We start from the raw sequence: 47,192 nt of genomic DNA, 5'->3' as shown, positions 1-47,192 counted from the left end.
ATTCTCGTCCCTGATCGACGACGATATATTCCAGGTGCTGACACTCGAAGGTTCAGTGGCGGCGCGCGATCATATCGGCGGTACTGCACCGCGCCAGGTGCGGCTGGCGATCCAGCATTTGCGGCAGCAACTGGGCTGAATCGAACGCTGATTCAGGTTTCAATATGGTGGAAAGCGCAAAGCTTTCCACCATGCCGAATCGGCATAAGGTCGACAGCGCAAAGCCCGAACGCCGGGTATAATTGCGAAAAACCGCGCAATAACTCGCTATACCCGACCAAAAGTCGTAATCCTCCCGCGTAAAACATCCGCTTTACCTGGCTTGTGAGCTACTTGAGCGCCAGGAATTTCAGACCGAAAATCCCTTATACTTTGTTCACTTTTGGTGCACCCACCCAGCGTGCACCAAAATAATAACGCTCGCTGATTTCTTACTTCATAATGCTTTGGCTGCAGTCGCCCCAGTACGCCGCTGCATGGTAGGAAATCGCTCAAAAAAACGGTCTCTTGGAGGATATAGAAATGGGAATCAAAGCAGTCTTTAAAACACTTCCGTTACTAATGCTTGCTGCCGGTCTGGGCAGCGCCGCGCACGCTGCCGACGTTAAGCTCGGCCTGGCTGCGGCATTGACTGGGCCTGCCGCCAAATACGGCGTCGCCATCAAGAACGGCTTTTCGCTGGCCGCCGATGAAGTCAACGCTGCCGGCGGCGTCAACGGCAACAAGCTGCAACTGATCATCGAAGACGAACAAGGCAAGAAAGAAGAAGCCATCAACGTCTTCAAGAAACTGATCTTCAAGGACAAGGCTTTGCTGGTGTTCGGCCCTACCCTGTCGAACTCGGCGTTCGCCGCCGACCCGATCGCCAATGCCGCCAAAGTGGTGGCCTTCGGCACCAGCAACACCGCCGACGGCATCACCGCGATGGGGCCGTTCACCTTCCGTAACTCCGTGATGGAAGCCGACGTCTTGCCTGTCACCACGCGCGCTGCGGTCAAGCATTTCGGCCTCAAGAAAGTCGCCATCATCTACGGTAACGACGACGCTTTCACCAAGAGCGGCTACGACGTCTTCAAGGCGACCCTGGCGAACCAGAAAATTCCTGTCACCACCACTGAAGCGTATGCCAAGGGCGACGTCGACTTCAAGGCGCAGCTGACCAAGATCAAGGCCAGCAATCCGGATGCGATCGTCTGCTCCTGCCTGACCGAAGAAGCGGCCAACATCATTTTGCAAACCCGCGCACTGGGCATGAAGCAACCGTTCATCGGCGGCAACGGCTTGAATTCGCCGAAGCTGTTTGATATCGCCAAGGGCGCCGGCGACGACACCATCATGGGCAGCCCATGGTCGTCGGAAAACCTGACGCCGGCCAACAAGGCGTTCATTGCCGCCTACAAGGCCAAGTTCGGCAGCGATCCGGATCAGTTCGCAGCGCAAGCCTACGACGCCCTGCATGTGGTGGTCGCCGCCTTGAAGAATATCAAGCTGAGCGGTGCCCTCGACAAGGATCGGATTGCCCTGCAACAGGCCTTGCCTGCGGTGACGATTGAAGGTGCGACTGGCAAGTTTGCATTCCGCAAAGCGCCGCCGGTGACTGGTAAGGAAGTTGGTTACGATGCGCAGCAGGATGCGATTGTGAATATTGCCAAGGGTGGCAAATTCGTATTGTTGAAGTAACGTAGTCTGTAGTCAATTGGGGACAGAGTTTAAGAGTCGCCGCAGCGCGACGAATTACTCTGTCCCCTATTGACGGCGTCCGGAGAAAGAATGGCGGCCGTTGCGCCAGAAAATTTTGTACTCCGTAGTCCGTTAATTGGGGTCAGAGTAATTTACGACGATATAACTGTCGTAAAAAAACTCTGACCCCAATTAACTGCATTTGCGCTGATTTTTAGAAAAAAACCTCCATGCTTGAACAACAACTCATCAACGCCCTTTCCTTGGGCAGCGTGTATGCGCTGTTTGCCCTGGGCTTCACGCTGGTCTTCGGCGTGCTGGGCGTGATCAATTTATCCCACGGCGCGATCTTCATGCTTGGCAGCTACGCCGCGCTGCTGCTGGTTGAACATCTGGCGTTGCCGCTTTGGCTGGCAATGCTGGCCGCGATGCTGGTGTCGGGCCTGATCGGCTTGCTGGTCGATTACCTGGTGCTGAAGCCGCTGCGGGCGCGCAATGCGCCGCATCTGGCGCCGATGATCGCCACGATCGGCGTCGCCACCATCCTCACCAGCCTGGCGCAAGGTTTGTTCGGCGCTGAAAACAAACGCTTCCCGGTCGGCACCATTCCGGAAGACAGCTACAACTGGGGCCATCTGCATGTCACCGCGGTGCAAATCGGCATCGTCCTGATTTCCTTCATCCTGATGCTGGTGCTGCTGGCGGTGATGCGCCGCACCCAGCTTGGGCGCGCCTTGCGCGCAATTGCCGAATCGCCGAAAGCGGCTTACCTGCTCGGCATCAATGTCGAAGGCCTGTTCTACCTGACCTCGTTCGCTGCGGCCGCCCTGGGCGGCGCCGCCGGCGTGCTGGTCGGCCTGTCGTTCAACGCGATTACACCGTTCATGGGACAACCGATGCTGCACAAAGGCATCGCCGTCATCATCCTGGGCGGCATGGGCGACATCCGCGGCGCCATGATCGCCGGCCTGTTCCTGGGTTTTGCCGAAGTGCTGACGGTGGCTTATATTTCCAGCGATTTCCGCGACGCGGTGGGCTTCGGTTTGCTGTTCCTGATTTTATTGGTCAAGCCTTCCGGCATGTTCGGCAAAGTGCTGGAAAGGAAGGCTTGAGATGATTGAATTGATTACAAATATGGGCTTCATGGATTGGTGGGACGGTTTCTGGTCGACCTATAACACCGTGATTTTCAGCCTCGGCGTCAACGCCATGCTGGCGCTGTCGATTTATATCACCCTGTCCTGCGGCCTGCTGTCGCTGGCCAACGCGGCCTTCATGGGCATCGGCGCTTACACCGCAGCGCTGATCAGCATGCAGACTGGCCTGCCGTTCCCGGCCGCACTGGCGCTAGGCGGCGCACTGCCGGCGCTGGTAGCGCTGGTCATCGGCATCCCGACCTTGCGTTTGTCCGGTGTGTACCTGGCGATGGCAACCCTGGGTTTTGGCGAAGTGGTGCGGGTGATTGTGCTGAACATGGATATCACCGGCGGCCCGCTCGGCTTGAACGGCATTCCGCTGAAGACCGAATGGTGGCACATCGTCTTGCTGCTGGCGCTTACGCTATACATCCTGGCGCGCATCCGCCGCTCGAAAATCGGCCGCGCTTTCGAAGCCATCAAGGAAGATGAAGTGGCGGCGCGCCTGATGGGTATCAATGTGGCGGGCTACAAACTGCTGGCGTTTGTCATCGGCGCCGCCATCGCGGGCGTGGCCGGCGGCCTCAACGCTCACTACACTTTCACTATCGGCCCGGGCAACTATGCCTTCGAAAACGCCGTGGAAATCCTGACCATGGCCGTGTTCGGCGGCACCAGCACCCTGATCGGCCCGACCCTGGGCGGCATGATACTGACGCTGTTGCCGGAAGCGCTGCGCGATTTCAACAGCTATCGTGCGGTGGTCAACGGCCTGATCCTGGTGCTGGTGATCCTGTATCTGCCCAAAGGCATCTGGGATCCGCGCCGGCTTCGGGCATTTTTCCAGCGCAAGCCGCAAACTGGAGGAAATAACTAATGTTGCAACTCAAGAATATCAGTAAGAATTTCGGCGGCCTGCAGGTTTTGCAAGACGTCAACTTCAACGTTCCGCAAGGCGGCATCTTCGGTTTGATCGGCCCTAACGGCGCCGGCAAGACTACCGTGTTCAACCTGATCACCGGCCTGCTGCGCGCATCCGGCGGTGCTATCGAATTCGATGGCCAGGATATCGGCAAGGTGGCGCCGCACAAGATTACCGAACGCGGCATCGCCCGCACTTTCCAGAATATCCGCGTGTTCAAGGAAATGAGCTTGCTGGAAAACGTCGTGGTCGGCATGCATGACCATATGCACTACGGTTTCGGCAGCTTGCTGCTCAATCTCGGCGGCTTCCGCAAGATCGAAGCCCAGGCCCGTGAACGCGCGCTGGAATTGCTGTCATGGGTGCGCCTCGATCATAAGGCGCAGATGCTGGCCGACAGCCTGTCCTACGGCGAGCAGCGCAAGCTGGAATTCGCCCGCGCGCTGGCAACCAAACCCAAGCTGTTGCTGCTCGACGAGCCGGTTGCCGGCATGAACCCGGCCGAAAAAACCGAGCTGATGACGGAGATCCTGAACATCAAGCAACGCGGTTTCAGCATCTTCATGATCGAACACGATATGCGTTTCGTGATGGGCCTGTGCGACCGCATCGCGGTGCTCAACTTCGGCCGCATCATCGCCGAAGGCAGCCCCGATCAGATCAAGAATAACCCGGAAGTGATCGAAGCTTATCTGGGTAAGGAAGACGCAGAATGAATACCCAAGTCAAGATGAGCCAGACACCGATTCTGCAAGTGCAGGACCTGGCGGTTTCATACGGCCATATCGAAGCGGTCAAAGGCATAGACCTGGTACTCAATGAGGGCGAAATCACGGCGCTGGTGGGCGCCAACGGCGCCGGCAAAAGCACCGCTCTGCTGGCCATCTCCGGCCTGCTCAAGCCAACTCGCGGCCAAGTGCTGTTCGAGCGCCAGGACCTGACCCGGCTGGCGCCGCACAAGATTGTTCAGAGCGGCGTAGTGCAAGTCGCCGAAGGCCGCGCCACGCTGACCACCCTCAGCATCGCCGAGAACCTGGCGCTGGGCGCCTACACCCGCAAAGACAAAGCACAAATCGCCCAGGATCTGGACTGGGTCTACTCCTTGTTCCCGGTGCTGCAACGGCGCAAGGACGGCCTGGCCGGCAACCTGTCCGGCGGCGAACAGCAGATGCTGGCGATCGGCCGCGCCCTGATGGCCAAACCACGCGTGCTGTTGCTGGATGAACCGTCGATGGGCCTGGCGCCGCTGCTGGTGCAGGAAATTTTCCGCATCGTCCAGGAAATCAACCGCACCGGCCTGACCATTCTGCTGGTCGAACAAAACGTCCGCCAGGCCTTGCGCATCGCCCGCCGCGGCTATGTGCTGGAAACCGGCAAGATCGTGCTGGCTGATAGCGGTAGCAATCTGTTGAATAATCCCAAGGTGCTGGAAGCGTATCTGGGTGGTTGACGGCGTCGCTCTGACAATAGATCGTTAATATTGGAAAAGGCGGATACTGCACCATGCACTATCCGCCCTTCCATGCAGGATTTAGAACGAGTAAGCCGTACCTATTGAAATCCCGAGTTGGAATTTTCTGTCGTGAAAGTCAGAAGAGACCCGCCGCTGCTCCGCTGCAAGATCCTGGCCAAGCGCCGCATTGCCAGCTCCGCTCGAAGCCGAGAGCGAGGCCTTCCCTCCATTCATGAACTGCGCTCCGACATCGCTGATGAAGCGCCATCCCGGCTTGCTTGCAGCAGCCGATTCCCATCCTACGCCGAGATAAGGGCTGAATTTGCTGAAAGTAGATTTACCGCGCAATTGGCCGACTTCACTGGCGGAATAAGTATTGCCGTTCAAGTGATAATTTCCGCCGGAGTCGGAAGCAGCCGTCAGGTTCTGCGCCTGTTTGTTACTGTACACCAGCCCGCCGGACATACGAAATCCACTGCCGGCGACAGGAAACCAGTCCACCATCGCATTCAGCGATGTGCTGCTGTCCGGCTTGATGTCGTAATGGTTGCCGCCGATATTGCGGTCGTTCGATCCGGAAAATCCTCTGCCGATACCGAGCCGTACCGAGAAATTGTCGTTGAGTACCTTACCGACACCTGCCTCTACCCCCGTCCCCACCTTGCCATATACAAACAGGTCGTCGGCACGAGCGACACTGCTATTGAAAATTAAGAGCGGGAGCAAGGCCATATACATAATGCGTTGTTTCATTGAGGGTTCCTTGAATAAGAGAGAGATCCGACGGGTCCGGCCAATACGCCGGACGAGGTCGCATTCTGGAACAAAGCGCGCAGTCGCACATGTGCCGGAAGATAGAGAACCCGAACATGACTTTCGGCACTGTCTCGCACTTGAGAAAGTGCCGTAAGATGCCCCTTTCTGTGAAACTGCCAGTACAAGGAGTACAAGGCATCGGCTTTCGATCATCAAACCAGGCAATTTGAATCCCCAGGCAAGCAATGACTCTACCTACTCTCAAAATATTCAGAACCGTCGGCATGCTGGCGTGCGCGATCATGCTCGGATTGGGGCTGGCAAGCATCATGGATCTTGGGCTGCAGCAGGTTCAAGGCGACGCGTCGTCGAAAAACGCCTTGGCCATGCTAGCCATGAAATTGGCCGGCCTTTTCAGCGCCGCCGCTGCCGACCGGCCCTCGATCGGATACACGATATTTCTAAGCCTTTTCATCCTGTGCATATGCCTGTTCGCTATCGCCTTTTGGCTACGCACCAGCCCCACCGCCAAACGCCCGACTTCAATGGCTGCGGGCCTGCTGGCGGTGCAACTCTTGATCGGCGTATTGGTGGAGCCATGGACCGAACCCGGCCTGGTCTACGTTTTTGCGATGGAACTTGCGTTCGTCTTGCCCCATCGCGCTGCGCTTGCATGGTTGTGTGCGCAGATAGTACTGATCGATGTATCCGCCATGCCGTTTTTGCTTGGCGTCGTGGCCGGCAAGCAGGCCTGCAACGTTGCAGGAGCAGTGCCGCCACCGCTGGCGGTCGTCATGGGCCTGTCCTGGATCAGAGGAATGATCTTCCAGGTTCTGGCTTTTTGCATCGGCTACTTTGCCAACGCCGAGATGCGCAGCCGGATTGCTCTGGCCGGCGCCTATGCGGATCTGGTTGCCACCCAACTGCTGCTGGCGGACGCCATTCGCAGTTCGGAGCGGGAGCGGATTTCCCGCAATCTGCACGACGCCATAGGTCATCACCTGGCGGCGCTCAATCTACAACTCGATCTGGCCATGCGCCAGGCCGGCAGCCGTCTTATCGAATCGGTCCGGACCTCACGCCTGTTGGCGCAACGCTTGCTGGCAGAGGTGCGCGCCGTGGTGGGCGTCGAGCGGGAACATCAGGTGCTCGACTTGCGGCTAGCCCTGGAAACCTTATGCGCCGGTATCCCGACGCCGCGCATTGCCTTGTCGTTCGATAGCGAACTGGCGTTTAACTCCCCAACGCTTGCCCATACGATCTTCCGTAGCGTACAGGAATCGATCAGCAACGCGGTGCGGCACTCGGGGGCGAATATTCTCCAAATTGTTTTTTCCAGCTTGCCCGACGGCTTGGCGATATCCATCAGTGACGATGGCAAAGGCATGAACAAAAATAAGGCGGGCAATGGTCTGCACGGAATACGCGAACGCATCGAAGAACAAGGTGGAAAACTGGAAGCCGGAAATCGCATCGAAGGCGGCTTCAGCATCAAGATCTGGCTACCGCAATGCTGAAGCCATCGACTCTAGCCATATTCAGAACTGCCTCTCTGCTCGCCTGCCTCGCGATCGGTGTGCAGCAGTTTGTGCCGCTCTGGTTTGTCGGGGTGCCATCGCTGCCATTCCTGCACTACCCGTTGGTCAGCCTGGTCATGCAATTTTCAGGCACGGACGGCATGCTTGCCTCGGATCGGCTGGATGCGACATTCCGCTTACTTTTCGTTCTTTACCTGCTGTCACTAACTGGATTCACGGCGGCGTTCTGGATGCGCACCAAGCCGTCAATCAACCGTTCAGCGCTGAGCAATGCGGGTCTGCTAAGCGCACAGATTGTGCTGGGACTGCTGATCAACGATGAATTGCTCTTTATCGTCGCCGCCGAATATGCATTGATCCAGCCCCTGCGACCGGGCTTGCTCTGGCTGTGCGCGCAGATGATGGCGTATACGGCGTTAAATCTATCCCATTTGCTCCACATCGGCGACACGCTACTCATCTGCAACGTGAGCGGAACGGATGTTACGCCGCTATCGCCGCATCAGCGCGCGGTTCATATTGGTCTGGATATCGCGATGGGAGTGGCATTTCAGGCGATGGCTTTCTGCATCGGCTACCTGGCGGCAGCGGAGCACCGGCGCCGGATCAAACTCGCAGTCGCCCATGCGGAATTACTCGCCACCCAGCAGCTTCTGGGAGGGGCGGTCAGTGCATCCGAACGAATGCGGATCGCCCGCGATCTGCACGATGCAATCGGTCATCATCTGACTGCGATCAATTTGCATCTCGATCTCGCCACTCGCCAGGCCGGCGGCCAAGCGCCGGAACCGGTTCAAACCTCGCGCGAGCTGGCCCAACGCTTGCTGGCAGAGGTTCGCGCGCTGGTGAGCGTGGAACGGCAAGAGCAGCGGATCAATTTGCGGAAAGCTCTGAAAACCCTGTGCCACGGCGCTTCCCATCCTTGGGGCGCGCGCGTTGAGTTAACCATCGATGGCGAGCTGGAAGTGAGATCGCCGGCGCTTGCCCATGCGATTTTTCTCAGCGTGCAGGAAGTGATCGCCAATGCAATCCGACATGACGACAATGCAGTCCCCGATATTACGCTTGCCAGCACGAATGACGGCATGACAATCACCATCCTTGACGCTAATGCAGCAAAGAGCCAACTTGACAAGGACGGCAGTTTGCATGGAATACGCAAACGTATCGAAGCATTGGGTGGAACGCTGGACGCCGGCATTTGCATCGGCAACGGTTTCGGCACCCAAATTTGGCTACCGGCATTTGGAGGCGCACAATGATTCGTGTTGTACTGGTTGATGATCAGACCCTGGTTCGCAGTGGCATACGCGGCTTGCTGGAATTGACCGACGACATTCGGGTAGTGGCTGAAGCTGCAGATGGCGGCCAGGCGCTAGCCGTCATCGCGACGGCAAAACCCGATGTGATTTTGCTGGATATCCGTATGCCGGTACGCTCCGGCATCGAGGTGTTGCATGCATTGCAGGACAATGGCCCCATCCCCCCTGCCATTTTGCTGACGACTTTTGACGACGACCAAGCTCTGCTGGAAGGAATGCGCGCCGGCGCCAAAGGTTTTCTGCTCAAGGATATTTCCTTGGAGCGCCTGACCGACGCCATCCGCCGCGTCGCCGCCGGTTTCACCTTGTTCCGCCCGGCCATCACGGAGCGCGTACTACAAGGTATTCAAGAGACAGCCTCGTCCTTTCCTAATCTGGACCTGCCGGAGCGATTAACCGGCCGCGAGACTGAAATACTGGCTCTCATGGCTGGCGGCTTCAATAACCGGGAAATTGCCGATGCGCTGGGTCCGAGCGAAGGTACGATCAAAAACCATGTCTCCAGCATTCTCTCCAAGCTCGGTGTACGCGATCGCGTGCGGGCCGTGCTCAGGGGATTGGAACTTGGATATATCTAGAACGCATTGCATCAATCCGTAAATAAACCAATGAACCAATGAACGCCAAGAGAGATACTGACGGCCAATGACAGAAATTCTCGCAGGGGATAGAGGCGCTGCCCGTCGGATTACCTTGGCGTTTACCATCGCTTTGCATTTTCTCGGCATCTATCTTTGGGTAAGCATGATGAACCGTCCGACGATGTCTCAAGCGGAAAATCCAACGATACTCCTGCACCTGTTCACGCTGCCGCTGCAGCAACCTGCGGCCCGGCAAAGCGTAGCGCGGACCAGGTCGTTGCTGCCGCAATCGACACCGAAAAATAAGCAGCAAAATGCGCCACATGCACCCGCGGCCGACGTGCCTCCCCAAAGCAGCTCCGATATATCAAATCCTGCGGCGGCCAGCCATACCGAGGACAGCTATTCTTCAGACACCACGTCATCCAAGCCCATCAGCACAGAACAGATGATTCTCAATGCCAAGCGCGATGTCGGAAAAATTGACCGTGATTTACGCAAGGCCTTCCCCAAACTTCCTGAGACAGCACCCGATACAGCGCAATCGAGGATGGCGAAGGGAATTGCTGCTGCCGGCAAGGGGAAATGGGGGCGGATGGAAGAAAGAGTATTGCCAGGTGGCCGCAGAATAACAAATATCGTCACACCGCTTGGAACATATTGCGTTACCTACGAAGGTGCGGCGGCTGCCGACGGCGTTGATCAGATGCAGCGTGGAGTGCAGCAGAAGATAAGCAGTTGTGCGCATTTTTTCGATTGACGATTCCATTGCAAATGCAATGTCGATGAGGTTAGCCTGGCTCTGCTGTGCTTTGAATTAAACCTCTTTGAATTAGACCCCGTTGAATTGAGCCTCTTTGAATTAGGCCTATTTAGCGATCAATTTCAAGACCAATATTCATATTGGCTTTATTCGATTCCGGTTTACCTGCATATAGGTGAATCAGATATCTTGCCCGCACCTTCGGATAATCCGATCAAAATCATGGGCAGTACTTCAGAAAGAAATAAATCATGTTGGGCATTGCTCTACTGTTCATCGGCGCAGTGCTGGTCGTCAATGGCGTCGGCCTGACCGGCCGCATCGAGGCGCGTGAAAATGCTGTCTTCAATTTTCTGGTTGGCACGCTTGCGCTATTCATCAGTTTGCTAGGCCTGGTCCGCAGCGTGGACAACGCCGGCTACCTGAGCGTGGCGGCGGGCTTGCTGTTTGCGTTCACTTATCTGTATCTGGCGGTGGTGCAATGGAAAGGCATGAACGGCAAAGGACTGGGCTGGTATTGCTTGTTCGTTGCCATCAACACCCTGCCGATGGCCTGGTTGGCGATCAGCCAGGATATGCGCTCAACCATGATGTGGCTGACCTGGGGCGCACTTTGGTTCTTGTTTTTTCTGGCAATGGCGCTTCAAAAAACCATCCGCTCACTGGGTGTCATCACCGCGATTATCGGGATTGTTTCTTGCTGGATTCCGGGTTTCTTAATGTTGGCCGGCCGCTGGTAAAAGCCGCAATCACTGCAGACCGGTGTCAGCACTACATAGAACCGCCGCCCATGCCACCCATGCCTTTACCGCGCCCCTTGCCTGCCGGCTTGTCCTTGTTCGCCGCCGGACTGCGCTCGCAAAATGTTTGGTCGACGCGTTGCAACCGATCCGCCAGGAACAGCCGCAGCGCTTGCCGTTGCTGATCATCCAGCGCATCGCTCATGCTCAGCCAAAGCTCGCGCAACTGGCGGTTATCCTGCAGCGCCAATCCCGATTCCGTATCCAGCGCTGCCGACAACTGCCGCAAATCGATGGCTGGATCATTCAAGCCTTTCATCATGCCGGCTTGCAGATCGCGCTGGCGTTTTTCGCGCTCGGCGAGGATAGCGCGGGTCTTGGTTTCCAGCTGACGCCATAAGGTTTGCTGATTTGGGTTCAGATGCAATTCATCCTTCACCCCGCCTGCCGCCGCCAGCACATCCTCGCTACGAAAATCCATTACCGGCGCCGCCAGCACCGACGACGCCAACCCCAGGCTGAACAAGGCGGCGAGTGAACCCAGCTTCAAAGCGGACAATAGCTGCTCAGAGCGCATAACAACCTCCAGAAAACAAAGCAGCTATTAAATCCGAGTTACGGCTCCAGAGAAGCAGATGAATCATTTGGTAACAGCCGCCCGCGTACCGATACACAATGTTGCCGGCTGCAATTTGCGGATTTCGCAGGCACCCTTCTCACGCATTGCTATATTATTAGCAACTTACATTGCTATCGTCCCTCCGGACTCTCATGATAAAAATCTCTGGCCTTACCTTCGATTACCCCGGTCATCGGGCTTTGCATCAAGTCAGCCTGCAGGTCGAGGCCGGCAGCGTGACGGCGCTGGTCGGCTCCAACGGCGCCGGCAAAACCACGCTGATGCGCTGCATCGCCGGCCTCGAAACGCCGCTCTCCGGTTCGATCAGCGTAGCCGGTCTGGATGTGCTGGAACAGCCGCGTGAAGTGCACCGGATCATGGGTTACCTGTCCGATTTTTATGGCTTGTATCAGGCGCTGACAGTGGCCCAATGCTTTGAATACGCCGCCGCAGCCCAAGGCTTGCCGGCGCCCTCCATCCCGCAAGCGATACAAACCACCGCCCGCCAGCTCGGGCTGACCGACCGCCTGCAACAGACTTGCGACAAGCTCTCGCGCGGCTTGCGCCAGCGCGTCGCGATCGGCCAAGCCATCATTCACGCACCGCAGATCCTGCTGCTGGACGAACCGGCCTCCGGCCTCGATCCAGAGGCACGCGCCAGCCTGGCCGGCCTGTTCCGCCAGTTGCAAGCGCAAGGCATGACGCTGCTGGTGTCGTCGCATATCCTGGCGGAGCTGGATGAATATTCAAGCCACATGCTGGCCCTGCGCGACGGCAGAGTGCTGGAGTATCGCGCACTGGATCACGGCAGCACAGCACTCGCTCCGCGCAAGTCGCTAAGGATCACCCTGGCCCAAGCCACTCCCGGCTGGCACGCGCAACTGGCGGCCGAACCGGCGCTGCAGATCAACGCCGGCGACGAGCGCAGCGCCGATGTCATCTTCAGCGGCGACGAACAGGCCCAGGCAGCATTGCTGGCGCGCCTCATTGGCGGCGGCCTGGCGATCAGCAGTTTCACCGATCAAAAGGAAAACCTGCAGCAGTCCTATCTGCGCTCGGTCGCCAGCTATGAAAACGGAGAACGCGGAGAAAATAACCAAAACACCCCATCCAACGGCAGGAGCGCATCGTGATCAATCCCGAATTCAAACGTAACCTGTGGCTGCAATTCTCCCTGCATCGCTTGATCGCCATGCCCGCCATATTGGGATTGATTTTCTTCGCGCTCAGCATCGCCAACAATAATTTTCTCGGCGTTGTCGCGCTCGACAGCGTGGCCCTGATCCTGTTCGCCGGCATCGTCTGCCTGTGGGGCACCCGCAACGCCAGCAGCGCCGTGATCGAAGAGATCCGCGACAAGACCTGGGACCAGCAGCGCATGAGCGCGCTCGATCCCTGGACCATGACCTGGGGCAAGCTGTTCGGCGCCACCGCCTTCAACTGGTATGGCGGCGTGCTTTGCCTGGCGGCGTTCGTGATTGCCGCGCTGGCGCGCGAGCGCAGCATGATCCTGGTCGACAGCCTGACCTTGGCGGCGCTGGCGATCCTGATGCATGCGGCGACGATGGCCTTGAACCTGCATCTGATGCGTAGCGACCTGCGCGCCGCGCAGCGCGGCGGCGTCACCTGGGCGGTGGTGCTGCTCGCCTTTGTGTTGACACCATCCTTCCGCTCCCAAATCGATAGTTCCATCGTGTGGTGGGGGCAGATGTTTTATTACAGGTCGTTCCTGGCGGCCAGCATGATTTTCTTCGCCGCCATCGCTATATTTGCCGCCTGGCGCAGCATGCGCAGCGCCTTGCAAATCGCGACCATACCGTGGGCCTGGCCGCTGGCTTGCTGCGTGCTGGCAGCTTATGGCGCCGGCTTTAGCGACGGCGCCGGCTTGCTCTGGATAGCCCTGATGCTAGCGCTCGCCATGACCTATGCGGCCCTGTTCTCGGAAAAGAACGATATCGCATTCTGGCAACGCATCGTGGCCCGGGCAAAAGCCGGCAACTGGCATGGCCTGCTGCGCAATTTGCCGATCTGGCCGACCACGCTGGCATTGAGCTTTTGTTTCGCGCTGCTGCTGCAATTCGGCGGCGACCAAGCGTTGCCGTTTGGCTTGCCGTTCAGATTATCAGCGACAGTCGCCGGTATTTCTTTCCTGGCCATGACGCTGGCTCTGATGCTATTGCGCGACTGCTGCGTCTACCTGTTCTTTGCCTTTTCCTTCAAGAGCAAGCGGGTCGGCGCCACCACCGTCCTGTACCTGGCAATCATCAACGGCCTGCTGCCGTTTCTGTGCAATGTGATGGGCTTGAACGTGCTCTCCCTGCTTTTCATGCCACTGCATATTGGCAGCGGCTGGGTCATGCTGAGCATAGCAGCGCTGCATGCGGTGCTGGCTTTGGCGCTGCTGGGCTGGCGCTGGCGTCAGCAGGCCCTGCGCGCTTAACAAACGCAGCTAACTGGGGTCAGAGTGAACTTTCTGCGCGCTTTTTGCAGAAACTTCACTCTGACCCCAGATGACTCTTGCCGGGGCGACATCAAGAATTAAGAAGCCCTCAATTGGCAGCGTGCGCCGAAGCCCGCAAATCCTCGATGATCTTATCGAGCTTGATCGCATCGGCGGCAAAACCGCGTATCCCTTCCGCCAGTTTTTCGGTAGCCATGGCGTCCTCATTGAGGGCGTAACGAAAACCCGCTTCGTCGTAACTGACTGCCTGCAAGTCAGCACGGGCGGCAGCCTCTTTGTCCAACACACGCGGCAAGGCGGCGTCGCTGGCTTGCAGCTGCGCCAGCAACTCCGGGCTGATGGTGAGCAGATCGCAACCGGCCAGCGCGGCGATCTGGCCGACGTTGCGGAAGCTGGCGCCCATCACTTCGGTTTCAATCCCAAAACGCTTGTAATAGCTGTAGATTTGCGCCACCGATTTCACACCGGGATCGTTCGACAGCGTATTGGCCGCTTCATCCCAGGCGCTGCCGGCGGATTTCTTGTACCAGTCGTAGATGCGGCCGACGAACGGCGAGATCAGGCGTACCTTGGCCGCGCCGCAGGCAACCGCCTGGCAAAATGAAAACAGCAAGGTCAGATTGCAACGAATGCCTTCGCGCTCCAGGATGGCGGCAGCCTGGATCCCTTCCCAGGTCGAGGCGATCTTGATCAACACCCGTTCACGGCCGATGCCGGCAGCTTCATACAAAGCCATGATGCGGCGCGCCCGCGCCACCGTGGCGGCGCTATCGAAGCTGAGCCTGGCGTCGACTTCGGTCGAGACCCGGCCCGGCACCACTTGCAAAATCTCCAGGCCGAAACGCACCAGCACCTGGTCGACGATCTGATCCAGCGCACTGTCGGCATGGGCGGCGACGGTCTCGGCCAGCAGCGGCGCGTAGTCGGCCTGCTGCACCGCTTTCAATATCAGCGAGGGATTGGTGGTGGCGTCGCGCGGCTTGAATTGCGCCAGTTGCTTGAAGTTTCCAGTGTCGGCTACCACCGTCGTGTATTGCTTGATCTGATCCAGCTGATTCATGTCTATGCCTTTGTGTTAATCGAGGATGAAATAAGAATTCAATAAGCGACTAAAGTTCAATCATGCAAAGCTTGCGCCGCGGTGAATAAGCCGCGGAATTTCCGGTAGCGCGCTTGCAGCGCCTCCTGCTGTGCGGCAACGGGAACGAAGCGCTCCTTTATCGGCATGCCAGCTGCCAGCAATTCGTGGTAATCGCGGCCGCCCCCATACGCCAGGAAACCCAGCTTGGCGGCGCCGATGCAGGCGCTGAGTTCGCTGCCTGACAAGGTGCAAACTTCCCGGTCGAGGATATTCGCCAGCAATTGCGCCCAGTAATTGCTGCGGGCGCCGCCGCCGACCAGGGAACAAGTGGCTACTTCCGCGCCTGCCGATTGCACCGCGGACATCGCATCGAGCAGGCCGAAGCCGACCCCTTCCAGCACCGCGTAACCAAGCATCGCCGGCGTCGTATCATAGGCAAGATTCATGAAGCCGCCACGCAGCAGCGGATCGTTATGCGGCGTGCGTTCGCCGGCCAGATAGGGCAAGAACAAGGGCGTCGCGGCAGGCGCCGGCTGAGTCAGCGGCAATTCTTCTTGCACCAGTTGCAGCAAGGCTTGCTCATTGGCCTGGCCCAGCAAATGAGTGGCCCAGCGCAGGCAGCTGGCGCCGGCCAGCATCGCGCCCATGGTGTACCAGCGCTGCGGCAGCGCGTGGCAGAAGCTGTGCACCGCACTGGCCGGCATGCCGGCCACGCGGTCGGTAATGGCGACCATGGCGGCGCTGGTGCCCAGCGTAACGAAGGCCTGGCCGGCCTCAATCGCGCCGATGCCGACTGCCGATACCGGATTATCGCCGCCACCGCCAGCCACCACCACCGGCTGCTGCCAGCCCAGCAGCGACGCCGCGGATGCGCTCAAAGCGGCCGACGCTGCCGAGCCTTCCACCAAACGCGGCATTTGATTCAATTGCAGCCCGCAGGCGTGCAGCATGGGTTCGAACCAATCGCGCTGGCGCACATCCAGCCACAGCGTGCCGGCGGCGTCGGAGACATCGCTGATACGCTCGCCGGTCAGCCGCAAACGCAGGTAATCCTTGGGCGACAAGACACAGGAAATCCGGCTGAATACTTGCGGCTCATGCTCGCGCAGCCACAGCAGCTTGGGTGCAGTCAGGCCAGCCATCGGCAAGCTGCCGGTGACATCGGCAAATGCGGGATATTGGCGGCCCAGCGAGTGCGCCTGCGCCAAAGCGCGCGAATCGTCCCAGAGTATCGCCGGGCGCAGCAGCTGGTCGCCTTGATCCAGCAGCACCGCGCCATGCATCTGCCCCGATAAACCGATGCAACGTACACGGTCATATGCGTCCGGCTGCTGCTGCCGCAACTGCTGCAAAGCCGTCAGGCAAGCCTGCCACCAGTCTTCCGGATTTTGCTCGGACCAGCCGGCTTGCGGCCGCGAGATGCTCAGGTGGACCCCGGCATGCGTCAGCACCGCGCCGCTCACATCGAGCAATACCGCTTTCAGTTCCGAAGTGCCGAGATCGATCCCGAGTGAGATGGGACTAACCATAGAAATCCATTCTTAGCTTATTCAAATTGCGGGCCATATCAAAAGCTACCTGGGGTCGGAGCTAACTGGGGTCAGAGTGAACTTTCTGCACGCCTTTTGCAGAAACTTCACTCTGACCCCACTTAGCGGGCCACGGAGTACTGCCTTATCGTTAAAAAAGAACGAAACCACCTAGTGCACTCTGCCTTTCTCCGAATCCGTCATGTGGGGTCAAAGACAGCCGCAGGAATTGCGGACGCGCAGCGTCGGCGCCATCCGCACGGTCTGCTTTTTGCCCTCCGGCGTTTCAATCCGCTTCATCAACAGTTTGACTGCGCGCATGCCCAGTTCCTTGACTGGTTGCGCCATCACGGTCAGGCGCGGGATGAAGAAATCGGCCCAGTCGAAATCGTCGAAACCGACCAGGGCAATCTGTTCCGGCACATCTATCTTGGCGTCGCGCAGAGCGTGCATGGCGCCGATGGTCATCAGGTTATTGGCGGCCATGATGGCGGTCGGCGGCGCTGCCAGCGTCAGCAGCTGGCGGGTTGCCAGCCTGGCCGGTTCGCTGCTGGATTCGCCGCTGACCAGCAGTTCCGGATCAAACGGCAGACCGGCGGTGTCCAGCGCGGCGCGATAACCTTCGATCCGCTCATCGGTAGTGGGCAGGCCGGCGCTGCCGGAAATCAGTGCGATGCGTTTATGCCCGTGCTGGATCAGATGACTGACCAGTTCCTGCGACGATTTTTTGTTTTCCACGCCGACCTGGTCGAAGCCTTGCGCCACCAGCCGGTCTACCAGCACCGCCGGGATCTCGTTGGCGCGCAGATATTCCAGCGCCAGATGCTGCGGATCGGCGGACGGCGCCAGCAAAATGCCGTCGACCCGCCGATGATGCAGCGCCTTGACCGCGCGCAGTTCCTGCTCCGGATCGTCGCGGGTATCGACATACAGCATCATGATGCCGTGCTTGGCGCATTCAGTTTCGATGGCGTGCACGGTTTCGCTGAAATAGTGATTGGAGAGCGCGGAAATCGCCACGCCGATGGTGTTCGAGGTCGAGCGCGCCAGCGAGCGCGCCAAGGTGTTGGGTATGTAGCCGAGCTCCTGGATTGCCGCCTCCACCGCACGCACGGTAGCCGGCCGCACCTTGCGCGTGCCGTTCAAGACATGCGAGACCGTCGAAGTCGATACCTTCGCGATTCTTGCGACATCATCCATGGTTGCCAATTGTATTCACTCCCCTTTTTTTGCTGCATTTTCTTGCTGCTTTTTCCTGCAGTCTATGGGCGGCTGCAAATACCCCGCATTGAGCGGAACATCCGCAGCCACCGTATCAATGCTAACGCTTGCTGGACCAGCCTTTATACGTAGCGACATTATCGCGGGTAATCAGCGTCGGCTCCAGCAGCACGACCGGTTTGGCCGGGCGTTTGCCGTTGAGTATGTCATAGCCGATGGCAACCGCATCCTGCGCCTGCGCCCACGGGTCCTGGCTGGCGGAAGCCTGGATCGAGTTTGGCGCCTTCAATGCAGCTTCGATATCCGGTGCGCCGTCGACCGAAGTGATGACGATTCCGCTGCGTTTCAATTGCTTGGCGGCGAGATCGCTGCCGATCGCTTGCGGATCGTTGATGGTGAACAAGCCATCGATTTTCGGGAAGCGCGTCAGATAGCCTTGCATGGCGTTCAGGCCGCCTTCGCGCGAACCCTTGCCATCCTGGTCATCGGATAAGACCTTGATGCCGGGCGCTGCTGCAAAGACAGTCTTGCAACCTTTGACGCGGTCGGTCACCGCGCTTACTTGCGGGCCGTTTTGGATAATCACGTTACCCTTGCCGCCCAGTTTGTCGACCAGGTATTTACAAGCCAGCTTGCCCGCCAGCTCGTTATCGGTCTGTACCGTAGCGTCCACGCCCTTGGCGCCGACATCCACCGCCACCACCACGATCCCCGCCTTCTGCGCTTTCTTGATGGCAGGTTCGATCGCGACTGGATCGGTGGCGTTCAGCAAGATCAGGTCGACCCCGGCTGAAATGAAATTATCGATCTGGGTAAACTGCTTGCTCAGATCATAGTCGGCCGACACTGCGGTGACTTTAGCGTTCGGATTGATTTGCAGGGCTTTGGCTTTAGCGCCGTTGGCAAGCGTCACAAAATAAGGATTACCGAGCGAGCCGACGGTGATGCCGACCGCTTTCAATTCACGCGCCTGGGCCGCAGTCGATAGCGTCAGAGCCAAGGTCAGCGGAAGCAATGCCGCGAGAGCGATTTTTTTCATGATGTACCTATCTCCTGTTACTGGTCATATAAAAATCCCGGTGCAACGACCAGCTTGTCACACCCGGCGGTCTGTAAGCCTTATGTACGCGCACCCGATTGCCGGTACCGGTCGAGCGCCACCGCGCCGATGATCACGATGCCCTTGATGATGTATTGCCAGATATCGGAAACCCCCAGCAGCACCAGGCCGTTGGTCAGCACCGCGATAATCAGCGCGCCGATCAAGGTGCCGGCTATGGAACCGACACCGCCGGTAAAGCTGGTGCCGCCCAAGATCACCGCTGCGATCGCATCCAGTTCATAGGACTGCCCCAGTTGCAGGCCGTTGGCGGCGGACAGGCGCGACGCCGTCATCACCGCACCCAGCCCGGCCAGCAAGCCGGATACCGCATACACAAACAGCAGCACCTTCCAGACCTTGATGCCCGACAGCCGCGCCGCCTCTTGATTGCCGCCGACTGCATAGATCTGCACGCCGATCACGGTACGGCGCAGGATGAACCAGGAAAGCGCCACCACCAGCAAGGCGATAATCACCAGCCAAGGCACGCCCAGCACCGCATCGTTGCCGATGAATGCGAACGGCAACTCCGGATTGAAGACCGTCTTGTCATCCGCCAGCAGACGCGCCAGGCCGCGCATTGCAGTCAAGGCGCCGAGCGTGACGATGAACGGCGGCAGGCGCATGAAGGCGATCAGGACGCCGTTGGTCAAGCCCAGCAACAGACCGAAACCGATACCGGCGGCTATCCCCAGCATGCCGAATTGCGGCGACAGCGAAGCCAGCATTGCCACCACTGCCGACGCCGCCAGAATCGCACCGACCGACAGATCAATGCCGGCGGTCAGGATCACGAAGGTCATGCCGGCCGCCAGTACGATATTCACCGAAGCTTGCTGGGTGATGATCGACAGATTCTGCACCGTGAAAAAGTTTTCGCTCATCAGAGCAAAACCCAAGACCAGCAACAACAGCACCGGCAGCATACCGACCGTGCGTAGCAGATTGCGCATTTGTTCGCGTTTGCCGACTGCAACGGCGGTGGTGCTACTAGTTCTTTGGCTGCTTTGGCTGCTCAATTCCATGATTTCTGTCTCCTTGCTGTTCTGATCCATGATGTCAATCCCGCCGTTCAGGCAGCTTGCGGCTCGATTTGCTGAGCGCCGGTCGCCAGTTCGATAATGTTTTCCTGGCTGATCTCGCGCCCGGAATGGCCGCCGAGTTCTGCCACCAGTTCGCCTTCGCGCATCACCAGCACCCGATCCGAGGTGCCGACGATTTCCGGCAGTTCGCTAGAGATCACCACCACCCCGATGCCGGCCTGGGCCAGTTCATTGATGATCCGATAAATTTCCGATTTGGCGCCGATGTCGACGCCGCGCGTCGGCTCATCCAGGATCAGCACATGCGGCTTGATTTCCAGCAAGCGCGCCAGCAATACCTTCTGTTGATTACCGCCCGACAGCGCACCGACATTGATGTTGGGCGAAGCCACCCGGATCGCCAGCGACTTGATCGCCGCGCTGGCGCGTTGCGCACCACGGCGGCGATCCAGCACGCCGCCGTAACTGGCATCCGGCACGCAGGCGCAGACATTGATGTTGTCGCGCACGCTCATGTCCAAAAACAAACCCTGGGCTTTGCGGTCTTCGGTCAGATACACCACGCCGGCGCGGATCGCATCGACCGGGCCGCGCAGCGCGGTGACTGCCTTGCCGGCCACTTCCAGCGTGCCGGAAATACGCGGATCGGCGCCAAAAATCAAACGCGCCAGTTCAGTGCGGCCGGCGCCGACCAGGCCGGCGATGCCCAGCACCTCGCCCGCATGCAAATCGAAGCTGCAGCCCCTGACCCGGCCGCCATCGGCCATATCGCGCACCCGCATCACGACATTGCCGGGATCATAGGGCGCATGTTCTTTCTTGTAGAAACCGGACAGATCGCGTCCGACCATCATTTTCACCAAGGCCTCGGCCGACAATTCCTCGCGCGCCAGCATGCCGACGTGCTTACCGTCGCGCAGCACCGAAACCCGGTCCGACAGTTCGTAGATTTCAGCCATGCGATGGCTGATATAGACAATCGCCAGGCCTTCCTGACGCAACTGCCGGATCAATGCAAACAAACGATCGGTCTCGCGCGAAGACAAAGGCGTAGTGGGCTCGTCCATCACCAGGATCCTGGCCTTTGCATGGATGGCCCTTGCAATCTCGACCAGCTGGCGCTCGGCGATCGAGAGCGTGCTGACCTTGGTCTGCGGCTTGAAATCGGCGCCGAGGCGGTTCAACACATCGACACATCCCGCCTCCATCGCCTTGCGGTCGACAGTCCAGCTGCGCCCGCGCAATTCACGGCCCAGATAGATGTTCTCCGCCACGCTCAGGTTGGGGCACAGGCTCAGCTCCTGATAAATGACGGCGACGCCGTGCTCCTTGGCCGCACCCGGGCCATAGCTGGCCAGGCGCCGGCCGTCGATGCGAATCTCGCCGCCGGCGTCAGCCTGGTGGGCGCCGGACAAGACTTTCATCAAGGTCGACTTGCCGGCGCCGTTCTCGCCCATCAAGGCATGCACTTCGCCGGCAAACACGGTCAGATCGACTTCTTTCAATACCCGCAAGCCGCTGAAGGTCTTGGAGATGCCACGCATCTCAAGGATTGGTGTTGCGCCTGGTTCAGGTTTCATGAACAGCCCCTAGTTTCGACTGATCGATCAGTTTTTTAAAACTCATCAATGCGATAAAACGGTTGGTATAAGCAGATAAAAATAATACGGAGCGGTCAAGAAGTAGCCGCCGCCGGCAAGCATCCTGCCGTGAGCGATCGTTCAATGCCAACTCTTGGGCGGAGTGTAGAGCGAGGGTCTGGCGCCTCGCATGGATGCGGGATTTTCATTTGTCTCCTTGCGTTTTTATCTTTTACCTAGACTGCGCAACCGTCAAAAGACAGAGCGCGGCCTGATTTGCGATCAATATTAGAGGAAAGCAAGCGCTTGCGCAAGCGCTTGCTTTTTTTGATATTAAGACAATACTGGCGATAAAAATAAAACAAGGACAAAAAAACACCTCCACGAAGGAGGTGTCGGATAAGCGTTAAAACCGCTTGCTACGGGGCTGTCAGCCGCCTTCGATCAATTTCCTGCCACAGTCATGCTTTCAATCAGCACCGAGCCGGTTTGTTTGGTGCCGCGAATCAGCGTATCGGCGCCGATGGCGACGATCTGCGCCAGCATGTCTTTCATATTGCCGGCAATCGTGATTTCCTCGACCGGGTACTGGATCACGCCCTTTTCCACCCAATAACCGGAGGCGCCGCGCGAATAATCGCCGGTGACATAGTTGACGCCCTGCCCCATCAACTCGGTCACCAGCAAGCCGGTATCGAGCTTCTTCAGCATCGCCTTGAAATCATCCGAGGTTTTGGTCAGCGAAGAAGTCATGCTCAGGTTATGCGAGCCGCCGGAATTGCCGGTGGTTTTCATGCCCAGCTTGCGCGCCGAATAGGTCGACAGGAAGTAACCCTGCACCACGCCATCCTTGACCACGTCGCGGCGCTGAGTCTTCACACCTTCTTCATCGAACGGCGCGGAGCCGACCGCGCCGATGACATGCGGGTCTTCCACAATCTGGATATGCGGCGCAAATACCGATTTGCCCAGGGTATCCAGCAGGAAGGTCGATTTGCGGTACAGCGCGCCACCCGACACCGCCTGCACGAAAGCCCCCAGCAAACCTGCCGCCAGCGGGGCTTCGAACAGCACCGGACATTTGCGAGTATCCAGCTGACGGGCGTTGAGCCGCGCCAGTGCACGCTCGGCAGCGTAACGACCGATCGCTTCCGGCTTGGCCAGCTGCTTGGGATCGCGCATCGACGAATACCAGTCGTCGCGCTGCATGTTGCCGCCCTTGCCGGCGATAGGCGCCACCGAAATGGTGTGGCGCGAGAATGGGTAACCACCCATGAAACCGCGCGAATTGGCGGCCACAAAGTGCGATTGCTGGGCATATACGCCGGCGCCTTCGCTGTTGGTGATGCGTTTGTCGACGGCAAATGCTGCCGCCTCGCAACGTTTTGCCAATTCGACAGCTTCCTCTGCCGAAATCAGCCACGGCGAGCACAGTTTCAAATCCAGCGGGTGCATTTCCAAAGTATCAACATCCGGCAAACCGGCGCAATCGTCTTCTGCGGTAAAGCGGGCGATGTTGTAGGCCGCTTCGACCGTATCTTGCAGCGCCTTGGCCGAAAAATCGGAAGTGCTGGCGTTGCCGCGCCGGGTATGGCCCTCCTCGCCCAGATAGACGGTGACGCCCATGCCCTTGTCCTTGTTTTGCTCGATCGTTTCGATGCTGCCCTTGCGCACCCCCACCGATAAACCACTGCCTTCGCTGATTTCGACAGCGGCGCCGGAAGCGCCTTTTTCCCGCGCATAACGCAACACATCCTGCGCCAGCTGTTGTAATTGCTCTTGACTATGGATAAATACGGAGTCGCTCATGGGTCGGTTTTCTTTGAATAAGGTATAAAACGGTTATCATAGCAGTCGTTTACAGTATGGAAGTACCCTTAACATCATGCCAAATCCCAATCGGGGCTCCTGCGGCTTTCAGTCCAGCGAGTTCGAACAAGAATACGATCGTCCCTCCAAGTCCCAACTCAAGCGTGAGATGACTGCGTTGCAGAAGCTCGGCGAAGAGTTGATTGCCGAATCGCGCGACCGCGTCAAGCGGGTGCCGATGCCGGAAGATGTGCGCGACGCCATCCTCGAATGCCAGCAGATCAAGGATCACGAAGGACGCCGCCGCCAGACCCAGTACGTAGGCAAGAAGATGCGTAGCCTGGAGCCGCACGAAATCGCCGAAATCCAGAAAACCCTGGATAGCTGGAGAGGCCTGTCGAAAGCCGACACCGCCGCCATGCACGCGCTGGAACGCCACCGCGACCGCCTGCTGAAGGACGACAGCGCGCTGACTGAACTGCTGGCGAAGCACCCGGAACTGGACGTGCAGCACATCCGCACCTTGATCCGCAATGGCCGCAAGGAACAAGCCGAGAACAAGCCGCCCAAGGCTTATCGCGAAATTTTCCAGCTGCTGAAACAATTGCAAAAGCCGTCGGCCGGAGCGGAAGATGGCGAAGCGGATGACGAAGACCAGCAAGATGAGCACAACTAGCCCTGGATCGCAGCAAGGCTTGAAGATCGGCCTGGTATCGATCTCGGATCGCGCCAGCAGCGGGGTTTATCAGGACCAGGGCATTCCCGCCCTGCAAGACTGGTTCAGCGCCGCCCTCAGCAGCTCGTGGCAAGTCGAAACCCGCCTGATTGCCGACGAGCGCGCGCTGATCGAACAAACCCTGATCGAGTTGGTAGACCAGCATCATTGTCACCTGGTGCTGACTACCGGCGGCACCGGCCCGGCCCGGCGCGACGTCACGCCGGAAGCGACGCTGGCGGTCGCCACCAAGGAAATGCCCGGCTTTGGCGAGCAGATGCGGCAAATCAGCCTGCAATTCGTGCCAACCGCCATCCTCTCGCGGCAAGTTGCGGTGATCCGCGAAACGGCGGACCACGCTGCGTTGATCCTGAATCTGCCGGGGCAGCCGAAAGCCATCAAGGAAACTCTGGAAGGCTTGAAAGATACCGACGGTAAACAAAAAGTGTCGGGCATCTTTGCTGCGGTGCCTTACTGCATCGATCTGATCGGCGGCCCGTATATCGAAACCAATGAAGCGGTTTGCAAGGCGTTCCGGCCAAAATCGGCGATCAAGCCGGCATAGACCAACTCTCTTCATACAACCTTTTTCAGCGGACAGCATCCATGTTGCCAGCGGCCGTCTCCAAACCTCGCTTCGCCCAAGCCTTACTCCTGCCGCTGATGACGTTGGCACTGACCCCGCTCTCACAGGCGCAAACCCAGACTCTGCGCCTGATCAACGAATATCCGGCAAGCTCGATCACCGCCGCAGCCGATTTGCAGTTTGCCGCCAGTGTCAAACAGCTGGCCGGCGACACCTTGGTCGTCGCCACCGAACAGGAAGCGCAGAACCCGTTCAAAGGCAGCGCCCAGGTCAGCGCGCTGAGCGAGGGCAAGGTCGAGATGGCGACGCTGTTTGCCGGCATCATCGGCGCCAGCGATCCGTTCTTCCTGCTGTCTTCGCTGCCGTTCACCGCGAATAATTTTGAAGACGCCAAGGCGCTCGCGAGCTGCGCCCAGCCGGCCGTCGAGCAGCATTTGCGCAAGCTTAATGCACACCTGCTGTATGTCACGCCCTGGCCACCGTCCGGCATCTGGTCGGCAACGCCCTTGACTGACCTGGCGGCGCTGCGGGCGCTGCGGATTCGCACCTACGACGAGAATAGCCGTGCGGTGTTTGAACAGGTCGGCGCGCAGAGCGTGAACCTGCCGTTTTCGGCGGTCCCGCCCAAGCTGGCTGCCGGCGAGCTGAATGCGGTGCTGTCCTCGGGCGACGGCGGCGCCGGCAACCGTTTGTGGGATCAGCTAGGCAATTTCAGTGCGGTCAGCTATTCGATCCCGCTCAGCTACACCATCGTCAACCAGGACGTCTGGCAGCAATTGAAACCGGAACAGCAGGCGATATTGAGCGAAGCCGCCCAACGTACCGCCGCCAGCTCCTGGAGCAAGGTCAAGGATCGCATCGCAACGAATTACGCTCGCATGCGCGAACATAAAATGACGCTGAACCTGGCGCCGGCGCAAGAGATACAAGACAGTCTGCGCAATGCTGCAAGCAAGCAGATCTCGGCCTGGCAGCAAAGGGCCAATGCCGCCGCTATAGTCGGCCAATGTCTCACAGGCGCGACACTATAAACCGGCAGCCGCCAACGATTAATACTCCACTTCACACTCGGAACATCTCATGTCAAGCACTCTGGAAACCCTGGAAATCTCTACCTCTGAAACGCCAACCGCAGCCGTGATCTGGATGCACGGCCTCGGCGCCGACGGCTCCGATTTTGTCCCCATCGTCAAAGAGCTGGACCTGAGCGGCTGCCCCGGCATCCGCTTCATCTTCCCGAGTGCGCCAAGCATGCCGGTGACCATCAACAACGGTTACGTGATGCCGGCCTGGTACGACATCCTGGCCACCGACCTGACCCGCCGTGAAGACGAAGCCGGCCTGCGCAAATCGCAAAGCGAAATCGAAGCCCTGATCGCGCAGCAGATCGCGCTCGGAATTGCGGCCGACAAAATCGTCATCGCCGGGTTTTCGCAAGGCTGCGCGATGGCACTGCAAACCGGCTTGCGCTATCCGCACAAGCTGGCCGGCCTGATGTGCCTGTCCGGCTACCTGCCGCTGAGCGACAAGACCGAAGCCGAACGCAACGCCGCCAATCAGCACACGCCGATTTTCCAGGCGCATGGCCGGGTTGATCCGGTGGTGCAGGTCGACCGCGCAGAAAAATCGCGCGATTTGCTGAAACAGCTTGGCTACCAGGTGGAATGGCATGAATACATGATGCCGCATTCGGTGTGCGCGGAAGAGGTGGCGGATATCGGGAACTGGCTGCGCCGCGTATTGGCGTAAGTATTGACATAAAACAAGCTGTTGTCCTACCCATAAAAAAACCCGCCATACCATGCGGGTTTTTTTATGCTCGGTAAAACTTATAGCAACTGCGGCGCATAGCCGGCTTCCCTGATAGCGTCAGCCAACTCGTCGGCAGTCGCCTTGCTCTCAACCGACACGGTCCGCCCTTCTATCTTGATATCCACCTTGGCGCTTGCATCGACGCCGTTGATGGCTTTGGTAATGCGGCCGGCGCAGTGGCCGCAAGTCATGTCCTGCACATTGAATTCGATCATTTTCTTGCTCCGGTTTTTTGCTTCGTTCGTCAGTTACTTGTGTCAACTATAAACCTTCCCATCGTAGCAAGGTCAAGCCCTAACTGACGAAACGCAAAAATCAAGCCATCGAAATCCGTTGCCGGCCGTCACCAGCGACTTACTTAGTTCAAGCCGTTCTTACCTTCGATTTCGCTGGCTTTCAAACCACCCAGACGCGCATGCAGGCGGCCGCGGGTCGCCACGGCAAACGCCACCACGATTTCATCGGCGTTCGGCGCATCGAAAAACTGGGTGGTCACGGTGTCGTAGTGCGACGGCACATATAGGGCATTTTTGTGCGCCAGCGGAATATCCAGCTCAGTGCCTGGTACGCCGCGCTTGCCGGACGATGGGATCCAGGCTTTGCCGCCGCCGATCGCCTCGCGGATCGGCATCACCATGGCTGGCGTCAGGAAGGCGTTGCCGTGCTCGTATTCACCACCGATGCCGACGATGCAAGCCTTGCCATAGCTTTCCACCTGATCCTGGCCCAGGGCGGCGACGATGCGGCGGCCGAACTCATGGCCCAGCGCCGGCGAATTGGCCAGGATCAGCTCCAGGTTGTCGCTGAAACGCCCGGCGTAGGGATTGTGGATGGCGGCGGCGATCACGATCTTGCGCAGCAGCTTGCCATCGGCCAGTACCCCGTTTTCATTGGCCAAGGTGTCGTCGATCTGGGTGTACCACTTGCGGATATGGTAATTCTGGAAATTTGCTGGTTTGGTCATGGTGTATTCCTGGCAAGTTGATGGAGTTGAAGAAATTCAGTCGACAGGAATCCTAACTTGCCAACACCCCTTGCCGTATAGCGCATCGCGTATATGCGGTAGAGCTTTTGGCAGCGCAAATAGCGAGCTGTTAAAATTGTGCTTGACCTTCCCATCATGGGAAGGTGGATCATGCAATTGTCCCCCACTCTCCAAACCAAGCCCATCATGAGCAGCAGCGTTAGCCAAGCGACCGAATTCCAGTTACCGATAGAAGGCATGAGTTGCGCATCGTGCGTATCCCATGTCGAAAAAGCATTGCAAAAAGTTGCAGGCGTGCGTGCGGTCAGCGTCAATCTGGCGACCGAACTGGCAACCGTGCAAACCGATGGCGCAAACACCATCGGCCCCTTGGTTGCTGCGGTGGAAAAAGCCGGCTATCAGGTCAGGCAGCAGGAAGTCACGCTGGATATCGAAGGCATGAGTTGCGCTTCCTGCGTCAGCCGGGTCGAGAAAGCCTTGCACAAGGTGGCTGGCGTGCAAGCCGTTGCCGTCAACCTGGCCAGCGAGAAAGCCACGTTGACGACTGCCGGCGTGGTGCCGGTCGAGCGTCTGATAAGCGCGGTCAAGGCGGCTGGTTATGAGGCATCCCTGCCCAAGTCCACGCAGGAAGCATCGGCAAGCCTGGTTAATACAAGCGCCCTGCCAAGCTGGTGGCCGGTTGCCGCCGCAGCCTTGTTTACGCTGCCCTTGATCCTGCCGATGCTGCTGATGCCCTTCGGCCGATTGACTAGTGGCTGGGCTCTCCCCGGCTGGTGGCAACTGGCGCTGGCGACGCCGGTGCAATTCTGGCTAGGCGGCCGTTTCTATCGGGCCGGCTGGCGCGCACTGAAAGCCGGCAGCGGCAATATGGATTTGCTGGTCGCCCTCGGCACCAGCGCTGCTTATGGCTTGTCGCTGTATCTGTTGCTGTCGGCTGCACACGGCGCGATGGCGCATCTGTATTTCGAAGCATCGGCGGCGGTGATTACCCTGGTGTTGCTCGGCAAATGGCTGGAAACCCGTGCCAAGCGCCAGACCGCCGACGCCATCCGGGCCTTGAATGCCTTGCGTCCGGAGCGCGCCACGGTGCGGCGCGACGGCGTCGATCGCGAGATTGCCATCGATGCCTTGCAACTCAACGATCTGGTGGTGGTGCGCGCCGGCGAACGCATCGCGGTGGATGGCCTGGTGCTGGAGGGTCACAGCCAGGTCGACGAATCCCTGCTGACCGGCGAGAGCCTGCCGGTAGAAAAACAAGCGCACGACCGGGTCACCGCCGGCGCCATCAACGGCGCTGGCTTGCTGTTGGTGACTACCACCGCGATCGGCGCCGAGACCACGCTGGCGCGCATCATCCGCATGGTGGAACATGCACAAGCCGCCAAGGCGCCGATCCAGCGCCTGGTGGACCAGGTCAGCGCGGTGTTCGTGCCGGTGGTGTTGCTGATTGCCGCCCTCACCTTGCTCGGCTGGGGCTTGAGCAGCGGCGACTGGCAGCAAGCCTTGCTCAACGCGGTGGCGGTGCTGGTGATCGCCTGCCCTTGCGCACTGGGCCTGGCGACGCCGACCGCGATCATGGCCGGCACCGGCGTCGCGGCCCGCTTCGGCATCTTGATCAAGGATGCTGAAGCGCTGGAAATCGCTCACCGCATCAATGTGGTGGCCTTCGATAAAACCGGCACCTTGACTGTCGGCCATCCAGCCCTGCTGGCCCTGCTGCCGGTTGCGCAAGACGCCGCCGCCAGCGACAACTTGCTGCGGCTTGCCGCAGCCGTGCAACGCAGCAGCGAACATCCGCTGGCGCGCGCCGTGATTGCCGCCGCCGAACAAAAAGGAATACAGGCAGGAATACCAGCGTCGCCCAACGCCAGCAAGGTGCAAGCCGTCGCCGGGCGCGGTATACAAGCCAGCGTCGGCGAGCGCCAGTGTTATCTGGGCAGCTCGCGCTGGATGCTGGAACTGGGCGTCGATCTGAGCGCCCTGGCAAGCCAGGCCAAGACGCTGGAAAACGAGGGCCGCACGGTTTCCTGGCTCGCCGCCGAACAAGATGGCAAACCAGCGCTGGCCGGTTTGCTAGCCTTTGGCGACCAGCTCAAGCCGAGCGCCAAGGCGGCGGTCCGGCAACTGCAACAGCGTGCGATCCGCGTCGCCATGCTAAGCGGCGACAACCGCGGCAGCGCCAATGCGGTCGGCCGGCAGCTGGGCATCACTGAAATCCACGCAGAAATCCTGCCGGCCGAAAAAGCCAGGGCCATCACCGATCTCAAATCCGGCGCCACCGTGGTCGCCATGGTTGGCGACGGCATCAACGACGCTCCGGCGCTGGCCGCCGCCGACGTCGGCATCGCCATGTCCACCGGCACCGACGTTGCCATGCAAGCCGCCGGCATCACGCTGATGCGCGGCGATCCGGGCCTGGTCGCGGATGCTATCGACATCTCGCGCCGCACCTACAACAAGATCCGCCAGAACCTGTTCTGGGCCTTTATCTACAACCTGATCGGGATTCCGCTGGCGGCGCTGGGTTACCTGAATCCGGTGCTGGCCGGCGCGGCGATGGCGTTCAGCAGCGTCAGCGTGGTCAGCAACGCCCTGCTGTTGCGCCGCTGGCGGCCGGCTTCGGACTTAGTTTCCAAGGAGATTGTAAATGCCGACTAACTCCATGAATATCGGCGACGCCGCGCTGGCTTCGGGCGTCTCGGCCAAGATGATCCGGCATTATGAAGAAATCGGACTGATCCCGAAAGCCAGCCGCAGCGACGGCGGCTACCGCACCTATGCCGAACGCGATATCCATCTGCTGCGCTTTATCCGCCAAGGCCGTCTGCTGGGATTTTCGATGAAGCAGATCGGCGAACTGATCGGCCTCTGGCTGGATCAGTCGCGCCCCAGCAGCAAGGTCAAGCAATTGGCGCTGACGCATATCAATGAACTGGACGACAAGATCAAGGAACTGCAAGCCATGAAAGCCACGCTGGAACAACTGGCTTGCCATTGCCACGGCGATGCACGGCCTGAATGCCCGATTCTTGAAGGTCTTGCCGGACAGTAGTTTTGATCGATAAGCGCACATCGGCGCCTCTCTCGATTTACCTCCTTATTTGCCTATTGAGAATTTCATAATTCATGACATCGCCACGGCAAGAGTCATCTGGGGTCGGAGTCGACTTTCGCAGTGTTTCATCGCGAAACTCGACTCTGACCCCACATGACGGATTCGGAGAAAGACAGAGCGCATTAGGTGGTTTTGTTCTTTTTAACGATGAGCCAGTACTCCGTGGCCCGCTAAGTGGGGTCAGAGTGAAGTTTCTGCAAAAGGCGCGCAGAAAGTTCACTCTGACCCCAGTTAGCTACCGAACCCAGTTAGCTGCGTTTGTTAAGCGCAATCGGGCGCGGGCATTGTCATGTTTTATGAAACTCTCAATAATTATTTACCACCTTCGTCAAGCTGCTTTACAACGCGGATTATCAAATATAGTATACCCCCCTATATTATTTAATCTATCGGGGCAGTCATGGGTCATACCATTAAAGACAAGCAAAAGCTCTTGAACCGGGTGCGCCGCATTCGCGGCCAGGTTGACGCCATAGAACGCGCCCTGGAAGAAGAAAAAGGTTGCATGGATGTGCTCCAGCAAATCACCAGTTGCCGCGGCGCCATGAACGGCTTGCTGGCAGTGGTGCTGGAAGACCACATACGCACCCACCTGGTCGATGCCGAGCACGGCGGCCATGAGCATGAGGGACATGGCGACGCCAGGGAACAACTGATCGACGTCGTCAAAAGCTATTTCAAATAAATGCTGTGAGCGGTCGCTTGTCTTCGCTTTTGCAGCTTGACGTTGCGCCGTCTCTCCCGAGTTCCGAGCAATCCCAAAATACTCTTAGGTCGATCCCGTGACTGAATTCTCCACTCTATTGCAGCAAGGCGCATCCAATGCCTGGCTCTTCATCCCTAGCGCGATCTTGCTGGGCGCCTTGCACGGCCTTGAACCGGGCCACTCCAAGACCATGATGGCGGCCTTCATCGTCGCCATCCGCGGCACCATGACGCAAGCCGTTTTGCTTGGCCTTTCCGCCACGCTCTCCCATACCGCCGTGGTGTGGGCGGTGGCGCTGATCGGCCTGTACTTCGGCAGGCAATGGAACGCCGAAGCCAGCGAACCGTACTTCCAGCTGGCGTCCGCCGTACTGATCATTGGCGTCGCAGCCTGGATGATGTGGCGCACCTGGCGCCAACACCAAGTTGCCGCAGGCTCCCATGAGCATGACCACAATCACCATCACGACGATACCAAGCACATCGACACCGGCCACGGCGTGGTGCGGCTCGAGGTATTCGAAGACGGCGTGCCGCCGCGCTTCCGGCTTTTCAACGAGAGCAAGCATGGCCACGCCTGGAGCGCCGATCAGGTCAGAGTCGAGACCGAGCGGCCGGACGGTAGCACGCAGTCATTCACTTTTGTGCAAGGCGCAGGTTTTGTTGAATCGGAGCAAGAGATTCCTGAACCCCATGAATTCGTCGCCCGCCTGCGCCTGGGGCATGCCGGCCATAGCCACGACTATGACGTCGAGTATGTCGAACACAACCACCATCACACCATCAAGGATTACGATGGCCTGGATATATCGGCGCCCGGTTATCAAGACCCGCACGAACTGGCGCACGCCAACGACATCCGCCACCGCTTCGCGAACCGGGAAGTGACTACCGGCCAGATCATCATGTTCGGGCTGACCGGCGGCCTGATTCCCTGCCCGGCCTCGATCACGGTACTGTTGCTATGCCTGCAACTGAAAAAAATTGCACTCGGTGCAACGCTGGTTCTGTGCTTCAGCATCGGCCTGGCGTTGACGATGGTATTGTCCGGCGCCTTGGCGGCGTTAAGCGTCAAGCACGTTTCCAAACGCTGGAGCGGGTTCGGCGAATTCGCGCGGAAGGCGCCATATTTCTCCGGCGCATTAATCCTGCTGGTCGGTTTGTATGTTGGCTATCAAGACTTGCACGCCCTGCTTTGAACTTGGCAGGCGTACTGCCAGCCAGGTAGCATGAGCCGGATTGTTGGCCTTTTATTTTTGAACTATACTGACGCCCATGTCCCGCCTCCTCAAGATCGTAATCATCTGGCTTTTGGTCTTTGCTCTGCCTATGCAAGGCTTTGCATCGTCCGCCATGCTTGATTGCGGGGCGGCGCACCAGCACCTGATGCAGGGTTCTTCCAGCCATGCAGAGGACGGCGCAAGCTTGGACCAGCAACAACAGATGCATCATCACGAGCAGGCTTCCTCAACCGAGGACCACGCTGCTTCCCACGCCTCTAGCGGGGATGCATCTACAGATGACTCGCATCACCACGGCGCAACAAAATGCAGTGCCTGTACCTCTTGCTGCCTGAGCAGCGCCATCAGCGCTCCAGTAATGCCTGATCCGGTAACCCCGCTGCCAGGCGGCCTGGAAACCAGCTTCCAGCCAGACCAGCAATTCACCGCGTATTTCCCCGAAGGCCTCGAACGGCCGCCTCACTCCCTCGCCATTTAAATTCCAGAACTGAATTGCAGGTCTCGGGCTATCGCTGCCTGTAGCCGCGCATCGTAAGTTCTGCCTTCGCTTGAGGCGCGCATTTGCGTGCGCGTCCTGCATTCCGTTCGATTCGAATCGAATTTTGCTTCATCGTCATCGAGGACATCATGATTTCCACCCTCTCAACGAGGCGCGCGATCCTTGCCGCCATCCTGCACCCGCTCGTGCTCGCAGCTTCAGTCTTGTTCCTGGGCGGCTGCGCCTCGCTGTCGCCAGACGGCGGCTTCTCGTCGGTGCAGTCATTGACCAAGGAACGCATCGGCCAAGACATCAAATGGGTCAAATCCGACGACGACGCCGCCAGCGTTGCTAAAACCATCGAACCACTCCTTGCCAAGCCGTTAAGCGTCGACGATGCCGTCAAGATTGCCTTACTCAACAATAAGGGCCTGCAAGCCAGTTATAGCGAACTGGGGATTGCCGAAGCCAACCTGGTGCAGGCGGGACGATTGCCCAACCCGTCGTTCTCGTTCGGCCGCCTGCGCAGGGGCGACGATATCGAGATTGACCGCACGCTGATGTTGCCGGTCATGAGTCTGTTGACCATGCCCATCGCCAGCAAAATCGAGCGCCGTCGTTTCGAGCAGGCGCAGTTCCGGGCCGCCGGCGATGCGCTGGCTGTTGCCGATGCAACGCGGCGCTCCTACTTCTCTGCGGTCGCGGCGCAGCAAACCGTCAAATACATGGAGCAAGTCAAAGTGTCGGCGGAAGCCGGCGCTGAGCTGGCGCGCAAAATGGCGGCGGCCGGCAACTGGAGCAAGCTGGAGCAGGCGCGTGAGCAATCGTTCTACGCCGACGCCACGGTGCAACTGGCGCGCGCGGCACAGACGCAGGTAGCAGAACGTGAAAAGCTGACCCGCCTGCTTGGCCTGTGGGGTACGCGCACCGCATTCCAATTACCGGAGCGGCTGCCGGATCTGCCGAAAGCACCGGAACAGATAGACGACGTCGAAGTGCAAGCCATGCAAAACCGGCTCGACATCATGATGGCCAAACGGGAATTGTCCGGGCTCGCGGCCTCCTTGGGCCTGACCAAGACCACGCGCTTCATCAACATCCTCGATGTCGGCCTGATGCACAACAACTACAACCAGAGCCCGTCACGCGAGAACGGCTATTCGATCCAGCTTGAAATTCCCTTGTTCGACTGGGGCGGCGCGCGGGTGGCGAAAGCCGAAGCCTTGTACATGCAGGCGGTGAATCGCTCCGCAGAACTGGCGATCAACGCCCGCTCCGAAGTGCGTGAAGCGTATGCCCGCTACCGCAGTTCCTATGACATCGCACGCCATTATCGCGATGAAATCGTACCACTCAAAAAGCGCATCTCCGACGAACAGATGCTGCGTTACAACGGCATGCTGATTGGCGTCTTTACCTTACTCGCGGATGCCCGCGCACAAGCCATGAGCGTGAATGGCGCGATCGAAGCGCTACGCGACTACTGGATTGCCGACTCGGCATTAAAAATGGCGCAGACCGGCCGTGGATCAGCGGCAGCGGACAGCAAAACCGGTGCTTCCAGCGCCCTTACTGCCGACTAATCAACCAACAATACGAGGATAGACATCATGGTCTCACGTAGAAATTTCATGAGCGGCGCAGGCGCTGTCGCGATTGGCGCAGGCTTGGTCAGCCGGGTCGCTGCAGCGTCGCTGCCGGAAGCAGCAACGATGGATGGCGCGGCCACCCAGCCGCCGCTTTCCCCGCCCAATGGCCGCCCCTATAACCCGGTCGTCACTCTCAACAGCTGGACGCTGCCCTGGCGCATGAAAAACGGCGTCAAGGAATTCCATCTGGTGGCCGAGCCGGTAGTGCGCGAAATAGCACCGGGCATGAAGGCCAATTTGTGGGGTTATAACGGCCAGTCGCCCGGCCCCACTATCGAGGTAGTCGAAGGCGACCGGGTGCGGATCTTTGTCACCAATAAACTGCCCGAACACACCAGCGTTCATTGGCACGGCCAACGGCTGCCGAACGGCATGGACGGTGTCACCGGCCTGACCCAGCCGGGCATCCAGCCGGGCAAGACCTTTGTCTACGAATTCATCGCAAAACGCCCCGGCACCTTCATGTATCACCCGCATGCGGATGAAATGACACAGATGGCGATGGGCATGATGGGCTTCTGGATCACCCATCCGAAAGACCCGGACCAGCACCGTGTCGATCGCGATTTCTGCTTCCTGCTGAACGCCTATGACATCGATCCCGGCAGCTACACCCCGAAAACCAGCACCATGCTCGATTTCAATCTGTGGACTTTCAACAGCCGCGCCTTCCCCGGCATCGATCCGATGGTGTGCCGGCAGAACGACCGGGTCCGGATCCGGGTCGGCAACCTGACCATGACCAATCATCCGATCCATCTGCATGGCCATGAATTTGTTGTGGCCGGCACCGACGGCGGCTGGATCCCGCCCGCCTCACGCTGGCCGGAAGTCACCACCGATATCGCCGTCGGCCAGATGCGCGCGATTGAATTCGAAGCCACCGAATTGGGAGACTGGGCGTTTCACTGCCATAAATCGCATCACACCATGAATGCGATGGGCCATGAGGTGCCGACCATGATCGGCGTCGATCAGCGCGACGTTCTCGACAAAATCAACAAGCTGGTGCCGGACTACATGGTGATGGGAGATAAAGGCGGCGCGATGGGCGAGATGGAAATGCCGCTGCCGGACAACACCTTGCCGATGATGACTGGCAGCGGTCCGTTTGGCGGGATTGAAATGGGCGGCATGTTTACCACCGTGAAGGTGCGCAAAGGTATCGCCAGCAACGATTACAAGGATCCCGGCTGGTACCAGCATCCGGCCGGCAGCCGGGCCTATGAATGGCGAGGCGGTGATGCCGCCATGCCGGTTGCCACGCAAGCTCCCGACGCCAGGCGCATGGCTGCCAAGCCAGGCGAAAAAATTCTGAAAGTGGTTAAGGGAGGCTCACATAGCGACCATTAATTAAATTGACCCCGGCCTTCTATCTGAAGCAATACGACACATATTTTTAACCGAAAGGATAATCCATGAAGTCCGTTTTAATCGCATCAACTCTGGCTCTATCGCTGTTATCTGCCAACGCCTTCGCCCACGGCGACGAAGACCATAGCGCCGTTGCCGAAAAATCAGAAGGACATGCAGCAGCCCTGGGAAAACCTGGCGTTGCCGCCAAAGTATCGAAAACCATGAACGTCGACATGAACGACAGCATGCGATTCACGCCAGCGGCCATCACCATCAAACGTGGCGAAACCGTCAGATTCATTGTCAAGAATTCCGGCCAGGTCAAGCATGAAATGGTGCTGGGTTCGATCAAGGAACTGAAGGAACACGCAGCATTGATGCTCAAATTCCCGGAAATGGAGCACTCGGATCCAAATCAGGTATCCGTTGAACCAGGCAAGAGCGGCGAGCTGATCTGGCAGTTCAGCAAAGCCGGCAGCTTTGATTTCGCCTGCTTGCAACCGGGGCATTTTGAAGCCGGCATGCGCGGCAACATCATCGTTAAATAATATTTTGCAGATATCCAGTAAAGGAACTCACATGAAAACCCCTTCTATTTTATTTACGGCGCTCGCTTTGACACTCGCCGCCTGCTTCAATCTGCCGTTGGCGGCGATGGCGGCTGAGGAAACGGTAAAAGCTGACGCCGTGGCAGAAACCAAGTCAGCTGACGCCGGCGCCATGTCGGCCGGCGAAGTTAAAAAAATCGATAAAGAAGCCGGCAAGATTACGATCAAACATGGCCCGTTGTCGAATCTGGAGATGCCGCCGATGACCATGGTTTTCCGGGTAAAAGACCCGGCAATGCTGGATCAGGTGAAGCCCGGCGACAAGATCAATTTTGTCGCCGAAAAAGCCAACGGCGCATTGACCGTTACGCAAATGCAGGCTGGCGGCTGAGTTTGAGCCCGTCGCGGCAGCGAGAGCCTGCTCTGGCAGGCTATGCTGCATCCAGTGCTTAAAACCATTGTTTGTGTTTCACGGCAATGCCAGAACAGGACATCTGGACATTTCCGATATGGTGTAATCGATAGCAGAAGACGCTGATGGCCGGCCTCGCTTGCTGCACTGTAACGGCTTGCCTGATCGGCTGCCACAGCTTGAAGAAGGGTCGTTTTTCCAACGTATGTAGGCAACCACCAGGTATGCGCCATCCTGTCCGCCACCGTATTCTCCAATGCCATCGCTGGGCCGGCTTAAGCCTTGGGCTGATCGTGGTCCTGATTGCGGTTAGCGGCGCCGGCATGGTTTTCCGGCCGCAACTCGATCCTGTCATCAACCGCGATCAGCTCAGGGTTAGCGCTTGCCATACACGCCTGCCGCTGGATGTCTTGATCGCCAAGGCCCATGCAGCTAACCCAGCAGGCGGCGCACTCACTTACATACGGCTTTATGCGGATGCGAATAGCGTTGCGCGCATCCGCTTTAGCGATGACAAATGGGTGAACCTAAATCCATGCTCCGGTGCAGTTCTTGGGCAAGGCCACCGTTATGGCGGTCTGTTCGGCACGCTGGCGCTGTTGCACAGCTTCCGTTTCGTAGCAAACGGCGAGCTGATTACCGGCACCGTTACCCTGGCGTTTATCATCCTGCTGATTCTGGGCGGCCTGCTGATCTGGTGGAGCGGTGCCCGGCGCAGCGGCCGCCAATCCGACTTTCGCCCCAGCTTTCGCGCCTATCCGCAGCAACTGCATAAAACCACGGCGCTGTACGCCAGCCTGATTCTTTTGACAAGCGCCCTCACCGGCTTGCCGCAAGCCTTTGACTGGTGCCGGAACAGCATTTACCTGCTCACGGGATCGCCCTTGCCTGCGCCTGTGTCGCAGTCGATAGCGGCGACCGGCGCCCCCCGTTTGCCCGCGGAAGTAATTTGGCAACGCGCGCTGTCCCTGGTGCCGCAAGCCACGCAAGCGCAATTGCACTACTCCGGCAAGCCTGGAGATGCGATTGACATCAGCTTGCTCGGGCCCGAAGCGCCGCATGCGCAGGCATTTTCCTATCTGACGCTGGATCCCTACAGCGGGCAAGTGTTGCGCTTTACTCCCTACGCCAAAAACAGCCTCGGAGAACGAATCTATCTTTGGGCCTTATCCGTGCATTACGGTTGGGTCGGCGGTCTGTTGGGTCAGTTGCTGCTGTTGATCGGCGCGCTAGCGGTGCCGGTGCTCGCCTTTACCGGCATAAGCAGTTATCTGCGCAAGAGATTCAAGCAGCCAGGCAACAAAAAAATGCTGCTGCGCGTGAGTAAAAAGACGGTCGAAGCAGAAGGCGTCTGCAGCTTTGAACTGGTCGATCCAAGCGGGAAAGCACTACCGCCATTCAGCCCCGGTGCGCACATCGATGTCTATCTGCGCGCTGGCCTGGTACGGCAATATTCACTGTGCAACAATCCGCGAGAGCGGCAGCGCTACCTGATCGGCGTGTTGCGCACGCCGGATTCGCGCGGCGGCTCGCAGGCCATGCACGAGGATATCGAGGAAGGTTCGCTATTGGAAATTGGCCTGCCAAGAAACCATTTTCCAATCGTAGCTGCGGCAAAACGATCGCTGCTGATAGCTGGCGGCATCGGCGTGACGCCTATCCTGTCCATGGCGGAACAGCTTGCCAATACCGATGCCGATTTCAGCATGCATTACTGCAGCCGTTCATTGCAGCGTACCGCCTTTTTCAAGCGCATCAATGCTGCGGCATATGCGCAACGCGTAACGTTTCATTTCAGCGATGGCGTCTTGTCTCAGCGCCTCAACTTGCAGACACTGCTCGCCGATCCGGACCCGGCGACGCATCTCTACGTCTGCGGGCCGGCCGGATTCATGGATGCGGTAATTGACACTGCGAAGAAAAATGGCTGGTGCGATGAGCGCTTGCACCGTGAATATTTTGCGGCTGGAGCGCTCAGTTCAGGCAGCGATGTCGAATTCCATGTCAAGCTGGCCAGCACCGGAAAAATCTATCACATCGCCAAAGACAAGACTGTGCTTGCGGCCTTATCCGAAGCCGGCATTCCGATACCGACCATGTGCCAGCAAGGTATCTGCGGTACTTGCCTGACCCGGGTGGTGAATGGCGAACCGGATCATCGCGACAGCTATCTGAATCAAGAAGACAGAATGAGGAACGATGTATTTCTGCCTTGCTGTTCGCGCGCGCATAGCGCCATGCTGGTACTGGATTTGTAGGCGCCGGTGCGCTTAACAAACCCAGCTAACTGGGGTCAGAGTCAAGTTTCGCGATGAAGCACTGCAGAAATTGACTAACCCCGTTGACTCCGACCCCAGATGACTCTTGCCGTGGCAATGTCATCATAGGTAATGGATGACAGCCTGCTATCTGGTGGTAAAGCTGGCGCTGACCTTGCTGGTCTTATCTTTCAAGACCACCATCGCAATCACCGTCGAACCAGACGGAATTTTGACTCCCTTGGCTTCAAATTTATTGGCGCCGGCAGGCTTGAGCAATGCTTCCGACTTGGTTCCCTTGCTGGTGATCGTCAACTTGCCGCTCAGGTCGGCGCTCGGCAGTTCGTCGTCGTCATCCAGCACATACAACTCGGCCCCGTCTTTGCCCACCACCAGTTCCAGCGACATGTCGCCGTCGATCTGAATCAAGCCGCCATGCTCTGGTTTTGTGTTGCCGTGGGCTTGGGCTGCATTGAACGTCATGGACATAGCGCCCAGCAGCAATAACATTGCAATCTTCTTCATCGAATCACCTTTGTATAAACTTGCATAAACCAAAAACCGGCGCCCTTGAACGGGGAGCGCCGAAAGCCCGGCTTGTTGATTATTCAGGGGCGTGCGGCAGCACGAAGGAAAGCGAGGCCAGGTGCTCCACCGTATTCGTCTTCTTTGGATCTTCCGGCGCTGAATTGAAAATGGCGACGATCACATTCAGCCCTTGATTCCGGACTTTGATCGTCACCGTGCCGTCGGCGGCGGTTTTGAGTTGCTCGCTGTCAGGATCGTTGATCCAGTCATGCAATACGCGCGCACCTGCTACCGGCTTGCCTTGATACATCACGCGCAATTTCATGGATTGCCCCAATAGCGCCGGCAGCGTTGCGTCGACCGGCAAGATCTGCAGCGTCTGCCCTGGCAGCAGCGGCAACAGCGCACTCAATTGACCGCGAATGAGTACCGCATATTTGTAATTCTGCTCACTGACGACGGCCTCAGGTACTTCGTCCTTGCCCTTCTTCAGCCACTTTCCTTCCGGCGTTTTGCTCCATGTGCCATTGTCGAGAACCGCTGCCACCAGCGCCGGCTGGTTCTCGGTGTCGACCAGGATCAGATGATCGGTTTTGATCAATGAAGTCGGCACCGGTTTGCCGCCGGCATCGAAGCCGGCAATGCTTTTCACCATGGAGTAGCGTTTGACCATGTCGAGATCGTCAGCGCCAATGCCATACAGCAGCGCCAGTTGATTGTTGCGTTGTGCAAACCAGATTCCATGCGCATGTGAGACCGCGCTTGCTAGCAAACTGGCAGCCAGGACCGTGGTCGTAAAGAGTTTAGTGATGTTGTTCATTGTTTTCCTTAAGGTTGGTTAAAAGGTCAGTTGAAACGACGCTCAGGACGGCACATAAAGTTTCTCGAAAAAACCGCTGACTTTCACTTTAATGGTGACCGGCTTATCGCTGTGATTGCGCCAGAACCAGCCGTGTATGCCGTCAAACGGCGCGACGAAAGATCCCTGATCGCCCGCCTGCTGCTTGTCTTTCCAATAGCGGGTGAATTCCTTGCCGGCATTGGGCCGCTCGCCGTGCATGTCGACGGTGACCTTGCCACCCTCGGCCGACCAGGTATAGACGAAATGTTCGCCCTGCCGCATCAAAGCCTTGATCTCGCCACCTTGATTCGGTTGCAATACCAGAGACATTTCACTTTCATTGAATGGCGCCTGGCTTTTGATCAGAGTTGCTTGCGGCGAATTTGCATTCGCTGCCGTGACCGTCGCCGGGCTAAGCGGCGCCTCCTGCGCACTGGCGGCGTTCAATTTCTTGATCTGCAGCAGCTTTCCGATTCCGGTAACGTCGATCCCATACTCGGCGGGTAACACGAAAGCAAGCAATATCGCCGCTGCGGCGACGATGGCGATGCCGGTGGCCTTGCGCAGTTGCGGCAAAGTCGGTAGTGGTGCACTGTTAGCAGGGGTCATGTCGGGATCCTTGGTAAATTCATGAAATAGCCAGTCAGTTGATAGCCCATCAAAATAAAGCCGGCAGTCATCAAAACCACGTTGGCGGAAAACGCCTGACGCTGGAAATTTTCGGTGCGGCGCCAGAATCCCATCGCAATCATGATGGCGCTCAGAGCCAGCAACTGCCCCATCTCGACGCCGACATTGAAAGCCACGATATTCGGGATCAAGCCATCTTGAGAAAGGGTCAGCTCTTGCAGCTTGGTAGCCAGGCCGAAGCCGTGGAAGAAACCGAAAATAAGCACGGCGGCCTTGGTATTCGGCTGAAAACCCAGCACCAGCTTGAACGCCCCAAGATTGTCGAGCGCCTTGTACACGACCGACAGGCCGATGATGGCGTCCACCATGTAGGGATTGACGTGGGTGCCCGTCAGTACGCCAGCCAGCAAAGTGACGCTATGGCCGATGGCAAACAAACTGACGTAGGCGCCGACATCCTTCATCCGATACAAGAAGAAAATGACGCCAAACAAAAACAGCAAATGGTCATAACCGGTGACCATGTGCTTTGCGCCGAGATAGATAAACGGCAGCAGATGAACGCCGGTGTTTTGCTCGATAAAGGTTTTGTCTTCATCCGCAACCCCATGCGCAAAAGCATGGGATGCGGCGAACGCCAGCAACAACAATACGGCGGGGATAACTACGGATTTGGCAACGTCGAGCCAATTCACCCTGCTACTTGATAACTCTTGCATGCAGATTCTCCGGTGTGCATGATCGGTCTATCGAACTGAGCGACCGCTCCGTCGCACTGCTGACGTCAGCGGCCGGCTTCAGTGCTATACATCAGAATTTGTATTGCGCCTTAAGCGTGATCGTGCGCTCCGTTCCAGGAGCAACCCAGAGCTGGCTGTAAGAGCTGGCGTAGTAGGTCTTGTTGAACAGATTGTCGATGTTCAAGGAGATACGCAGCTTCTTGGTCGGCTTGTAAGAAGCGATCATTTTGTAAGTGGTGTAGGCAGGTAATTTGAAATTGCTGCTTACCGCTACGTCACCGCTTCGTTCACCGACATAATTCGCCCCGCCGCCGAAAGACGCGACGCCATCACCCAGCTTGAATTCTTGAACCAGGAGCAGGTTGGCGCTGTTTTTAGGTACATCCGGCAGGGCGCTGCCGACCTTGAACAGATTGTCTTTGGTGATCTTGGTATCGGTGTAGGCGTAGGCTGCCGTCAGGCGCAGATTGCGGACGATTTCTCCCGATACGTCGAGTTCAACGCCACGGCTTTCGACCTCGCCGGCAGCCACCGAATAATTCGGATCCACGGGATCAACCGTCAACACATTCTGTTTCTGGATCTTATACACCGCCAAGGTGCTGCTGAGTTTGCCGTTGGCTGCATCGTATTTCGTCCCAACTTCATAAGAGCGGCTGCTTTCCGGTGCAAAAGGCAGACCGCCCGAGGTGGTGCCGCTGCTTGGCCGGAATCCCTTGGATACGCTGGCATAAAACGACAGCGTCTTCAGCGGTTGATAGACGATACCGAAGCGCGGACTGGTGGCGTTGCCGGATTGTTCGGTATAGCGCAGGAAACGCCGGTCATCGAAAGTTTGCGTGTAATTATCGTAACGCACGCCAATCAAGGCCTTCCATTGTTTGGTAATGTCAATCTGGTCTTGCGCATACAAGCCGTGTGCGCGCTGTTTTTCCTTGGTGCTGATGTTGAGCGTCATGGCCGCCGGTACGGATGACCCATATACAGGATTGTAAATATCAATCGCGTAAGGCGAAGCAGCGCTCGGATTGGCGCGCATCAAAACGCGATCGTCGTCGAATCGATAAGCGTCGATGCCGAACAGCAGATTATTCAGTACAGGGCCGGTGGCAACTTTACCGAGTACTTCGACACGGCCGGAGGTATCGATCGCCGAGAAATCGCGCAGGCGGTGCTGGCGCCACAGGGTGCGGCCATCAGCAAGCAATTTGCTGGCCTCGGTCGATAAGCCCTTGAGTGAACTTTCACGATACGACAAGCCGCTCTGCAGCGACCAGTCATCGTTGAACTGATGCTGCAGGAATAATTGATGACCCAGCGATTTGATGGTGATCGGACCGTCGCTCGGCTCGCCGAGAAAGCGCGAGTTAGGAATCAGGCCGAGCTGCCCTTTGACTGCCAGCACGCCGCGGTCAAACGGCGTTCTCTGCTGGACCGCTTCCATTTCATAAGAAAGCGTCGTATCCGGCGAAATCATCCAGATGAAGGACGGCGATATCACATAACTCTCTGAATGCTCCGTATCGCGAAAGCTGTTGCCGTTCTGATAGGCGGCGTTAAGACGGTAGGCGACCGTTTCGCTGAGGGGGCCAGTCAGATCAACCGCGGTTCTATAAGTGCTGTAGTTACCGACCGATTGCTCAATGGTTTGCGACGGTTGAAACAAGGGCTTCTTAGTCGTGATATTGACGGTACCGCCTGGGTCGCCGCGGCCATACAACGCAGAAGCCGGGCCTTTCAATATTTCGACGGTATTGGTATTGGCCGAATCGCGCTGGCCGTTGTAGCCGCGGCTGGAATTGAAACCGTTCACCAGGAAGTCAGAACCGAAATTCGGATCGCCGGTAAAACCGCGCATGGCGTAGCTGTCCCACAGGCCGCCCAGATTGCTTTGGCGCGCGATGCCGCTGGCCAGATCCAGCGCGTCGGAAAATTTGATGACGCCGACATCCTGCAACAGATCGGCAGTCAAGACCCGTACGCTTTGCGGCAAATCCTGCAGCAGCGTGTCGGTCTTGGTGGCGCCGGTGGCGGAGAGGCTGCGGTACGGCTGTTTTTGGCCGACCACCACCACTTCCGGAGTACCTTCAGTATCAGCGGCGGAGGCAGCGAGCGGGTAAGTGGCGGCCAGAAAAAGTGCAAAGTGAAAGCACGGCGGAAAGCGTGACGAGGTGTACATGAAAACTCCCTGTTGGAATAGATATCGTGTGGAAGTCCGATTCCCTGCGTGACCGCGGCGCGCAAAAACATCGTCTTCTGGTATTGATTACAGCATGTCGAAATTGCGCACTTATCTTGTTTTCGGCAGGTCACAGAACAGAAATATCTGTTTTATCCGACCGAATCAGCACGCCGTGCCGGAATGGGCGCGCATGCGTTAAAACCGTGCGGTTTGATTGGGATTTCCCCAAGAGAGTGCGGCTTACTGGTCGATTTCACCATTTTGAAATCGCTGCCACCCTACTCCCCCACGAGAAATTTCCTGGCGGGTCGCGTTAATGCAAGCTCAGTGCAACGCCGGTGCAACGTCGGTACAACTTCAGCGCGCTGTTATCGCAAGAATTTTCTCTAGCATTTTTTTGCCGGCGCGATAGAAAATGCTATATCGCTGCATTTTTTTAAAGGGAAGAACCTGCTTTCCGCTCAAAGTAAGCAGAATAATTTATATGCGGGATTTAGAATAATCGAGCATCTCTTTATAGCTGCATTCCCCTCTAACCACAGCAGGCCCACATCATGACGAATCCGACGGTCAATCCGAAAGTCCCGCTGGCATACGGCAGCGGCACGCACACAGCACATGCCACTGCAAACTCAATTGCTGCGTCATTTGCTACATCGATCGCTGCATCACGTTCGCGGATAGCCGTGATCGATGTTCTGCGCGGCCTGGTCATGCTGATCATGTTGTTCGATCACGTGCGCGAGACCATCTATCTGCACATGCAGGTCAGCGATCCGATGGATGTCGCGAGCACCGAACCCGCCCTCTTCTTCTCGCGCCTGGCAGCGCACTTTTGCGCACCGATGTTTGTATTTCTTACCGGACTGTCGGCCTGGCTGTATGCCAATCCATCCTCCGGCGCGCCGCGTTCCGCTACCGGTTTCCTGGTCAAGCGCGGCTTGCTGCTGGTGGTTCTTGAATGGACTCTGGTGACGTTTGCCTGGTCCGGCCAATTCCCGCCATCGACCATTTACCTGCAGGTGATCTGGGTCATCGGGCTGGCCATGATTGTGCTGGCCTTGCTGCACCGGCAACCGCGCTGGCTGCTGGCCGCTATCGGATTGAGCATAGTGTTCGGCCACAATCTGTTGACCTCGATCAGCTTCGAGCCCGGCAGCGTCAGCTATTTTCTCTGGACGCTATTCCTGCATCGTGGTTATCTGGTGGCCGATGGCTGGGTCAAGATCAAGGTCACCTATCCCCTCTTGCCGTGGATTGGCGTGATCCTGCTGGGTTATGTTGCCGGTCCCTTGTATGCGCAAACTGTCGCCGCAGCCCGCCGCAAGCGGCTGCTGCTAAGCGTTGGCATCAGCTGCCTGCTGTTGCTGGGCCTGCTGCGCGGTTTCAATATTTATGGAGAAACGCTGCCTTGGGCGCATGGCGAGGATTTTGTGCATACGCTCATGTCTTGGCTGAATTTCACCAAATATCCGCCGTCGCTGTCTTTCCTGCTGCTGACTCTGGGCGTCGGCTTAGTGCTGCTGGCCTGGTTTGAGGCCATCGATAACTGGTTCACTCGGGTATGCGCAACTTTTGGCGGCGCGCCGATGTTTTACTATCTGCTTCACCTGTATGTGCTATTGATCCTGCAACATCTGCTGGTCGCCATTTTCGGCGCCAATCATGGAGTGCGATTTGGCGTGGATCACTTCTGGATAGTTTGGCCGACGGCTTTCGCGCTGATGCCTTTGCTGTATTTTCCATGCCGTGCATTTGCACGATTCAAACGGGTATCGACACAGAAATGGGTGCGTTACTTCTAAGATCGCCCACCTCGATAGCGCCGTTCCCGCTGAAACGGGAACGGCCTTTCCTTGCAGCCGGGAATGAAGCAATTCAGATCAAGGGATAAAGTACTGCTGAAAAGTATTTCCGGATTGTATTGCCGACTCAACCGAACGACTGGTTAATCAGCGCGTACTGATGCAGATTCTTGTCGAGCAGCGGCGGCTCTCCTCTTGCCATCGTCACCATCTCGTACGCTTGCGTCAGGCCAACCTGATTCAACCACTGACTCAGATCGCTGGCGCCAGCGACATCGATGCGCATGAATGCGCCGGCGTGTGAACTGGCCCAATGATTAATCAAGGCTTTGGCGCGAGCGGTATCCCGGGCAATCACCGGGCCGATGGCGTAGCCGTGTCCGAAACGGCGCATCAGGGCGCAACCGACCATCTCGTCATAACTCTCGATGACGACGCCGCCCTCCGCCACTTCCAGCAAAGCCGCCAGCACGGTGCCGCGCGGCATGCCGGCGGCACGGCTGCAGAGCGCCGCAATCTTGGTTTTGTCGGCGGCGCCGATGGGACGAATCCGGTCACCCGGCATGAGTGGGGTGATGATGGGCTTGGCCTGCGACTGGACCACGATTCCCTGATGCTGACGAACTTCGCCAAAAGGCGTAAATCCCAGCTGTTCGTAGAGTGGTCGGCCTTGCGGCGAGGCGCTAAGCAAAATGGTGCGGTCGCCGATTTCAGCCAGCACTTGCGATAGCAATTGCCGTCTGATGCGCTCGCCTTGACTATCTGGCGGCACAATCACCATGCCAAGCGACGCATATTCCTGGCCATGGCCCCAGCACATGGCGGTGCCTATCACGCCCGCTTCATTTTCTGCGACAAAACCGGTGCCGAGGCGCTGGATGAATTGCCAATCCTCCAAGCGGTGCGGCCAGCCAAGCGATAGCGACAATGCCTGCGCCGCCGCTACGTCGTCTGCGGTAAAACGGCGGTATCTGACATTGCTGTCGGCGCTTTGCTTTTTCACTGGGAACTCCTGTATTTCCGGACTTGATTTCGCGTGATTTTGACGGGATTGCCTTGTAAAAAATTATTTTGATCGATGAATCGGATTACCCAGCCGTGGATTATCCAATCGAGGATTTTATTTAAGGAACTGCTCGTTACCAACGATACCGATCTTGGTCACGCCCAGCCGTTGCGCCGAAGCCATCACCGCCGCCACCGACTTGTACTCCACCGCCTTGTTCGGACGCAGGTGCACTTCATCGATATTGCCGCCGGCAACCACCGT

The 47,192-nt window shown here is 58.0% G+C and carries 46 protein-coding genes; 27 read left to right on the top strand and 19 right to left on the bottom strand.

Translation table 11 applies throughout. The features are described from left to right. The first annotated feature begins 522 nt into the window (after positions 1–522). The 5 genes from VNZ60_RS11695 to VNZ60_RS11675 all read left to right on the top strand — a co-directional run bounded on the left by VNZ60_RS11695 (position 523) and on the right by VNZ60_RS11675 (position 5,188). Positions 523–1,680 (top strand): ABC transporter substrate-binding protein, encoded by a 1,158-nt coding sequence (locus VNZ60_RS11695; RefSeq protein WP_325659280.1) that lies wholly within the window; start codon positions 523–525, stop codon positions 1,678–1,680. Between the two features lie 230 nt (positions 1,681–1,910). Beyond that, positions 1,911–2,792: a branched-chain amino acid ABC transporter permease gene (locus VNZ60_RS11690; RefSeq protein WP_211465259.1), complete on the top strand. Its 882-nt coding sequence runs from the start codon at positions 1,911–1,913 to the stop codon at positions 2,790–2,792. A gap of 31 nt (positions 2,793–2,823) precedes the next feature. After that, positions 2,824–3,693 carry a branched-chain amino acid ABC transporter permease gene (locus VNZ60_RS11685; protein ID WP_325659294.1) on the top strand — a complete coding sequence of 290 codons (870 nt, stop codon included), beginning with the start codon at positions 2,824–2,826 and terminating at the stop codon, positions 3,691–3,693. Then, entirely contained in the window at positions 3,693–4,454 is a 762-nt protein-coding gene (locus VNZ60_RS11680; RefSeq protein ID WP_325659277.1) for an ABC transporter ATP-binding protein, read from the top strand. Before VNZ60_RS11685 ends, VNZ60_RS11680 begins: the two co-directional genes overlap by 1 nt. After that, the gene (locus tag VNZ60_RS11675) at positions 4,451–5,188 is read left to right on the top strand and encodes an ABC transporter ATP-binding protein (protein WP_414648819.1); all 738 of its coding nucleotides are present in this window, start codon (positions 4,451–4,453) and stop codon (positions 5,186–5,188) included. The genes VNZ60_RS11680 and VNZ60_RS11675 overlap by 4 nt, the downstream gene beginning before the upstream one ends. 81 nt (positions 5,189–5,269) lie before the next feature. Here the strand turns inward: VNZ60_RS11675 and VNZ60_RS11670 are convergent, their stop codons facing one another. Beyond that, the gene (locus VNZ60_RS11670) at positions 5,270–5,944 is read right to left on the bottom strand and encodes a hypothetical protein (RefSeq protein ID WP_325659275.1); all 675 of its coding nucleotides are present in this window, start codon (positions 5,942–5,944) and stop codon (positions 5,270–5,272) included. 248 nt (positions 5,945–6,192) lie between these two features. On the opposite strand from VNZ60_RS11670, the gene VNZ60_RS11665 reads away from it, so the two are divergent. The 5 genes from VNZ60_RS11665 (at position 6,193) to VNZ60_RS11645 (ending at position 10,891) form a co-directional block, all read left to right on the top strand. After that, on the top strand, positions 6,193–7,464 hold the full coding sequence (locus VNZ60_RS11665) for a sensor histidine kinase (RefSeq protein ID WP_325659273.1): 1,272 nt from the start codon (positions 6,193–6,195) through the stop codon (positions 7,462–7,464). Continuing rightward, on the top strand, positions 7,458–8,747 hold the full coding sequence (locus VNZ60_RS11660) for a sensor histidine kinase (protein ID WP_325659271.1): 1,290 nt from the start codon (positions 7,458–7,460) through the stop codon (positions 8,745–8,747). The genes VNZ60_RS11665 and VNZ60_RS11660 overlap by 7 nt, the downstream gene beginning before the upstream one ends. Continuing rightward, positions 8,744–9,385 (top strand): response regulator transcription factor, encoded by a 642-nt coding sequence (locus VNZ60_RS11655; RefSeq protein WP_325659269.1) that lies wholly within the window; start codon positions 8,744–8,746, stop codon positions 9,383–9,385. Before VNZ60_RS11660 ends, VNZ60_RS11655 begins: the two co-directional genes overlap by 4 nt. Before the next feature lie 67 nt (positions 9,386–9,452). Continuing rightward, positions 9,453–10,148, top strand: coding sequence for a hypothetical protein (locus VNZ60_RS11650; protein WP_325659267.1), 696 nt, complete (start codon positions 9,453–9,455; stop codon positions 10,146–10,148). Between the two features lie 254 nt (positions 10,149–10,402). Continuing rightward, positions 10,403–10,891, top strand: a complete 489-nt coding sequence (locus VNZ60_RS11645) for an AmiS/UreI family transporter (protein WP_325659265.1) — start codon at positions 10,403–10,405, stop codon at positions 10,889–10,891. A gap of 31 nt (positions 10,892–10,922) precedes the next feature. Here VNZ60_RS11645 and VNZ60_RS11640 read toward each other — a convergent pair whose 3' ends face one another. Next, positions 10,923–11,468, bottom strand: coding sequence for a hypothetical protein (locus tag VNZ60_RS11640; protein WP_325659263.1), 546 nt, complete (start codon positions 11,466–11,468; stop codon positions 10,923–10,925). A 194-nt stretch (positions 11,469–11,662) separates the two neighbouring features. On the opposite strand from VNZ60_RS11640, the gene VNZ60_RS11635 reads away from it, so the two are divergent. Beyond that, positions 11,663–12,643: an ABC transporter ATP-binding protein gene (locus VNZ60_RS11635; protein ID WP_325659261.1), complete on the top strand. Its 981-nt coding sequence runs from the start codon at positions 11,663–11,665 to the stop codon at positions 12,641–12,643. After that, the gene (locus tag VNZ60_RS11630) at positions 12,640–13,950 is read left to right on the top strand and encodes a hypothetical protein (RefSeq protein ID WP_325659259.1); all 1,311 of its coding nucleotides are present in this window, start codon (positions 12,640–12,642) and stop codon (positions 13,948–13,950) included. Before VNZ60_RS11635 ends, VNZ60_RS11630 begins: the two co-directional genes overlap by 4 nt. A gap of 109 nt (positions 13,951–14,059) precedes the next feature. On the opposite strand, the gene tal is transcribed toward VNZ60_RS11630, so the two are convergent. From tal to pmbA, 8 genes are all read right to left on the bottom strand, one after another. Continuing rightward, complete coding sequence (gene tal, locus VNZ60_RS11625) at positions 14,060–15,031, bottom strand: transaldolase (RefSeq protein WP_325659257.1); 972 nt, start codon at positions 15,029–15,031, stop codon at positions 14,060–14,062. Positions 15,032–15,087: 56 nt separating this feature from the next. After that, positions 15,088–16,569, bottom strand: a complete 1,482-nt coding sequence (gene xylB, locus VNZ60_RS11620; protein WP_325659290.1) for a xylulokinase — start codon at positions 16,567–16,569, stop codon at positions 15,088–15,090. A gap of 222 nt (positions 16,570–16,791) precedes the next feature. After that, positions 16,792–17,781: a LacI family DNA-binding transcriptional regulator gene (locus tag VNZ60_RS11615; RefSeq protein ID WP_325659288.1), complete on the bottom strand. Its 990-nt coding sequence runs from the start codon at positions 17,779–17,781 to the stop codon at positions 16,792–16,794. 121 nt (positions 17,782–17,902) lie between these two features. Continuing rightward, the gene (locus VNZ60_RS11610; protein ID WP_325659256.1) at positions 17,903–18,841 is read right to left on the bottom strand and encodes an ABC transporter substrate-binding protein; all 939 of its coding nucleotides are present in this window, start codon (positions 18,839–18,841) and stop codon (positions 17,903–17,905) included. An 80-nt stretch (positions 18,842–18,921) separates the two neighbouring features. Further along, on the bottom strand, positions 18,922–19,959 hold the full coding sequence (locus tag VNZ60_RS11605) for an ABC transporter permease subunit (protein ID WP_325659254.1): 1,038 nt from the start codon (positions 19,957–19,959) through the stop codon (positions 18,922–18,924). A gap of 17 nt (positions 19,960–19,976) precedes the next feature. Beyond that, entirely contained in the window at positions 19,977–21,527 is a 1,551-nt protein-coding gene (locus VNZ60_RS11600) for a sugar ABC transporter ATP-binding protein (protein ID WP_325659253.1), read from the bottom strand. Beyond that, complete coding sequence (locus VNZ60_RS11595) at positions 21,517–21,672, bottom strand: hypothetical protein (protein ID WP_325659251.1); 156 nt, start codon at positions 21,670–21,672, stop codon at positions 21,517–21,519. Before VNZ60_RS11595 ends, VNZ60_RS11600 begins: the two co-directional genes overlap by 11 nt. A 299-nt stretch (positions 21,673–21,971) precedes the next feature. After that, positions 21,972–23,336 (bottom strand): metalloprotease PmbA, encoded by a 1,365-nt coding sequence (pmbA, locus tag VNZ60_RS11590; protein WP_325659249.1) that lies wholly within the window; start codon positions 23,334–23,336, stop codon positions 21,972–21,974. Between the two features lie 76 nt (positions 23,337–23,412). On the opposite strand from pmbA, the gene yjgA reads away from it, so the two are divergent. From yjgA to VNZ60_RS11570, 4 genes are read left to right on the top strand one after another with little or no spacing between them, the layout of a single operon-like run. Next, on the top strand, positions 23,413–24,012 hold the full coding sequence (gene yjgA / locus VNZ60_RS11585) for a ribosome biogenesis factor YjgA (RefSeq protein ID WP_325659247.1): 600 nt from the start codon (positions 23,413–23,415) through the stop codon (positions 24,010–24,012). Beyond that, positions 23,999–24,616 carry a molybdopterin adenylyltransferase gene (mog, locus tag VNZ60_RS11580; RefSeq protein WP_325659245.1) on the top strand — a complete coding sequence of 206 codons (618 nt, stop codon included), beginning with the start codon at positions 23,999–24,001 and terminating at the stop codon, positions 24,614–24,616. Before yjgA ends, mog begins: the two co-directional genes overlap by 14 nt. Before the next feature lie 41 nt (positions 24,617–24,657). Then, positions 24,658–25,668, top strand: coding sequence for a TRAP transporter substrate-binding protein (locus VNZ60_RS11575; protein WP_325659244.1), 1,011 nt, complete (start codon positions 24,658–24,660; stop codon positions 25,666–25,668). 49 nt (positions 25,669–25,717) lie between these two features. After that, a complete protein-coding gene (locus tag VNZ60_RS11570) occupies positions 25,718–26,386 on the top strand; it encodes an alpha/beta hydrolase (RefSeq protein WP_325659242.1) in 669 nt (222 codons plus the stop codon). Between the two features lie 80 nt (positions 26,387–26,466). On the opposite strand, the gene VNZ60_RS11565 is transcribed toward VNZ60_RS11570, so the two are convergent. Beyond that, positions 26,467–26,664 (bottom strand): heavy-metal-associated domain-containing protein, encoded by a 198-nt coding sequence (locus tag VNZ60_RS11565; RefSeq protein WP_325659240.1) that lies wholly within the window; start codon positions 26,662–26,664, stop codon positions 26,467–26,469. A 143-nt stretch (positions 26,665–26,807) separates the two neighbouring features. After that, a complete protein-coding gene (locus VNZ60_RS11560) occupies positions 26,808–27,413 on the bottom strand; it encodes an amino acid synthesis family protein (RefSeq protein ID WP_325659238.1) in 606 nt (201 codons plus the stop codon). 171 nt (positions 27,414–27,584) lie between these two features. Here VNZ60_RS11560 and VNZ60_RS11555 point away from each other — a divergent pair, with 171 nt between their 5' ends. The 10 genes from VNZ60_RS11555 (at position 27,585) to VNZ60_RS11510 (ending at position 39,196) form a co-directional block, all read left to right on the top strand. Then, positions 27,585–30,092, top strand: coding sequence for a heavy metal translocating P-type ATPase (locus VNZ60_RS11555; protein WP_414648818.1), 2,508 nt, complete (start codon positions 27,585–27,587; stop codon positions 30,090–30,092). Positions 30,093–30,096: 4 nt separating this feature from the next. After that, positions 30,097–30,486, top strand: coding sequence for a Cu(I)-responsive transcriptional regulator (cueR, locus tag VNZ60_RS11550; RefSeq protein WP_325659284.1), 390 nt, complete (start codon positions 30,097–30,099; stop codon positions 30,484–30,486). Between the two features lie 463 nt (positions 30,487–30,949). Further along, on the top strand, positions 30,950–31,234 hold the full coding sequence (locus VNZ60_RS11545) for a metal/formaldehyde-sensitive transcriptional repressor (protein WP_325659236.1): 285 nt from the start codon (positions 30,950–30,952) through the stop codon (positions 31,232–31,234). Positions 31,235–31,331: 97 nt separating this feature from the next. Then, entirely contained in the window at positions 31,332–32,453 is a 1,122-nt protein-coding gene (locus tag VNZ60_RS11540; protein WP_325659234.1) for a nickel/cobalt efflux protein RcnA, read from the top strand. A gap of 154 nt (positions 32,454–32,607) precedes the next feature. After that, positions 32,608–32,973 (top strand): hypothetical protein, encoded by a 366-nt coding sequence (locus tag VNZ60_RS11535; protein WP_325659232.1) that lies wholly within the window; start codon positions 32,608–32,610, stop codon positions 32,971–32,973. A gap of 149 nt (positions 32,974–33,122) precedes the next feature. After that, the gene (locus VNZ60_RS11530; RefSeq protein WP_325659229.1) at positions 33,123–34,556 is read left to right on the top strand and encodes a TolC family protein; all 1,434 of its coding nucleotides are present in this window, start codon (positions 33,123–33,125) and stop codon (positions 34,554–34,556) included. Between the two features lie 27 nt (positions 34,557–34,583). After that, positions 34,584–35,975, top strand: coding sequence for a multicopper oxidase family protein (locus VNZ60_RS11525; protein ID WP_325659227.1), 1,392 nt, complete (start codon positions 34,584–34,586; stop codon positions 35,973–35,975). 65 nt (positions 35,976–36,040) lie between these two features. Next, positions 36,041–36,526: a cupredoxin domain-containing protein gene (locus VNZ60_RS11520; RefSeq protein WP_325659225.1), complete on the top strand. Its 486-nt coding sequence runs from the start codon at positions 36,041–36,043 to the stop codon at positions 36,524–36,526. Between the two features lie 106 nt (positions 36,527–36,632). Beyond that, entirely contained in the window at positions 36,633–36,917 is a 285-nt protein-coding gene (locus tag VNZ60_RS11515) for a copper-binding protein (protein WP_325659282.1), read from the top strand. 245 nt (positions 36,918–37,162) lie between these two features. Next, positions 37,163–39,196, top strand: a complete 2,034-nt coding sequence (locus VNZ60_RS11510) for a PepSY domain-containing protein (protein ID WP_325659223.1) — start codon at positions 37,163–37,165, stop codon at positions 39,194–39,196. A 147-nt stretch (positions 39,197–39,343) separates the two neighbouring features. Here the strand turns inward: VNZ60_RS11510 and VNZ60_RS11505 are convergent, their stop codons facing one another. The 5 genes from VNZ60_RS11505 to VNZ60_RS11485 form a co-directional block, all read right to left on the bottom strand. Then, positions 39,344–39,721, bottom strand: coding sequence for a hypothetical protein (locus tag VNZ60_RS11505; protein ID WP_325659221.1), 378 nt, complete (start codon positions 39,719–39,721; stop codon positions 39,344–39,346). 79 nt (positions 39,722–39,800) lie between these two features. After that, on the bottom strand, positions 39,801–40,544 hold the full coding sequence (locus VNZ60_RS11500) for a DUF4198 domain-containing protein (RefSeq protein ID WP_325659219.1): 744 nt from the start codon (positions 40,542–40,544) through the stop codon (positions 39,801–39,803). A 42-nt stretch (positions 40,545–40,586) separates the two neighbouring features. Further along, the gene (locus VNZ60_RS11495; protein ID WP_325659218.1) at positions 40,587–41,174 is read right to left on the bottom strand and encodes a transmembrane anchor protein; all 588 of its coding nucleotides are present in this window, start codon (positions 41,172–41,174) and stop codon (positions 40,587–40,589) included. Beyond that, positions 41,171–41,914, bottom strand: coding sequence for a HupE/UreJ family protein (locus tag VNZ60_RS11490; RefSeq protein ID WP_325659216.1), 744 nt, complete (start codon positions 41,912–41,914; stop codon positions 41,171–41,173). Before VNZ60_RS11490 ends, VNZ60_RS11495 begins: the two co-directional genes overlap by 4 nt. Before the next feature lie 91 nt (positions 41,915–42,005). Beyond that, on the bottom strand, positions 42,006–44,114 hold the full coding sequence (locus VNZ60_RS11485; protein WP_325659214.1) for a TonB-dependent siderophore receptor: 2,109 nt from the start codon (positions 44,112–44,114) through the stop codon (positions 42,006–42,008). Between the two features lie 557 nt (positions 44,115–44,671). On the opposite strand from VNZ60_RS11485, the gene VNZ60_RS11480 reads away from it, so the two are divergent. Next, positions 44,672–45,922, top strand: a complete 1,251-nt coding sequence (locus tag VNZ60_RS11480; protein ID WP_325659212.1) for an acetyltransferase domain-containing protein — start codon at positions 44,672–44,674, stop codon at positions 45,920–45,922. A gap of 127 nt (positions 45,923–46,049) precedes the next feature. On the opposite strand, the gene VNZ60_RS11475 is transcribed toward VNZ60_RS11480, so the two are convergent. Both VNZ60_RS11475 and VNZ60_RS11470 read right to left on the bottom strand, forming a co-directional pair. Next, positions 46,050–46,925 (bottom strand): GNAT family N-acetyltransferase, encoded by an 876-nt coding sequence (locus VNZ60_RS11475; RefSeq protein ID WP_325659210.1) that lies wholly within the window; start codon positions 46,923–46,925, stop codon positions 46,050–46,052. 117 nt (positions 46,926–47,042) lie between these two features. Further along, positions 47,043–47,192, bottom strand: a 150-nt coding sequence (locus VNZ60_RS11470) for an ExbD/TolR family protein (protein WP_414648820.1), incomplete at its 5' end; no start/stop codon positions are given.

The sequence above is a fragment of the Collimonas sp. genome (assembly GCF_035566375.1).
GTDB lineage: Bacteria > Pseudomonadota > Gammaproteobacteria > Burkholderiales > Burkholderiaceae_D > Collimonas.
Note: the sequence above shows the minus strand (reverse complement) of the source record. Positions and strands in the feature narration are given on the sequence as shown.

Excerpts from the sequence above, each read along its gene's own strand:
- VNZ60_RS11560 (WP_325659238.1), bottom strand. The coding sequence starts at position 27,413 with ATGACCAAACCAGCAAATTTCCAGAATTACCATATCCGCAAGTGGTAC.
- VNZ60_RS11690 (WP_211465259.1), top strand. The coding sequence starts at position 1,911 with ATGCTTGAACAACAACTCATCAACGCCCTTTCCTTGGGCAGCGTGTAT.
- VNZ60_RS11555 (WP_414648818.1), top strand. The coding sequence starts at position 27,585 with ATGCAATTGTCCCCCACTCTCCAAACCAAGCCCATCATGAGCAGCAGC.
- VNZ60_RS11525 (WP_325659227.1), top strand. The coding sequence starts at position 34,584 with ATGGTCTCACGTAGAAATTTCATGAGCGGCGCAGGCGCTGTCGCGATT.
- cueR (WP_325659284.1), top strand. The coding sequence starts at position 30,097 with ATGAATATCGGCGACGCCGCGCTGGCTTCGGGCGTCTCGGCCAAGATG.
- tal (WP_325659257.1), bottom strand. The coding sequence starts at position 15,031 with ATGAATCAGCTGGATCAGATCAAGCAATACACGACGGTGGTAGCCGAC.
- VNZ60_RS11605 (WP_325659254.1), bottom strand. The coding sequence starts at position 19,959 with ATGGATCAGAACAGCAAGGAGACAGAAATCATGGAATTGAGCAGCCAA.
- VNZ60_RS11510 (WP_325659223.1), top strand. The coding sequence starts at position 37,163 with ATGCGCCATCCTGTCCGCCACCGTATTCTCCAATGCCATCGCTGGGCC.
- VNZ60_RS11495 (WP_325659218.1), bottom strand. The coding sequence starts at position 41,174 with ATGACCCCTGCTAACAGTGCACCACTACCGACTTTGCCGCAACTGCGC.
- VNZ60_RS11535 (WP_325659232.1), top strand. The coding sequence starts at position 32,608 with ATGCTTGATTGCGGGGCGGCGCACCAGCACCTGATGCAGGGTTCTTCC.
- pmbA (WP_325659249.1), bottom strand. The coding sequence starts at position 23,336 with ATGAGCGACTCCGTATTTATCCATAGTCAAGAGCAATTACAACAGCTG.
- VNZ60_RS11545 (WP_325659236.1), top strand. The coding sequence starts at position 30,950 with ATGGGTCATACCATTAAAGACAAGCAAAAGCTCTTGAACCGGGTGCGC.
- VNZ60_RS11665 (WP_325659273.1), top strand. The coding sequence starts at position 6,193 with ATGACTCTACCTACTCTCAAAATATTCAGAACCGTCGGCATGCTGGCG.
- VNZ60_RS11685 (WP_325659294.1), top strand. The coding sequence starts at position 2,824 with ATGGATTGGTGGGACGGTTTCTGGTCGACCTATAACACCGTGATTTTC.
- mog (WP_325659245.1), top strand. The coding sequence starts at position 23,999 with ATGAGCACAACTAGCCCTGGATCGCAGCAAGGCTTGAAGATCGGCCTG.
- VNZ60_RS11530 (WP_325659229.1), top strand. The coding sequence starts at position 33,123 with ATGATTTCCACCCTCTCAACGAGGCGCGCGATCCTTGCCGCCATCCTG.
- VNZ60_RS11575 (WP_325659244.1), top strand. The coding sequence starts at position 24,658 with ATGTTGCCAGCGGCCGTCTCCAAACCTCGCTTCGCCCAAGCCTTACTC.
- yjgA (WP_325659247.1), top strand. The coding sequence starts at position 23,413 with ATGCCAAATCCCAATCGGGGCTCCTGCGGCTTTCAGTCCAGCGAGTTC.
- VNZ60_RS11485 (WP_325659214.1), bottom strand. The coding sequence starts at position 44,114 with ATGTACACCTCGTCACGCTTTCCGCCGTGCTTTCACTTTGCACTTTTT.
- VNZ60_RS11650 (WP_325659267.1), top strand. The coding sequence starts at position 9,453 with ATGACAGAAATTCTCGCAGGGGATAGAGGCGCTGCCCGTCGGATTACC.
- VNZ60_RS11490 (WP_325659216.1), bottom strand. The coding sequence starts at position 41,914 with ATGCAAGAGTTATCAAGTAGCAGGGTGAATTGGCTCGACGTTGCCAAA.
- VNZ60_RS11645 (WP_325659265.1), top strand. The coding sequence starts at position 10,403 with ATGTTGGGCATTGCTCTACTGTTCATCGGCGCAGTGCTGGTCGTCAAT.
- VNZ60_RS11635 (WP_325659261.1), top strand. The coding sequence starts at position 11,663 with ATGATAAAAATCTCTGGCCTTACCTTCGATTACCCCGGTCATCGGGCT.
- VNZ60_RS11640 (WP_325659263.1), bottom strand. The coding sequence starts at position 11,468 with ATGCGCTCTGAGCAGCTATTGTCCGCTTTGAAGCTGGGTTCACTCGCC.
- VNZ60_RS11500 (WP_325659219.1), bottom strand. The coding sequence starts at position 40,544 with ATGAACAACATCACTAAACTCTTTACGACCACGGTCCTGGCTGCCAGT.
- VNZ60_RS11505 (WP_325659221.1), bottom strand. The coding sequence starts at position 39,721 with ATGAAGAAGATTGCAATGTTATTGCTGCTGGGCGCTATGTCCATGACG.
- VNZ60_RS11565 (WP_325659240.1), bottom strand. The coding sequence starts at position 26,664 with ATGATCGAATTCAATGTGCAGGACATGACTTGCGGCCACTGCGCCGGC.
- VNZ60_RS11655 (WP_325659269.1), top strand. The coding sequence starts at position 8,744 with ATGATTCGTGTTGTACTGGTTGATGATCAGACCCTGGTTCGCAGTGGC.
- VNZ60_RS11675 (WP_414648819.1), top strand. The coding sequence starts at position 4,451 with ATGAATACCCAAGTCAAGATGAGCCAGACACCGATTCTGCAAGTGCAG.
- VNZ60_RS11680 (WP_325659277.1), top strand. The coding sequence starts at position 3,693 with ATGTTGCAACTCAAGAATATCAGTAAGAATTTCGGCGGCCTGCAGGTT.
- VNZ60_RS11570 (WP_325659242.1), top strand. The coding sequence starts at position 25,718 with ATGTCAAGCACTCTGGAAACCCTGGAAATCTCTACCTCTGAAACGCCA.
- VNZ60_RS11600 (WP_325659253.1), bottom strand. The coding sequence starts at position 21,527 with ATGAAACCTGAACCAGGCGCAACACCAATCCTTGAGATGCGTGGCATC.
- VNZ60_RS11610 (WP_325659256.1), bottom strand. The coding sequence starts at position 18,841 with ATGAAAAAAATCGCTCTCGCGGCATTGCTTCCGCTGACCTTGGCTCTG.
- VNZ60_RS11520 (WP_325659225.1), top strand. The coding sequence starts at position 36,041 with ATGAAGTCCGTTTTAATCGCATCAACTCTGGCTCTATCGCTGTTATCT.
- VNZ60_RS11660 (WP_325659271.1), top strand. The coding sequence starts at position 7,458 with ATGCTGAAGCCATCGACTCTAGCCATATTCAGAACTGCCTCTCTGCTC.
- VNZ60_RS11515 (WP_325659282.1), top strand. The coding sequence starts at position 36,633 with ATGGCGGCTGAGGAAACGGTAAAAGCTGACGCCGTGGCAGAAACCAAG.
- VNZ60_RS11695 (WP_325659280.1), top strand. The coding sequence starts at position 523 with ATGGGAATCAAAGCAGTCTTTAAAACACTTCCGTTACTAATGCTTGCT.
- VNZ60_RS11480 (WP_325659212.1), top strand. The coding sequence starts at position 44,672 with ATGACGAATCCGACGGTCAATCCGAAAGTCCCGCTGGCATACGGCAGC.
- VNZ60_RS11615 (WP_325659288.1), bottom strand. The coding sequence starts at position 17,781 with ATGGATGATGTCGCAAGAATCGCGAAGGTATCGACTTCGACGGTCTCG.
- VNZ60_RS11670 (WP_325659275.1), bottom strand. The coding sequence starts at position 5,944 with ATGAAACAACGCATTATGTATATGGCCTTGCTCCCGCTCTTAATTTTC.